The sequence below is a fragment of the Exiguobacterium sp. 9-2 genome, assembly GCF_036287235.1.
Classification (GTDB): Bacteria; Bacillota; Bacilli; order Exiguobacteriales; family Exiguobacteriaceae; genus Exiguobacterium_A.
In genome coordinates, this window is record NZ_CP142850.1 from 2,788,193 (window position 1) to 2,832,500 (window position 44,308).

The 44,308-nt window shown below is 47.8% G+C and carries 46 protein-coding genes, 3 tRNA genes and 2 rRNA genes (2 of these 51 cut by a window edge); 19 read left to right on the plus strand and 32 right to left on the minus strand.

What is annotated here, in order from left to right; genetic code table 11:
• Positions 1-554 carry the 5' end (the start) of a magnesium transporter gene (gene mgtE / locus VJ374_RS14525; protein WP_329469379.1) on the minus strand. It extends 799 nt beyond the left edge of the window, so the window shows 554 of its 1,353 coding nt (coding positions 1-554); it begins with the start codon at positions 552-554; its stop codon lies beyond the left edge, outside the window.
• Positions 555-785: 231 nt separating this feature from the next.
• On the opposite strand from mgtE, the gene VJ374_RS14530 reads away from it, so the two are divergent.
• From VJ374_RS14530 to VJ374_RS14545, 4 genes are all read left to right on the plus strand, one after another.
• On the plus strand, positions 786-1,523 hold the full coding sequence (locus tag VJ374_RS14530; protein WP_290753078.1) for a metal ABC transporter ATP-binding protein: 738 nt from the start codon (positions 786-788) through the stop codon (positions 1,521-1,523).
• Positions 1,520-2,365: a metal ABC transporter permease gene (locus VJ374_RS14535; protein ID WP_290788732.1), complete on the plus strand. Its 846-nt coding sequence runs from the start codon at positions 1,520-1,522 to the stop codon at positions 2,363-2,365. The genes VJ374_RS14530 and VJ374_RS14535 overlap by 4 nt, the downstream gene beginning before the upstream one ends.
• Positions 2,362-3,279: a metal ABC transporter substrate-binding protein gene (locus VJ374_RS14540; RefSeq protein WP_329469383.1), complete on the plus strand. Its 918-nt coding sequence runs from the start codon at positions 2,362-2,364 to the stop codon at positions 3,277-3,279. Before VJ374_RS14535 ends, VJ374_RS14540 begins: the two co-directional genes overlap by 4 nt.
• Positions 3,280-3,355: 76 nt before the next feature.
• Positions 3,356-3,868: a PCYCGC motif-containing (lipo)protein gene (locus VJ374_RS14545; RefSeq protein WP_329469384.1), complete on the plus strand. Its 513-nt coding sequence runs from the start codon at positions 3,356-3,358 to the stop codon at positions 3,866-3,868.
• A 71-nt stretch (positions 3,869-3,939) separates the two neighbouring features.
• Here VJ374_RS14545 and VJ374_RS14550 read toward each other — a convergent pair whose 3' ends face one another.
• Positions 3,940-4,365 carry a hypothetical protein gene (locus VJ374_RS14550; protein WP_035410778.1) on the minus strand — a complete coding sequence of 142 codons (426 nt, stop codon included), beginning with the start codon at positions 4,363-4,365 and terminating at the stop codon, positions 3,940-3,942.
• A 189-nt stretch (positions 4,366-4,554) separates the two neighbouring features.
• Between VJ374_RS14550 and VJ374_RS14555 the strand changes: the two genes are divergently transcribed.
• Together VJ374_RS14555 and VJ374_RS14560 are read left to right on the plus strand one after the other, a co-directional pair.
• A complete protein-coding gene (locus VJ374_RS14555; protein WP_329471066.1) occupies positions 4,555-5,568 on the plus strand; it encodes a zinc-binding alcohol dehydrogenase family protein in 1,014 nt (337 codons plus the stop codon).
• Positions 5,569-5,782: 214 nt separating this feature from the next.
• Positions 5,783-8,215, plus strand: a complete 2,433-nt coding sequence (locus VJ374_RS14560) for a HAMP domain-containing sensor histidine kinase (protein WP_329469387.1) — start codon at positions 5,783-5,785, stop codon at positions 8,213-8,215.
• A 61-nt stretch (positions 8,216-8,276) separates the two neighbouring features.
• Here VJ374_RS14560 and wrbA read toward each other — a convergent pair whose 3' ends face one another.
• Together wrbA and VJ374_RS14570 are read right to left on the minus strand one after the other, a co-directional pair.
• Positions 8,277-8,879 carry an NAD(P)H:quinone oxidoreductase gene (gene wrbA / locus VJ374_RS14565; protein WP_035410786.1) on the minus strand — a complete coding sequence of 201 codons (603 nt, stop codon included), beginning with the start codon at positions 8,877-8,879 and terminating at the stop codon, positions 8,277-8,279.
• Between the two features lie 210 nt (positions 8,880-9,089).
• The gene (locus VJ374_RS14570; RefSeq protein ID WP_329469389.1) at positions 9,090-11,237 is read right to left on the minus strand and encodes a hypothetical protein; all 2,148 of its coding nucleotides are present in this window, start codon (positions 11,235-11,237) and stop codon (positions 9,090-9,092) included.
• A gap of 155 nt (positions 11,238-11,392) precedes the next feature.
• Between VJ374_RS14570 and VJ374_RS14575 the strand changes: the two genes are divergently transcribed.
• Positions 11,393-13,183, plus strand: coding sequence for an LTA synthase family protein (locus tag VJ374_RS14575; protein WP_329469391.1), 1,791 nt, complete (start codon positions 11,393-11,395; stop codon positions 13,181-13,183).
• Between the two features lie 88 nt (positions 13,184-13,271).
• Here VJ374_RS14575 and VJ374_RS14580 read toward each other — a convergent pair whose 3' ends face one another.
• From VJ374_RS14580 to groES, 4 genes are all read right to left on the minus strand, one after another.
• Entirely contained in the window at positions 13,272-14,210 is a 939-nt protein-coding gene (locus tag VJ374_RS14580) for a HEAT repeat domain-containing protein (RefSeq protein WP_329469393.1), read from the minus strand.
• Positions 14,211-14,246: 36 nt separating this feature from the next.
• Positions 14,247-14,867, minus strand: coding sequence for a LysE/ArgO family amino acid transporter (locus VJ374_RS14585; RefSeq protein ID WP_308102080.1), 621 nt, complete (start codon positions 14,865-14,867; stop codon positions 14,247-14,249).
• Between the two features lie 221 nt (positions 14,868-15,088).
• Positions 15,089-16,729, minus strand: a complete 1,641-nt coding sequence (gene groL / locus VJ374_RS14590) for a chaperonin GroEL (protein WP_029342811.1) — start codon at positions 16,727-16,729, stop codon at positions 15,089-15,091.
• A 34-nt stretch (positions 16,730-16,763) separates the two neighbouring features.
• A complete protein-coding gene (gene groES / locus VJ374_RS14595) occupies positions 16,764-17,048 on the minus strand; it encodes a co-chaperone GroES (protein WP_023469587.1) in 285 nt (94 codons plus the stop codon).
• A gap of 219 nt (positions 17,049-17,267) precedes the next feature.
• On the opposite strand from groES, the gene VJ374_RS14600 reads away from it, so the two are divergent.
• Together VJ374_RS14600 and VJ374_RS14605 are read left to right on the plus strand one after the other, a co-directional pair.
• Positions 17,268-17,960, plus strand: coding sequence for a CPBP family intramembrane glutamic endopeptidase (locus tag VJ374_RS14600; protein WP_329469396.1), 693 nt, complete (start codon positions 17,268-17,270; stop codon positions 17,958-17,960).
• Positions 17,961-18,002: 42 nt separating this feature from the next.
• Complete coding sequence (locus tag VJ374_RS14605) at positions 18,003-18,215, plus strand: DUF4305 domain-containing protein (protein WP_230088481.1); 213 nt, start codon at positions 18,003-18,005, stop codon at positions 18,213-18,215.
• Positions 18,216-18,256: 41 nt separating this feature from the next.
• Here the strand turns inward: VJ374_RS14605 and VJ374_RS14610 are convergent, their stop codons facing one another.
• From VJ374_RS14610 to VJ374_RS14625, 4 genes are all read right to left on the minus strand, one after another.
• Positions 18,257-18,553, minus strand: a complete 297-nt coding sequence (locus VJ374_RS14610) for a DUF2089 family protein (RefSeq protein ID WP_035410791.1) — start codon at positions 18,551-18,553, stop codon at positions 18,257-18,259.
• 20 nt (positions 18,554-18,573) lie between these two features.
• Positions 18,574-18,861, minus strand: coding sequence for a hypothetical protein (locus tag VJ374_RS14615; protein WP_290788754.1), 288 nt, complete (start codon positions 18,859-18,861; stop codon positions 18,574-18,576).
• Positions 18,862-19,043: 182 nt separating this feature from the next.
• The gene (locus VJ374_RS14620) at positions 19,044-20,339 is read right to left on the minus strand and encodes a cation:dicarboxylate symporter family transporter (RefSeq protein WP_035410792.1); all 1,296 of its coding nucleotides are present in this window, start codon (positions 20,337-20,339) and stop codon (positions 19,044-19,046) included.
• A gap of 179 nt (positions 20,340-20,518) precedes the next feature.
• On the minus strand, positions 20,519-21,577 hold the full coding sequence (locus tag VJ374_RS14625) for an NAD(P)/FAD-dependent oxidoreductase (protein ID WP_056064111.1): 1,059 nt from the start codon (positions 21,575-21,577) through the stop codon (positions 20,519-20,521).
• A gap of 185 nt (positions 21,578-21,762) precedes the next feature.
• On the opposite strand from VJ374_RS14625, the gene VJ374_RS14630 reads away from it, so the two are divergent.
• The 4 genes from VJ374_RS14630 to VJ374_RS14645 all read left to right on the plus strand — a co-directional run bounded on the left by VJ374_RS14630 (position 21,763) and on the right by VJ374_RS14645 (position 25,552).
• Complete coding sequence (locus VJ374_RS14630) at positions 21,763-22,554, plus strand: ABC transporter ATP-binding protein (RefSeq protein ID WP_214852023.1); 792 nt, start codon at positions 21,763-21,765, stop codon at positions 22,552-22,554.
• A 3-nt stretch (positions 22,555-22,557) separates the two neighbouring features.
• Positions 22,558-23,469 carry an iron-hydroxamate ABC transporter substrate-binding protein gene (locus VJ374_RS14635; protein WP_035410799.1) on the plus strand — a complete coding sequence of 304 codons (912 nt, stop codon included), beginning with the start codon at positions 22,558-22,560 and terminating at the stop codon, positions 23,467-23,469.
• A gap of 77 nt (positions 23,470-23,546) precedes the next feature.
• Positions 23,547-24,548 carry a FecCD family ABC transporter permease gene (locus VJ374_RS14640; RefSeq protein WP_035410802.1) on the plus strand — a complete coding sequence of 334 codons (1,002 nt, stop codon included), beginning with the start codon at positions 23,547-23,549 and terminating at the stop codon, positions 24,546-24,548.
• Entirely contained in the window at positions 24,548-25,552 is a 1,005-nt protein-coding gene (locus VJ374_RS14645) for a FecCD family ABC transporter permease (protein WP_197026239.1), read from the plus strand. Before VJ374_RS14640 ends, VJ374_RS14645 begins: the two co-directional genes overlap by 1 nt.
• A gap of 53 nt (positions 25,553-25,605) precedes the next feature.
• On the opposite strand, the gene VJ374_RS14650 is transcribed toward VJ374_RS14645, so the two are convergent.
• The 9 genes from VJ374_RS14650 to VJ374_RS14690 all read right to left on the minus strand — a co-directional run bounded on the left by VJ374_RS14650 (position 25,606) and on the right by VJ374_RS14690 (position 33,214).
• Complete coding sequence (locus VJ374_RS14650; protein ID WP_035410806.1) at positions 25,606-26,073, minus strand: hypothetical protein; 468 nt, start codon at positions 26,071-26,073, stop codon at positions 25,606-25,608.
• Positions 26,040-26,549 carry a hypothetical protein gene (locus VJ374_RS14655; protein ID WP_052019116.1) on the minus strand — a complete coding sequence of 170 codons (510 nt, stop codon included), beginning with the start codon at positions 26,547-26,549 and terminating at the stop codon, positions 26,040-26,042. Before VJ374_RS14655 ends, VJ374_RS14650 begins: the two co-directional genes overlap by 34 nt.
• A 13-nt stretch (positions 26,550-26,562) precedes the next feature.
• Positions 26,563-27,015, minus strand: a complete 453-nt coding sequence (locus tag VJ374_RS14660; RefSeq protein WP_329469404.1) for a hypothetical protein — start codon at positions 27,013-27,015, stop codon at positions 26,563-26,565.
• Positions 27,016-27,135: 120 nt separating this feature from the next.
• Complete coding sequence (locus VJ374_RS14665) at positions 27,136-27,294, minus strand: hypothetical protein (protein ID WP_034801002.1); 159 nt, start codon at positions 27,292-27,294, stop codon at positions 27,136-27,138.
• Between the two features lie 127 nt (positions 27,295-27,421).
• Positions 27,422-31,168 (minus strand): S8 family serine peptidase, encoded by a 3,747-nt coding sequence (locus VJ374_RS14670; protein WP_329469407.1) that lies wholly within the window; start codon positions 31,166-31,168, stop codon positions 27,422-27,424.
• A gap of 222 nt (positions 31,169-31,390) precedes the next feature.
• A tRNA-Ala gene (locus VJ374_RS14675) sits at positions 31,391-31,466 on the minus strand.
• Between the two features lie 104 nt (positions 31,467-31,570).
• A complete protein-coding gene (tatC, locus tag VJ374_RS14680) occupies positions 31,571-32,350 on the minus strand; it encodes a twin-arginine translocase subunit TatC (RefSeq protein ID WP_329469409.1) in 780 nt (259 codons plus the stop codon).
• 7 nt (positions 32,351-32,357) lie between these two features.
• Positions 32,358-32,555 carry a twin-arginine translocase TatA/TatE family subunit gene (locus VJ374_RS14685; protein ID WP_029342825.1) on the minus strand — a complete coding sequence of 66 codons (198 nt, stop codon included), beginning with the start codon at positions 32,553-32,555 and terminating at the stop codon, positions 32,358-32,360.
• Positions 32,555-33,214, minus strand: coding sequence for a redox-sensing transcriptional repressor Rex (locus VJ374_RS14690; RefSeq protein ID WP_023469604.1), 660 nt, complete (start codon positions 33,212-33,214; stop codon positions 32,555-32,557). Before VJ374_RS14690 ends, VJ374_RS14685 begins: the two co-directional genes overlap by 1 nt.
• A gap of 167 nt (positions 33,215-33,381) precedes the next feature.
• Between VJ374_RS14690 and VJ374_RS14695 the strand changes: the two genes are divergently transcribed.
• Both VJ374_RS14695 and VJ374_RS14700 read left to right on the plus strand, forming a co-directional pair.
• Complete coding sequence (locus tag VJ374_RS14695) at positions 33,382-35,283, plus strand: ATP-binding cassette domain-containing protein (RefSeq protein WP_035410903.1); 1,902 nt, start codon at positions 33,382-33,384, stop codon at positions 35,281-35,283.
• Positions 35,265-35,705, plus strand: coding sequence for a hypothetical protein (locus VJ374_RS14700; protein WP_308102086.1), 441 nt, complete (start codon positions 35,265-35,267; stop codon positions 35,703-35,705). The genes VJ374_RS14695 and VJ374_RS14700 overlap by 19 nt, the downstream gene beginning before the upstream one ends.
• A 130-nt stretch (positions 35,706-35,835) precedes the next feature.
• Here VJ374_RS14700 and VJ374_RS14705 read toward each other — a convergent pair whose 3' ends face one another.
• Both VJ374_RS14705 and VJ374_RS14710 read right to left on the minus strand, forming a co-directional pair.
• Entirely contained in the window at positions 35,836-36,429 is a 594-nt protein-coding gene (locus VJ374_RS14705) for a flavin reductase family protein (protein WP_329469415.1), read from the minus strand.
• Positions 36,430-36,448: 19 nt separating this feature from the next.
• Positions 36,449-36,847 (minus strand): DoxX family protein, encoded by a 399-nt coding sequence (locus tag VJ374_RS14710; protein ID WP_035410825.1) that lies wholly within the window; start codon positions 36,845-36,847, stop codon positions 36,449-36,451.
• Between the two features lie 183 nt (positions 36,848-37,030).
• On the opposite strand from VJ374_RS14710, the gene VJ374_RS14715 reads away from it, so the two are divergent.
• The 3 genes from VJ374_RS14715 (at position 37,031) to VJ374_RS14725 (ending at position 38,642) form a co-directional block, all read left to right on the plus strand.
• On the plus strand, positions 37,031-37,351 hold the full coding sequence (locus tag VJ374_RS14715) for a winged helix-turn-helix transcriptional regulator (protein WP_023469609.1): 321 nt from the start codon (positions 37,031-37,033) through the stop codon (positions 37,349-37,351).
• Positions 37,352-37,457: 106 nt separating this feature from the next.
• The gene (locus VJ374_RS14720) at positions 37,458-37,913 is read left to right on the plus strand and encodes a flavodoxin (protein ID WP_035410828.1); all 456 of its coding nucleotides are present in this window, start codon (positions 37,458-37,460) and stop codon (positions 37,911-37,913) included.
• 57 nt (positions 37,914-37,970) lie between these two features.
• Entirely contained in the window at positions 37,971-38,642 is a 672-nt protein-coding gene (locus VJ374_RS14725; protein WP_155960190.1) for a haloacid dehalogenase type II, read from the plus strand.
• Positions 38,643-38,688: 46 nt separating this feature from the next.
• On the opposite strand, the gene VJ374_RS14730 is transcribed toward VJ374_RS14725, so the two are convergent.
• From VJ374_RS14730 to VJ374_RS14760, 7 genes are all read right to left on the minus strand, one after another.
• Entirely contained in the window at positions 38,689-39,258 is a 570-nt protein-coding gene (locus tag VJ374_RS14730; RefSeq protein WP_035410835.1) for a hypothetical protein, read from the minus strand.
• Between the two features lie 28 nt (positions 39,259-39,286).
• Complete coding sequence (tsaD, locus tag VJ374_RS14735) at positions 39,287-40,294, minus strand: tRNA (adenosine(37)-N6)-threonylcarbamoyltransferase complex transferase subunit TsaD (RefSeq protein ID WP_035410838.1); 1,008 nt, start codon at positions 40,292-40,294, stop codon at positions 39,287-39,289.
• Complete coding sequence (rimI, locus tag VJ374_RS14740) at positions 40,291-40,725, minus strand: ribosomal protein S18-alanine N-acetyltransferase (RefSeq protein WP_035410841.1); 435 nt, start codon at positions 40,723-40,725, stop codon at positions 40,291-40,293. Before rimI ends, tsaD begins: the two co-directional genes overlap by 4 nt.
• Before the next feature lie 13 nt (positions 40,726-40,738).
• Positions 40,739-41,392, minus strand: a complete 654-nt coding sequence (tsaB, locus tag VJ374_RS14745; RefSeq protein ID WP_290753153.1) for a tRNA (adenosine(37)-N6)-threonylcarbamoyltransferase complex dimerization subunit type 1 TsaB — start codon at positions 41,390-41,392, stop codon at positions 40,739-40,741.
• Complete coding sequence (tsaE, locus tag VJ374_RS14750) at positions 41,389-41,838, minus strand: tRNA (adenosine(37)-N6)-threonylcarbamoyltransferase complex ATPase subunit type 1 TsaE (RefSeq protein ID WP_035410846.1); 450 nt, start codon at positions 41,836-41,838, stop codon at positions 41,389-41,391. Before tsaE ends, tsaB begins: the two co-directional genes overlap by 4 nt.
• 119 nt (positions 41,839-41,957) lie before the next feature.
• Positions 41,958-42,034 (minus strand) — tRNA-Met (locus tag VJ374_RS14755).
• Between the two features lie 34 nt (positions 42,035-42,068).
• A tRNA-Met gene (locus VJ374_RS14760) sits at positions 42,069-42,145 on the minus strand.
• A 129-nt stretch (positions 42,146-42,274) separates the two neighbouring features.
• Between VJ374_RS14760 and VJ374_RS14765 the strand changes: the two genes are divergently transcribed.
• The gene (locus VJ374_RS14765; RefSeq protein WP_214852004.1) at positions 42,275-42,745 is read left to right on the plus strand and encodes an NUDIX hydrolase; all 471 of its coding nucleotides are present in this window, start codon (positions 42,275-42,277) and stop codon (positions 42,743-42,745) included.
• 118 nt (positions 42,746-42,863) lie between these two features.
• On the opposite strand, the gene rrf is transcribed toward VJ374_RS14765, so the two are convergent.
• Both rrf and VJ374_RS14775 read right to left on the minus strand, forming a co-directional pair.
• Positions 42,864-42,979, minus strand: a 5S ribosomal RNA gene (gene rrf / locus VJ374_RS14770).
• Positions 42,980-43,025: 46 nt separating this feature from the next.
• A 23S ribosomal RNA gene (locus VJ374_RS14775) occupies positions 43,026-44,308 on the minus strand; it runs 1,633 nt beyond the window's last position.

The following is a 44,308-nucleotide window of genomic DNA, read 5'->3' on the forward strand; positions in this document are numbered from 1 at the left end:
ATGACACCGACGAGTTCACTGAGTTGATTGACGACGTACACGTAATTGATCGTCTCCGAGTATTCGATGTAGTCACGCATCTTCTCGACCGTCTCACCGACCGTGAAATCCTCTCCCACCCAGATGAACCGGTTCGTCATCAAACGCCCTGCCGTCTCCGGTGGATACGTCAAGAGATTGCGGACGATCAGTGCCTCGTCTGTCCGCATGCTACCAAGCAAACGGTCAGTTTCTTCTGGTCCCAGTTCCTCCAGTAAATCCGCGACATCATCGTTTTCCATTAAATCGAGGACATGCCCGGCGCGCTCGACGTCTAAACGACGCAAGACGGCAAGACGTTGCTCTCCTTCGAGCTCCTCAAGCACATCTGCCAATCGTTCGTGATCGAGATAATCGAGGAGTCGTGTTTGATCGTTTTCTCCTAATTCTTCATACACTTGCGCGATGTCATACGGATAGACTTCTTCGATGACTTGCTGTGCTTGCTCTCGCTTTTCCTTCGCAAGCGCATCGAGCAATAGCCACTTCCATTGTTGTTCTGCTGTCTGACGCAATCTCCTCACCCCCATACGATTCTGCCTTTTCATCTTAGCACGAGTTGATTCGCGATCGATATCGAAAAACAGTTGACAACTGTTTCTCACGGCTTTAAAGTTTGCCTTAAGGAAACATTATTAGTAGACCGAATCTTTCTCTAGTAATGAATCATCAAAAATTTTTAATCTACTTTTTGCCCTAAGGAAACTTTCCTTCTCTATACCATAAAACTAAAGGAGTGAGCATTCATGTACGCCCTTGATGTTAACCGACTCACGGTCTCCTATTTTGATACACATGCACTCGCCGATGTATCCGTCCGTCTTCCGGTCGCTTCGCTGATTGGTATCATCGGACCGAATGGTGCCGGTAAATCCACTTTCTTAAAAGCCATCCTCGGTCTGATTCCCGCTCGGATCGAGCAGTTACGCGTACTCGATCAACCACTCGAAGCTGTCCGGTCACGTGTCGCATACGTCCCGCAACGAAGTGCAATTGATTGGGACTTCCCGGTTCGTGTGCAGGATGTCGTGTTGATGGGCTGTTATCCGAAGCTCGGCTTATTCAAACGACCATCGAAAGCACAAAAAGCGTTCGCCATGGAATGTCTCGAACGCGTCGGTATGTCCGATCATGCCGAACGGCAAATCGGTGAACTGTCAGGCGGACAACAACAACGGGTCTTTCTGGCGCGTGCCCTTGCCCAAGAAGCAGAACTACTGTTGCTGGACGAACCGTTCGTCGGTATCGATGTCGCCAGTGAGCAGATGATCATCGAACTCTTACGGACACTCCGAGCCGAAGGGCGGACGATTGTCGTCGTCCACCATGATCTGCATAAAGCAGAGGACTACTTCGACACGTTGATGCTATTGAACAAACGACTAATCGCTGTCGGTCCTCCATCTGATATCTTGACGCCGGAGTGGCTCGAACCAGCGTATGGCTTACCCCTATTCGAACGACGCAAGGAGGGACAAGGATGACGTTCATCGAGGCATTACTTCAATATGAGTTCTTACAAAAAGCGATGATCACCGCCGTCATGGTCGGCATCATCTGCGGCGTGATCGGCTGTTTCATCATCTTACGCGGGATGTCGTTAATGGGTGATGCGATCTCGCACGCCGTTTTACCTGGTGTTGCGATTTCTTATCTACTCGGGATCAACTTCTTGATCGGTGCCATCGTCACAGGTCTCGTGACGGCACTTGGAATCGGCTTCGTCAGCCAAAACAGTCGCATCAAGAACGACACAGCGATCGGCATCCTCTTCACGTCCGCCTTCGCCCTCGGGATCATCTTGATTTCGTTCTTGCGCAGCAGTAGCGATCTCTATCACATTTTGTTCGGCAACGTCCTCGCGGTCCGTCCGAGCGATATGTGGATGACCGTCATCATCGGATTGATCGTCCTCGGGGGAATCTTCTTGTTCTACAAAGAGTTGCTGATCAGTTCCTTTGACCCGACAATGGCGCAAGCCTATGGACTATCGACACGCTGGATTCACTATGGATTGATGACATTGCTGACACTCGTCACCGTCGCTTCCCTTCAGACGGTCGGCATCATCCTCGTCGTTGCGATGCTGATCACACCAGCTGCGACAGCGTATTTACTGACGAACCGTCTCTCGCGGATGCTGTTCCTAGCAGCAGGCTTCGGTACGCTGTCCGCCATCGTCGGACTGTATTTCAGCTTCACCTACAATTTATCCTCTGGTGCATCGATCGTCCTCGTCGCGACGACGCTGTTCGCACTCGTCTTCATCTTTTCACCACGTCACGGTCTGATGCGTCACCGGAAACGAAAGGAGTCTACTGTATGAAATTAAAATTTTTCCTGTTCGTCCTCCTCAGCACAGTCTTGCTTGCTACTTGTTCGACACCAGCAGAAGATAACGGAAAGCTGAAGGTCGTTGCGACGTATTCAATCCTCGCTGATCTCGCCCGCGAAGTTGGTCGTGAACACGTTGATGTTCACAGCATGGTTAAGATCGGGGCAAATCCGCATGAGTATGATCCACTTCCGGCAGACGTACAAGCGATGGCGGATGCGGATGTCGTTTTCTATAACGGTCTAAATCTTGAAGCCGGCGGTGCTTGGTTCGACAAACTTCGGGCAACGACCAGTAAAGATGCGTCTGACGCGCCAGTCTATCGTTTAAGTCAAGGTGTCGAACCAAAGTACCTGACGACAAAAGGCAAGGAATCAGAAACCGATCCGCACGCGTGGCTCGATGTGAGTAACGGCATTCAATACGTCGAAAACGTCAAGCAGGCATTGATCAAGGAAGATCCGAAGCACAAAGCGGACTACGAGAAAAATGCCGAGGCTTACATCAAACAACTGCAGACGCTTGATCAGGAAGCGAAAAAGCAGTTTGCCGACATTCCGAAAGCAGAACGTCACCTCGTCACGAGTGAAGGTGCCTTTAAATACTTCGGAACTGCCTATGACGTCAAAGCGGATTATATTTGGGAGATCAACTCGGATAATCAAGGAACGCCGGCACAAGTCCGCCGGATCGTCGATACGATCAAGGAGCAAGACATCCCTGTCCTATTCGTCGAAACAAGCGTCGACCGGCGGAGTATGGAGACTGTCTCTCGTGAGACCGGCGTTCCGATCGCTGGCACACTTTTCACCGACTCGCTCGGAGCACCCGGTAAAGACGGCGACACGTACTACAGTATGATGCAAGCGAACATCAAGACGATCACACAAGCACTCACGAAATAAGCGTCAATAAATCGTCATGCTTTCATCGTTTTACTTTCCTTATAATGAAGGTAAGACAATGAAAGAGAGGCCGACTATGCAAAGACGACTGTATCGTTTTGGACTTCCACTTAGTCTCAGCCTGTTGCTCGCTGCATGCGGGACGGCTGAACAGACGGATACTCCAAAAACAGAACACACGAATCACGAAGATCACGCTGATCATGCCAGTCACGGTGCCGATGATCAACTCGAGAAGACCGCGGGACCGGACACGTTACCTGCTTTTCTCGATGAGCAGGATCAATCGATTCAAACAATCTATCGCTCCGTCGCTAAACATCCCGATTTATTGAAGAAGATGCCATGTTATTGCGGTTGTGGTGAATCTGCGGGTCATACGAGCAACTATGACTGCTTCATCGAAGAACAGAATGCTACGTCAACGACCTGGACGACGCACGGCATTACGTGTGGTACGTGTCTCGATATCGCGGCACAGTCGATCGTCGCTTATCAAAAAGATAGCTCCGTCAAGGAAATTCGGACTGCAATCGATCAAACTTATGCGAAGACCGGTGTCACACCGACGCCAACGCCAGCACTTTAATAAACAGTCCGCCCTCCTCGCGATGAACGTAAGGAAAGGCGGACTGTTTTTTTATCTCATGTGGAGCGTTCTTAACTTCTAGCTCGCAAGACGAGCGGTCGACCCGACAACAGCTCATCCAGTTGATAGTACGTATGTGCCCGAATCGGTCGATCCGTTCGTGGTAAGTGACGAAGTTCATATGCTACTTCGAGTAAGTAAAATTTGTATTCCTCCCCTTCATCAAAACCAAAGCTTGCGCGACGTTCTTCGATATACGCAAGGACACGCTCCTGTTGCGAGAACGAGAGCCGCTGGACTTGTGGGGCGAGTGCCTCGTGCGGAGAGAGCACGATTTCCCGCTCCGTGCGATACAGTCGATGCATGACGCCACCACTTTGACGTAAGGCAATCAAACGCGCGGGTCGATACGGACGGGGGTGCGGATGAGCATGGACGAGGTAACGTTCAATCGTGACTTGAGTCGTTCCTGCCGGTAGAGAGATGACGTCATACATACAAAATCGCTCCTTCTCGAAAATGGATAGCTACTCTCATATGCTACCATATCTATCCAGCATTCTTCCGTTGATGACAGAAGGGGAATCCGTTTTCAAAGTTTCGCAACTGGTTTTAAGACCGAGCGGGCGTGGAACAGATGGAGAGAAACGATTCCTATCTGGAAAGGATGATTGTTGATGTCGAATATGTCCGCTGTCGGTTTCCACCGACACTTACCTTTAACGGAACAAGATAGTCTGATTGATCTGGAACTACTACGACCAGAAGCAACAGGACACGATCTCTTAGTTGAGATCAAAGCTGTCTCCGTCAACCCGGTCGATACGAAAGTCCGTGCCCACGGGAAAGACGAAGACGCCCCGAAGGTCATCGGTTATGATGCAGCGGGAGTCGTCGTTGAAGTCGGCGATGATGCCTCCCTCTTCCAAGTCGGTGATGAAGTGTATTACGCTGGTGCAATTCAGCGCCCTGGATCAAACAGCGACTTCCAACTCGTCGATGAACGAATTGTCGCTAAAAAACCGGAACGGTTGACGTTCAGTGAAGCGGCTGCTCTCCCGTTGACGACGCTGACAGCCTATGAAGCATTGACCGATCGTCTCGGATTGACGTTTGATGCTAAGTCGAATCTTAAGAAGACAATCCTCATCATCGGAGCCGCTGGCGGTGTCGGTTCGATTGCGACACAACTTGCGAATCACGCTGGATTGACGGTCATCGGTACCGCGTCACGCGACGAGACGATTGATTGGGCGAAGGAACACGGTGCGCATCATACGATCAATCACCACGACGCATTCCGTCCTCAGCTCGAAGCCCTCGGTTACAAATACGTTGACTATATCTTCTGTCTCAATGCGACGGACCAACATTTCGAGACGATGGTCGATGTGATCGCACCGCAAGGGAAAATCTGTAGCATCGTCGAGACGAATCAAAAACTCGATTTAAGTGCGCTCCAACAAAAGAGTGCGACGTTCGTCTGGGAATTCATGTTCACGCGCCCGCTGTTTGCGACAGATGATATGATTCGCCAACATGAGATTCTGACGCAAGTCGCAGCATGGATCGAAGAGCATACGCTCGAGACGACGGTGACACAGACATTGATCGGCATGAACGCCGACAATCTAAAAGAAGCACACCGTCTCGTCGAAAGTGGAAAAACGATTGGAAAGATTGTCGTTGAACATCATTAATAGGTATCGAAGTAGGATGAGACTAGGCTCTCGTCCTGCTTTTTTGTCGTTCTTTATTTTCTTGTGAACGTGAATCTCTTATTTTGAAGATATTTTATACATTATGACTATATTTATCCGTCTAAAAAATGTACGATTACGGTAACAAATATTCCAATGTAATACATCTAATCGACCCTCGACTCACATATACAAAGGAGCATCCATAATCCATATGCGAAAATGGTTCAATCAAAAGATCAGTCGACAGATCATGTCGTCATTTTATCTCATTCTTATTACCTTATCCGTCTCCTCTTTGGCTGCTTATTTTTATACGAACCACCAAGTCATGGATGCCAAACAAGAGCTCGATGCGATCAGCATGCGCGAAGATCGGGCGACGAAACTCTGGGACGATTGGCAGTCCCTTCAATACGAGATGCGGGGCTATATCGTCTTCGGAGATGACGCCGTGCTCGACGTGATTGATGAAAAGAAGGCATCACTCGAACAACAGACGGCTTGGTTTGAAAAGAATCGCTTATATAAAGCGGATCAAATCTATGCGTCTGATATCCGGTCGCTCTATAATTCTTATACAAATTTCGTCATGCCCAGCTTGATTAAATACGTCCAAGCAAAGCAATCGGGCACGATTGACGAGCGTTTCCTGCAGATGCCGAGTCTAAAAGCGATGATGCCACAAGTACCTCGGGACCCGAATCGGAAGTTCAAGATGAATGCCTCGAACAGTGAAACGATGCGTAAAAGTGTCAACACGATGGAGAGTACGTTCACGAACTACCGGAGTAGTCTCCGCGCGAAAGAACTCGGTGCAAAAGAACAGCTTGTCACGCAGACGAAGTACGCTGAGTGGATTTGGCTCGTCAACCTGATCGTGTTGTTCCTCGTCATCTTGCTGATCGTCCGCCCGTTCATCGAACGGACGACGCGACAAATCCACCTTCTCAGCAAGGAGAGCAAGCTCCTTGCAAGTGGTGAGCATACGTTACCGTTGATTCCGCTGAACCGTGCTGACGAGATCGGTGAATTGAGTAAATCGTTCCATCAGATGGCGACAGCCTTGATTGAAAACAAACACCAATTGATGTCGACGAACGTTAATCTCGAAGATGCGTTGAAACTGACGCAACGGAACGAGTCCCATTTACGGCTACGTAATCAATTGACGGAGACACTTGCGTCGCGTGATAGCATCAGTGCCTATCCTGCCGTCATTCAAAAGATGGTTGAAATCACGAATGCGACGCAAGGTGCCTTGATTTTCAAAGATGGTACGAAAGTGATCGATATCGTCTTTTATCCGCAGACACCGCTCACAGTCGAAGATTGGATGCCAACGATTGAGCCGTTATTACGTGAGTCGCGACAAGACAAACGACCGCATACGCAGTTCGAAGATGAAGTCGCGCGCGCTGTCACACCGGTTCTTGATCCGAGTCAAAATGAGATCATCGCCTATATCTTCTTGTCCCGTAATCAGGATCGGTTTGATCGTTACGAGCAGGAAGAACTCGCTGCCTTCGCGCGTCAGCTAGCGTTGTCACTCCTACGGATGCGGACGTTCGACGAGATTGAACGCGAACGGGAAAAAACAGCGCGACTGTTGAACTCGATCCGTGAATCGATCGTCTATATCGAACCAGAAGGTGACATCCAGTTGATCAACCGACCATTGCTCGATCTGTTTGACCATCCGGTTGATGACAGTCTCGATGAGAATGGGCTGATGAACATCACTCCGTCTGTCGTTCAACTCAAGCATCGCGTCGACCAACTACCGGAATTCGAACGTTACTTGAAAAAGACGTTCGTGAAACGAGAAATCGGTGAAGGAACCACCTTCTCGATCGATCAAGAGCGACGCTTCATCAAGACGTACTCCGAGAGCATTCATTATGGTGGACAGTTCCGCGGGATTCTACTCGTCTTACGTGACGTGACGAATGAAGTCGAGATTGACCGGATCAAAAACGAACTCGTCTCGACGATCTCACACGAACTGCGGACACCACTCTCGTCGATCTATGGCTTTACTGAGCTGATGATTCAGCGTGACCTACCACCGAAACGACAGAAGAAGTATCTCGAAGCGGTCCATTCGGAAACAGAACGTCTCTCGCTGTTGATCAATGACTTCCTCGACTTGCAACGGATGGAAGCAAACCGTCAGGAATATGAGATGGCACCGTTCGATATCGTCGCGATGATTCGGGATTTGAAACAGTTGCATAGTCTGTCGTCTTCTTCCCACGCGATTGAAATATTCCGAAACGTCGAACCATTGATCGTCGAAGGGGATGCGAAGAAGATTCGCCAATTATTCAGTAACCTGATCAACAATGCGATCAAATACTCACCAGCTGGTGGAACGATCGATATTCAACTGACGCGACACGCGTCACGTGTCACGGTCGCGATTCAAGATGAGGGTATCGGGATCCCAGCTTCTGCGATGAGTAACCTGTTCCAAAAATTCTATCGTGTTGACAATTCGGACACCCGTCAAATCGGCGGTACTGGTCTTGGGCTCTCGATCTGTCGCGAAATTGCGCGTGGACATGATGGAGAAATCCATGTCGAGTCGATCGAAGGACAAGGCTCGACGTTCACAGTCGAACTTCCGTTGACACAAAACACATGATGCATACGAAAAAGCGCCAGAATGCGAATCAGCATTCCGGCGCTTTTTGAATTAGGTAATGTTATGAGTTAAGACGGCTTGCCACTTCAACCGTCCGTTTCGCTTGATGGCGCACGGCTGGTTCGACTGATTCAACCATGTTACCGTCTTGGTCGACAGTGACCGATGTACCATATGGATTTCCGCCCGCTGCGAACAAGACAGGATCCGAATAACCTGGTGCCGCAACGATTGCACCCCAGTGGAACATCGTCGTATAAACTGCGAGAACAGTCGCTTCCTGACCGCCATGCGGATTCTGTGCCGACGACATCGCACTGACGACTTTATTGACGAGTTTGCCTTGTGCCCACAGTCCGCCTGTCGTGTCGAGGAACTGTTGGAATTGTCCTGGGACATGACCGTAACGTGTCGGGACGCTAAAGATAATCGCATCTGCCCAGTCGAGTAGATCCGGTGTCGCTTCTTCGATATCACGTGTGGCTTCCGCATGCTTTTGCCACAATGGGTTCGAAGCGATCGCTTCTGCTGGGGCTGTCTCCTTGATTTTCGCAAGACGGACTTCCGCCCCTGCTGCTTCTCCCGCTTCTTTTGCCCATGAGGCAAGTTGATGGTTCGTTCCGGTTGCGCTGTAATAGATGACCGCTAGTTTCACGTTTGACATGACTTCGCTCCTTTGTTTAAAAGACAGTGACGGACGATGGACGTACACGCTTTCTATTCCCGCTTTCTGCGCAAATTAACGTCAATTGTTTGAATTCAAGAGGAAATTCTGTCCAATTCTTCAACCAAACGTTTGAACCAAAGACCATTTTAAAACAAAACAGGAATCCCGTAAGACATTTTCTGCCTTGAAGGATTCCTGTCCGCTCACTTATTTAACGGTTAAACTAAAGGTCTTACTCTTACGCAGCTTGATCGACTCCGCGTGTACCGTGACCCGAGTGCCTCGTTTTTGCTTCGGGAACGTCATCGTTTGTGTCTTACCGGTTGCGAGTTTCGTGTACCGCTTCTTATTGATTGTGACGACGATCGTCTTTCCTTTCGTCGCTTTGACTTTCCATGATGTACTCGTCGGACTGAGTGACGTCGTATACGACTTGAGTGTTGGATTGGCTGCTGCCACGACTTTCTGCCCGGAGACTTGAAGTTGTGTTCCTTTACGGGCAACGAACGTCACGACTTGTCCAACCTTCAATGGTTTTGTCTTAATCGCAAAACTCTGCGTTTTCTTACGATCGATATATGCCGTATATTTCCCATCAATATACAGCTTTCCGTAATCGGCATCTCCATCAAGAATTCCTTCGATCGTCGTGTGTTCATCCGTTAGGGGTGCGGATAGATTACTGTAAATCATCACGCTATCTTTCAAAGAGAGTGATTTCGTAGGATACTCACCACTTCGTGTAATACGATATGACGCTAAGTCATTCGTATATGGAATTGTGATCTCTGTCTTTTTCGTTGCTGGAACAGATTGAATTTGTCGTTTCCCTGCATAGATTTTATAGATACCGCCTTCTTTGGCACTTTCTAAGCGGTATGTAATGAATTTAAAATTATCGTTTTTCGACTGGGTAATGCGTGGCACTTCATAACCTGCGACGGTCCGGTTCACGGATGCTTCTTGATTGAAGTCTCGTGTATTTCCGAACGTCCAACGCGTCACCTGACCGACAAGATTTTTCGTCGACACGTTGATTTGGACACGTCCTGTCTCATCGGAGGCAGCTCTTCCGATGAGGACGCCATCTTTTCCATAGACCGTCACCGGAACATCGCTTTGATTGATGTTAAAGCTATAGGATGTTGTACCTTCCTTAATGGTTGGAATCGCTGAACCCTGAGCTGTTAAATAACGCTGGTATTGATAACGTGTCAGGTCCTCCAAGACCTTACCGGTTTCAGTCGTGTATATCGTCCGATACTCACTATACGGTAAACGTTTCGGAATCGTCGTGATCGTGAACAGCTCGTTTTTCAGTTCGACATTCCCAGTGAACGATAATTTACTGGGCTCAACGATACCTGTCGTTCCATCTATACGCGTCAGCTCAACGCTAGGAGCTAGAACCGTTCCTTCGAGCAACGTCGTATCATCCTTCGTCAAGTCATTGATTGCGATCGGTTGGCGCAAATAAGACGCAAACGATAACATCGTCGCTTGATCCTTGCTCCGGTAGATGGCTTTTCCATCCGCTAACAGTTCATTCGCTAATTGCTTTGAATGGTCAACGAGTGTCGTCAGTTGCCCACTCGCCGTATCTAAGTAGAATAACGATGACTCGTTTGACGAACTAACATCGACCAGTTGAACGTATAATCCGTCTTTCGTTTCGTACGCTCCCTCAACGTAATATCCTCGTGAGACTTTCGGTAAGGTGATTTGTTGATTGGTCACGACTTGACGCAATGTGTCCTGTTCATCATCTAAGATCCAGTCATTGGTTAAAGGCGAGAACCGCTTCACGTCAACGGAACGGACTTTCGAGAATGTACCGTCCAGATTTACATCATACAAATCGGCACTGTCTTCTCGTTGGATCGAGAAGCGATTCGGTCCAATCCACTGCAACTGATTTTGAGAAGTCACCTCTAACGTATCCCGCGTAACGAATTGATTCCCTTCACGGATAAAGATTGATATATCATCAAACGAGGTATACCCTAGCACCATATCGTGATTCAAGACACGCAGGTACCTCTTGTCTTCTGGAAGCGTCAGCAGTTCCGAAGCTCCCGTCTTCGCATCAACCAAATAATAAGGCTTTTCAGTCTCATCTCCATAATAATCTTGGTACAAGAATAACGTTTTATCGGCTGATGTCGCTCGTAGTTCCATGTACGGTGAGACGTCTTTTGGATAAGGCGTCGTCTCTTTTGTCTCTAAATCATAAAATCCAACGATTGCTTGATCTTTCGTTTTGACGTCGTACGGTGCAGCATCCGCGGTGACAGAGAGCGTCATCCATGTACCGTAGATCAGCACGGCACTTCCCATCCAATGTTTCCAGTTCATCTATGTAGAACATCCTTTCAAAAATAAGTGATTAATTCTATTTTATTCCATATCCAGTCATTCTTCTAATGTTTTTTGAAGAAAACACTCAAGCGTTCGACACGTTTCGATTCAGGGTAAAGACTGTGTGACGACACACGTAAGGAGTACTGACCATGGCGATTCGATACACCCTTTATTTATTACTCGGCATGCTGAAGTTCATGCTGTTTAGTTACTTTACAAAGACCGATCTTTCGCTCCATTTAACACTCATGAACCTGGCCGGGATGCTGATCCTGTCGAGCTGGACGTTACTGATTCCGTGGAATAAACGCCGCTGGGTCTGGCTCGGTCTACTGCTCGCGCACAGTTTTCTGCTGGCTTCCGACATGTGGTACTACCGTTACTTCGAGGACTTCCTCTCCGTCTCGCTCCTCTCACAGATGACGCAGATGAGTGACGTCAGTAGCGGCTTCACTGCCTTGATCGTACCGCAAGACTTCCTCTTGTTCGCTGATAGTTTGATTTTCATGGTACTGCTCTTTGTCTTCCGCAAACGACCGGAAGTAACGACAGCGCAAACACGCCGTCGGACAGCTGGACTCCTTGCAGTCAGTGGCATTATTTTGTCTGCTTCACTGCTGACGTACCGGACGCTAACGGAAGATCGTCAACCGACAGCAGCGATCTCCGATATGCGTGACTACTATCTGTTTGGCTTTTGGGGTTATCACTGGTGGGACGCTTTCAAAGGTGTGACCGGACAACCGAGCGACGGACTAACGGCTCAGGAGCAACAGCGCATCAACCAAAAGGAGCAGACGAATCCGACCGGTCCGAAGCAGACGCCGAACATCATTTTAGTGCAACTCGAGTCGTTCCAGGCTTCTGTCATCGACCAGACCATTAATGGCGAAGAAGTAACGCCGAACCTGAATCAGTTGAAGAAGGAATCGCTCTACTTCTCGTCGTTTTACCACCAGACACATGAAGGACGAACTTCGGACGCCGAGTTCATCACGAACACGTCACTTTATCCATTAAAATCAGGCTCTGTCTATACGCAATATCCGACGAATGAATTCGAGCCGCTACCTGCGTTACTTGAGAAGAACGGATACGATACGGCAGCAATGCACGCTTACGAAAAAGGTTTCTGGAATCGTGACGATGTTTACAAGAACATCGGTTTTAAACACTTCTTCAGCCAAAAGGATTATTCAAAAGAGAAGAAAATCGGCATGGCGCTGAACGATCAGCAGTTCTTCCTCGAATCGATTGATCACATGGAGACGCTACAAGAACCGTTCTTCTCGTTTTTAGTCGCGTTGACGAGTCATACACCGTATGAGATCGACAAGGAAGATCAGAAGCTTGATTTGTCTGGATATAAGGATCCAATGTTGAAACGGTATTACCAGACTGTCCATTACGTCGATACTGGTGTTGGAAAGATGATCGATGAGTTGAAACAACGCAATCTTTGGGACCAGTCCCTCGTCATCTTTTATGGCGATCACGATAGCGGACTCGTCAATGAAGGCAGCGAGATGCGCAAAAAAGCGGATGTTTCGTCTCCGGTTGCAGCTTTCGAACTCGAGCGCCGCATCCCACTCTTCATCAAAAAACCCGACCAACAAACCGGTCGGGTCATGAAAGAAAACGGCGGACAGATCGATATTGCACCAACGATCATTGATCTATTAAACCTCAAAACGTCCTATATGATGGGGCAATCCCTCATCGACAACAAACCGAATCTGACGGGCTTCCGTGATGGTTCGTTCCGCTACAAGGACTATTACTATGAAGCGGATTTGACGAAAGCGTCAGGCGAAGGCACCTGTTATGACGTATCGACAGAAAAGAAAGTCGAGATGAAGTTCTGTCGCAATCAAGTGAAGGATGTGAGTAAGCAATTAAAGCTGTCGGATAAGATTATTGAGGAGAATGAGCTGAACTAATCACATCGTGTCTCACTTTCATAATGAATAAGTCTGACTGTTCACTTCTAATGAATGGTCAGGCTTTTTTTGTTTATCGTTAGCCACATCAAGAATAAGTAAAATGATCTTCGAGCCATTGCCATTCTTCGTCAAACAAGACCCCTCTTTTTGTTTGAATGATCCAATGAAATAATTTAGGAATCGCCTGATGAGAATGCTGGTATCGATGTAAAAATCGAAGAGCGATTAGGACTTCATCTGTTTGTATTTGTCGCGTTCGCTTCAATAATATTTGTACACGTTTGATCACCGGTTCAATCGCTACTTCATCACCATGTCGCTCGATTGCGACTAACGCATACTCTCTCACATTGCTAGATCGATCTTTTAGTCCATGCAAAAATATTGAAAGATCTAATCCATTTCCAAGTTCACTCAGTGCAGCTAAAGCCGAATGCCTAACGTCTCCTCGCGAATGGTCCAACAAAGGAATCAAATAAGAAATTGCTCGCTCTGTTCCAATCGTGGCTAAAACAAAATTAGCACTCATGATATCAAAAGAGTTATTTGATGTCGTAATCAAACGAATTAATGCATCCTCTGCTATCTCATCTCGACAGACTCGCAATGCTTGAATCGCAGCCTCTCGAACAGACGACCGAGAATCGTCTATGTATTTTACAATTCGTTCTGTATTATCAATGCATCGTTGTTTTGCTATTTCTTCCAAGATACTTTCGAGAAGACTCGGCTTTGTTTTTTGCTCCAGTTTCTCAAGCAATAGCATCCCTGCACGAACATCTCCCGAATTCTCACCAATCGTTCCAATCATAAAATAAAGATGTTGTTTTTGTTCTGCTTGTTTCACTTTGTCGAGTAACGTGTTCAATCTCGGAAGCATATTCGCGTCCCTAAAATGACGAACTTTTTCATAAGCCGTGTCTGATGATGAGCTTTCGTTCGTATAGCACTTCGATTCTTCCTGATAGAAGTACTTTTCCTCAGACATCTGCTCAACTAAATATAAAATCTCATCGTCCTTCATATTTTGCAGTTGCTCCTTAGTCCTTTAAATATCTTTTTAACTTTTTTCTAAAGCAAACTGAATCAATTGATACGATAGCCAGAACATTAAGCATCCTATTCCAAAATCTAATACTTTCCACGCTTTTGGTTGTTTAAATACAGGAATGAGCCATCTCGATCCATACCCTAAGCCAAAAAACCAGACAAACGAGGCAACTAAGGCTCCAATTAAGAAATTGACTTTTTGATCAAATGTCAAAGTTCCAGCTATACCACCGATGACAACGACCGTATCTAGGTATACATGTGGATTTAAAAGTGTAATTGCTAATGTAACTAAAATTGTTTTATGAATGGGAATGATTTTAACATCGGTTGAAATATCGATTGCACTTGACGATGAAAACGCACTTCGAAAAGATTTGAATCCGTATAATAGCAGAAATAGTCCTCCGACAATCGCAAGACCAACATTCGCAAACGTATTATTTTTAATAACAGTACCGACCCCTAATACACCCGTGCACATCAGTATCACATCACATAAAAAACATACCAAGGCTACCCAGAAAATATTATTTTTTAATAAACCCTGTTTTAAAACGAATGCATTTTGTGCTCCAATTGCGATAATGAGCGTCCCAGACGTTATTATACCTTTTAAAATTTCATTCATTTGATGACCCCTATCTCTCTTTAATCTCTAACATAAGTCGACGATTAAATGTTAAATCTCCCCTCATTCACTTCTAGTTAATTCTATATATGTATATCGCTTAAACATTAAGTATAATATTACAAATAAAAGAATAATTATTCAACTCATTCTGAAAGTATGAAGTATAAAAAAGTACCAAACCCTATTTACTAGGATTCGGTACTTAGAGATGAAATGCCTTACATCATTCCGCCCATTCCACCCATGCCGCCCATATCAGGCATTGCAGGAGCAGATCCAGCTGGTTCTGGTTTATCGGCGATGACAGCTTCCGTCGTCAAGAACATCGCTGAAACGGACGCCGCGTTTTGAAGTGCTGAACGCGTTACCTTCGCTGGGTCGACGATTCCTGTTTCGATCATGTCGACATACTCGTCTGTCGCCGCATTGTAGCCCATTCCTGGTGCTTCATGCTTGAGACGCTCGACGATGACTGAGCCTTCTTGACCTGCGTTTTCCGCAATTTGACGAAGTGGTGCTTCAAGTGCACGAAGAACGATGTTGACACCTGTTGCTTCGTCGCCTGTTGAGACCGACAGAATCGATTCGACAGCTTTCGTGACGTGAATGAGAGCTGTTCCCCCACCTGCTACGATGCCTTCTTCGACTGCTGCGCGTGTCGCGTTGAGTGCATCTTCGATCCGGAGCTTACGTTCTTTGAGCTCAGTCTCGGTTGCTGCTCCGACTTTGACGACCGCTACGCCACCTGCGAGTTTCGCAAGACGCTCTTGTAATTTCTCGCGATCGAAGTCGCTTGTCGTCTCTTCGATTTGCGCACGGATCGTACCGACGCGTGCTTCGATCGAATCTCCGTGTCCATGTCCTTCGACGATCGTCGTGTTGTCTTTTGAGACGACGACCTTCGACGCACGACCGAGTTGCGTGATTTGTGTTTCTTTCAGATCAAGACCGAGGTCTTCTGTGATCAACTCTGCGCCTGTGACGATCGAGATGTCCTCAAGCATCGCTTTCCGGCGATCACCAAAGCCTGGTGCTTTGACTGCTACCGCGTTGAACGTACCACGGAGTTTATTGACGACGAGGGTCGCAAGTGCTTCGCCTTCGACGTCTTCTGCGATGATGAGGAGTGGTTTGTTTTGCTGAACGACTTGCTCGAGGACTGGAAGAATCTCTTGGATGTTCGAGATTTTTTTGTCCGTGACAAGGATGTACGGGTTTTCAAGGACCGCTTCCATCTTGTCTGAATCCGTGATCATGTATGGTGACGCGTAACCACGGTCGAACTGCATTCCTTCAACGACGTCGAGTTCTGTCGTGAAGCCACGTGATTCTTCGATCGTGATGACACCATCTTGACCGACACGTTCCATTGCTTCTGCGATCAATTGACCAACTTCTTCGTCCGCTGCTGAGATCGCTGCGACTTGGGCGATCGCTTCTTTACCTTCAATTGGTTTTGCAATCGTGTGCAACTCTTCGACAGCACGACGGACTGCTTTTTCGATTCCTTTACGGATGACCATCGGGTTTGCGCCCGCTGTGACGTTTTTGAGACCTTCCCGAATCATCGCTTGTGCGAGGACTGTCGCTGTTGTCGTACCATCCCCTGCGATTTCATTCGTTTTTGAGGCAACTTCTGCGACGAGTTTTGCACCCATGTTCTCGAAGTGATCTTCGAGTTCGATTTCTTTCGCGATTGTCACGCCATCATTCGTGATGAGTGGTGAACCGAACTTTCGCTCGAGGACGACGTTGCGTCCTTTTGGTCCGATTGTGACTTTAACTGCATCCGCTAATGCGTCGACCCCGCGGAGCATTGCCCGACGTGCTTCTTCACTGAATAAAATCTCTTTTGCCATGACTGAAATCCCCCTTATAGATTGATTGACTGAATTACTCGGCTACTGCCAAAATATCACTTTCGCGTAAAATTAAGTATTCATTGCCGTCGACTTTGACTTCCGAACCGGCATATTGTGCATAGATGACGTGATCTCCGACACTCACTTCAAGTGGTACACGTACGCCTTGCTCTGTCACACGGCCAGTACCGACAGCGACGACTTTACCCTCTTGTGGTTTTTCTTTCGCTGACCCAGGAAGAACGATTCCTCCGAGTGTTGTTTCTTCTTTTTTAACGACTTCGATCACGATGCGATCACCAAGTGGTTTTAACATGCGAAACATCCTCCTTGAAAATGATTGTTTTTAGCACTCACTTTCGTTGAGTGCTAACATATTTTTATCTTATACGCTTTCTCTCCTGAATTCAAGCCTGAACCTTTATCCGTTTTCCCGAAATCGACACCTTTGAATCATCGTCAATCGTGCGCCAAGACCGTTTGTTTGTTACAATCGGGACAGTACCTTCATTACAAAGGAGTTGTGCCCTGTACGATGAAAAATCCAATCAGTCTGCCTTTTCTGATGGCGGAGAAGTGGCAAAAGCGTCACGTCATCCCGATCATCATCTATTTGATCGTCCAATTGCTTCCGGGTTCGTTCCAGTATTTCCTTCCGAAGAACGTCATTGCTGACGTCGCCGGTTGGTGGCTCGCGATCGGCTTCACGGTCGCCGTCATCGTCTCCTACTACTGTCTGCGTCCTGATTGGCAGAAATGGAAGGCAGAAGGACGTCAAACCGATCCGATGGATACACTAAAATGGATCGGGATCGGGATTGCGCTTTTGTATGCACTCTTGATCAGCGTCAATTTGATCGATGCCTGGATGGCAGGCGGGATCGAAAATGTCGCGAAATCGCAAAATACGGATCAAATCATTCAAGCGATTCAAGTCATCCCACTCCTGCAAGTCATGGTCGTCTTGCTTGGACCGATCATGGAAGAGTTCTTGTTCCGGCACATCATGTTCGGCAATCTCTCATCGAAGCTCGGTTTCTTCTTTAGCTTCATCCTGACGGGTGGCTTATTCGCCCTGATCCACCAAGACAACAAATTTTTAATCTATGTCGCGATGAGTTTCGTCTTCTCACTCGTCTTCGTCAAGACGCGCCGGATCCTTGCTCCGATCGCCATCCATGTTTTTAACAACGGAATCGTCGTACTCGCCATCTACGCGATGTCTTAATTTACGAAAGGTCGTGTTTTCATGCGTCAAAGCTCGAACTTCATGGCAGTGTTCTATGCCATATTCGGTATTCTCTTCATGTTCCTTGCCTACAATAACTCAGTCGAGGCGGGAACGGTCTTCAACTTCTGGACGATTCTGCTGACGTTGTTCGCCGCAATCGACTTCTACCGTCTCTACTTGATCTTCCGCTTCCGTGCAGCAGCAAAGAAGATGATCAAGAAGGAACAGGATAAAAAGAACGATAAACAATAAAAAAACGAGATTTCCGTCAAGCGGGAATCTCGTTTTTTGGTTTATTCTTTCGCTTGACCCTTGCGGTAGGAATCGATGATCGTCTTCGCCACATCGAGACTCAACCGTTCATCTAAGACCAAGTTCTTGATCATGTTGATGAATTCGACATCTTCCTGCTGCACCGAATCAATCCGCTCGATCAACTGGTTCAACTTCGCCCGGACGGTCGGATAGGATACTTGATAGGCCGTTGCCATGTCCTTCAATGAACCGGAGCTCAAGACGAACTTTCGGATGAACTCGAGATGCTCCTGTTCGAGTGCCAGTACCCAAGCGGGTACGTCTTGTCGTTCCATCGTATTCCCTCACTTTTCTCTTACAAATCTTGAATCTCCATCCGCTCTTTTTCACGCTGCAATTGCTTACGGCGCGAGTCGACACCCATCTCAGCCATTGAGATCATCATAGACAATCCAACACATGTACCGATTCGGATCAATGACTCACGATCCGACGTGTGTGGTCCTGTTCCGAAATACCAGTAAATTCCGAGACCAATAATGATCGCTGGAATGATGAAACTAAAGACTCTTCTGCGCCGCGCTAAGTAAAATTGTACGATACAGACTGTGACAATACCAATGACGATTCCTACCGTTTCCATCCTATCGCCTCTCCCCTGTGATTATATAAATAATATTAACTATAAAATAAATAATATTCAATATAATTTTAACTATAATCAAAAATAAGAGGTTTTCTTTAAAAACAATCGACTTTAATCTATTTTCAGAGACAAAAAAAAGAAAGGACTGACGATTCAGTCCTTCCCCATACTTACGACAATCACGCACTGCGGATGTCGTCTTTTTTATTTTCTGTCGACATGAATGTATCGAGTTGGTCTTCATCAAGAACACCTTCCCACTTCGCAATGACGAGTGAAGCGAGCGTGTTTCCTGTAACGTTGACGACGGAACGCATCATATCCATGATTCGGTCAATCCCCGCGATGAAGGCAAGTCCTTCCGCCGGGATACCGACCGTACCGAGTGTTGCGAGCAATACGACGAACGAAACGCCTGGAACGGCAGCCATTCCTTTTGATGTCAGCATCAAGACGAAGACGAGTGTAATCTGCGTCCCGATCGAGAGGTCGATCCCGTACATCTGTGCGATGAACAAGGCAGCAAGTGCTTGATAGAGTGCTGATCCATCGAGGTTAAACGAATAACCCGTCGGTACGACGAAGCTGACGATTGATTTCGGCACGCCCATCTTCTCGAGTTTTTCCATGATCCGTGGAAGAACCGTTTCTGAAGAGGCTGTCGAATACGTCAAGAGCAATTCATCCTTGAAGACGCGGACGAAGTCCGAGACCCGAACACCAACCCACTTCATGATGCCGCCGAAGACGATGATCATGAAGAGAAGCGCTGTGACATACAATGTCGCGATGAGCTTGAATAACGAACCAAGCGAGTCAATCCCGAACGTCGAGACCGTCACACCAATCAAGGCGAAGACACCGATTGGTGCGAACTTCATGACGATGTTGACGAGATTGAACATTGCTGCTGCGACACCTTCGAAGAAACGAATGACCGGTTGACCCTTCTCTCCTGCAAAACCGACACCGAGTCCGAATAAGACTGAGAAGAAAATAATAGCGAGCATATCACCGCGAACCATCGCATCGAGAATGTTCGTCGGTACGATATTGACGATTTTTTCGACGAGTCCTTCGTCTTTTGTCGTCTCTTCCGTTGCGACATATGATGAGATATCCGTTTTATCCAGTGTCGACATATTAATGCCAGCACCTGGTTCAATCAGATTGGCTGCAAATAGCCCCGTGAAGATGGCGATCATCGTCACGATCGTGAAGTAACCCAGTGTTTTGACGCCGAGACGTCCGAGACTCTTCGGACTACCGACCGATGAGACACCGAGGACGATCGTCGTAAAGACGATTGGGACGACGATCATTTTCATCATCCGGATAAAGATATCACCGATTGGCTTGAGCCACTCCGCGACATGGGGATTCCCATAAAATACACCACCGACTGTGATCCCGAGAATCAAGCCGATTAAAATCTGCCAGGCAAGGCCAATGGGCTTACGTTTCGTAGTTGTCATACGCTTCCTCCTTATACATCCGTCTTACTTGTATCCTACATGTAGTGGAACATAAATAGAATTTTGTCCTAAATACAGCACATTGTCAAATCCATCTGTTATAGTACAAAACCGAATTCTGTACGAAAAAACGTCCAAAATCCGCTTGTTTTCAAGCATTTTGGACGTTTTCATAATTTTTAAGATTGTTGATTAACGCGTTCCTCAATCAACGCACGATTGCGTTTTTTGAAGACCTCATTGTGTGACGACACCATCGCCACTTTTGGCGCTTCCGGCTCAATGAAGCGTTTCGCCCGGTTGACGGCGTTTGCCGCATCTTGGAACGCACCCGAGATCAAATGGACCTTCCCGTCGTGCGAAAGAATATCTCCTGCTGCATATAGTCCCGGTACACTCGATTCACTCGCGGCATTCCCGGCGATGTAGAAGTCATCGACCCGTGCAATATCGAGGTCACACGCGTCAAGTAGCGCCGCATCTTGTTCATACCCATGATTAATGATGACTTCATCAATTGGAATCTCGACGACCTCATCTGTTTGACAGTCGATCAATTCAACCGACGCGATCCGTTGGTGATCGGGACTGGCGATTAATTTGTGAATCGTCGTATTGAGGAGGCAGACCGCCGAACTTTTGACAAGTTGATCAACTTGCGCCTCGTGCCCTGAAAAACAATCTCGCCGATACGTGACGTAGACCTTTTTCGCGACCGGTTCGAGTTCGTTTGCCCAATCGATCGCTGAGTTCCCACCACCTGAGACGATGACGGTCTTTCCTTTAAAGCGTTCAATCGATTTAACCGTATAGTTCAAGTTTGACACTTCGAAACGTTCCGCGCCTTCGACTTTTAATTTTTGTGGATTGAGGATGCCACCGCCGACCGCGACGATGACCGTCTTCGAATAATGAATCTGCCCCGATTCCGCTTCTAAGACGAAGTTACCGAAGACGTCTTTTGCGATCGAGATGATCTTTTCATTCAATTGAACAGTCGGTTGAAATGTCAGTCCTTGTTCGACGAGTTGAGCCATGAGTTTTTCACCAGTGATCGGCGGCTGTCCACCGACGTCCCAGATCATCTTTTCCGGATAGACGTGCAGTTTTCCTCCGAGTTCTGCTTGATACTCGATCAATTTCGTCTTCATACCTCGAAGACCACTATAGAACGTCGAATATAACCCTGCTGGTCCTCCACCGATGATCGTTACGTCGAACAACTCCTGTTCCCTCATCTCACTCACTCCTCATCCTTGATTGTTATTGATTATCATTCTCACTCTCTCATGATAACGTGAACATCTCTTGAACACAAGAAAAAATGTTGACAGCGTTTTTATGAGACTGGTATGGTTAATGAGACGATAGTGATAATCATTATCATTGAAAAATGGAGAGAACAACGAAGGAGTCGTCGCGTATGGTACGTCTAGCAACAGAAGAAATCAATATCGGCTACGGTGATCGTCCCATCGTCAAAGACTTGTCCGTCCAAATTCCCGATCGTCAAATCACAACGATCATTGGCGCGAACGGATGCGGCAAATCAACTTTGCTGAAAGCGATGACACGGATCATTCCCCATCAATCGGGACGTGCGTTGCTCGATGGTCTTGATATCGCGAAGGAAAGCACGAAGCTGCTTGCTCGGAAGATGGCTATCCTGCCACAAACTCCGGAAAGTGCAAGCGGTCTAACGGTCGCAGAGCTCGTCTCATACGGTCGTTTTCCTTATCAAAAAGGATTCGGACGCTTGACGAAACACGATTATGAAATCATCGATTGGGCGCTCGAAGCAACGGACACGATGGCGTTCAAACATCGTCCAGTCGATGCGCTGTCCGGTGGTCAACGTCAACGGGTCTGGATTGCGATGGCACTCGCTCAAGAGACAGATATCATCTTTCTCGATGAACCGACGACTTATCTTGATCTCGCCCACCAACTCGAGGTGCTCGAACTGCTCGAATATCTTAACCGGACCGAAGGACGGACGATCGTCATGGTCCTGCATGACTTGAATCAAGCGGCGCGCTTCGCCGACTATATTATCGCCATGAAAAACGGCGAAGTCGTCAAAGCCGGAACGTGTGAGGAAGTCATCGCAAAAGATGTCTTACAAGAAGTATTCCATATCGATGCTGAAATCGGACGCGATCCGCGGACGAACAAGCCGATGTGTATCACCTACAACTTAATCAAGGGAGATTAAATCATGAAGAAACTACTTGTACCGGTTCTACTCATTCTCACGCTCGTCATCGCAGCGTGTGGCAATACAGAGAAAAAAGACGACGCAGCATCTGGTTCGAAAAACGAAACGATCACATATAAATCAGAAAATGGAAACATTAAAGTTCCAGCTCATCCAAAACGAGTCGTGGTCCTCGCTGGTTTTGCCGGCAACGTCATGGCACTCGGCGTTCCTGTCGTTGGTGTTGATTCGTGGTCAAAAGCGAATCCGAAGTTCGATAAACTAAAAGATGTCACGGAAGTTTCGGAAGAGAACGTTGAAAAAATCATCGAACTCGATCCTGACTTGATCATCGGCTACTCGACAACGAAAAACCTCGACAAAATCAAAAAAATCGCTCCGACGGTCACGTACACATACGGAAAAGTCGACTACTTGACGCAACATATCGAAATCGGTAAATTGCTCAACAAAGAACAGGAAGCACGCGATTGGGTCAAAGACTTCAAAACACGTGCCGCTGCTGCCGGTAAAGACATCAAAGCAAAAATCGGTGAAGATGCTACTGTTTCTGTCATCGAAAGTTTCGATAAACAACTCTACGTCTTCGGCAACAACTGGGGTCGTGGAACAGAGATTCTCTATCAAGAAATGAAATTAAAAATGCCGGATAAAGTCACGAAGATGGCATTAAAAGATGGTTACTATGCGTTGTCACCAGAAGTCCTCCCTGAATATGCAGGCGACTACCTCGTCTTCAGCAAGAGCGCAGAAGCGGACAACTCATTCACGAAAACGGATACGTTTAAAAACATTCCAGCCGTCAAAAACGATCATGTCTTCGAAGTCGATTCGAAGGAGTTCTACTTCAATGATCCTCTCACACTCGAACGTCAACTCGAGTTCTTCAAGAAAAGTTTCCTTGGTGCATAATAAATAAGGGAGGGAACCTGCGGGATCCCTTCCTTTTTTGCGGCTCACTCCCTGAATCAGAAATGGAGGCGACATTCATGTCAGCTGGTCGAATTCCGTTCGGCATAAAAATCACACTCGGTCTTGTCCTCTTTTTCGGGATGTTCTGGATCGCGATGACGTTCGGCGCTGCCGATACGACGATCCGCGAAGTCTGGAACGCCTTGACGTTCGGACCGTTGAATGAAAAAGCAAAAATTGTCCAGGAAATCCGCCTGCCACGGGAATTAGCAGCAATCCTCGTCGGAGCGGCACTCGGTGTCTCTGGTGCCATCATGCAGGCGATGACACGCAATCCCCTCGCCGATCCTGGTCTGCTCGGTCTGACGGCGGGTGCGAACGCAGCACTTGCACTCGTCATCGTCCTGTTCCCGAAAATTGAGTACTTCGGTATCATGATTGCTTGTTTCTTCGGAGCAGCACTTGGGGCAGCACTTGTCTTTGGAATCGGTGCTTCGAAAAAAGGTGGTTTTTCGCCACTCCGGATCGTCCTTGCCGGTTCTGCAATCTCAGCCTTTCTGTATGCGATTGCGGAAGGCATCGGCATCTACTTCAAGATCGCTCAAGATGTCTCACAATGGACGTCCGGTGGACTCGTCGGGTCGACATGGGGACAACTGCAAGTCATCACTCCGGTCATCGCGATCGGGATTGTGATTGCCTTCATCTTCTCCCGACAATTGACGATTCTCAGTCTATCGGAAGAAGTCGCGCTCGGACTCGGGCAGAACATCCAGCGGATCAAAGCAGTACTTTATGTTGTCGTCATTCTGCTTGCAGGTGCTGCTGTTGCACTCGTCGGTAACATGGCGTTCATCGGGCTGATGATTCCACATATCGTCCGCGCGATCGTCGGGACGGACTATCGGTTCATCCTGCCAATGACCGCGATCTTTGGTGCGACGTTCATGTTACTTGCCGATACGATCGGTCGGACATTGTATGCTCCCTACGAGACTCCGGTCATCGCGATCGTCTCAATGCTCGGACTACCATTCTTCCTCTTGATCGTTCGGAAAGGAGGGCGTGCTTTCTCATGATGGAATCTCGTTTACGTCGTCGCCAGCAACTGACGTTTTGGACGTTACTGGCACTATTGATCGCAACACTCGTCGTCAGCATCGGTCTCGGACCTGCTTCCCTATCCTATGATCGTTTGTTGCCGACGTTACTTGGAAACGGCTCGTTCAAAGAGGAGTTCGTCCTCTATTCGCTCCGCTTACCACGACTGCTCATCACCGTCATGGCAGGAATGGCACTCGCTTTATCCGGTTCGATCCTCCAAGGGATCACGCGCAATGAACTCGCTGATCCTGGTATCATCGGCATCAATACCGGAGCTGGTGTCGCCGTCGCCTTGTTTTTCCTGTACTTCCCGGTCGATGTCGGATCATTCATTTATCTGTTACCGATCGCTGCCTTTCTCGGTGCACTCGTGACCGCGATGGCGATTTATCTATTCTCATATGATCGTGTGCAAGGACTGCAACCGATTCGCTTGATTTTGACTGGTGTTGGCTTCTCGATGGCGCTTTCCGGAATCATGGTCATTCTGATTTCGTCGACGCGTCGTGAAAAGGTCGACTTCATCGCTAAGTGGCTCGCTGGTAACATCTGGGGGACGGACTGGATCTTCGTCTACTCACTGTTACCGTGGTTACTCGTCTTGATTCCGCTGACGTTCTATAAGGCGAATAAACTCAATCTCCTTGCCTTGAATGAACCGGTCGCAATCGGTGTCGGCGTCGCGCTTGAAAAAGAACGGATCCAACTCTTGTTGACAGCCGTCGCACTTGCCGCTGCTGCCGTCTCCGTCACGGGTGGGATTTCCTTCATCGGTCTGATGGCGCCACATATCGCCCGCGCGCTCGTTGGACCACGGCATCAGTTCTTCTTGCCGATTGCCCTCTTGCTCGGCGGATGGTTGCTTGCGTTCGCTGATACGATCGGACGCAACATTGCGGGACCGGACGGCGTGCCAGCTGGAATCGTCGTCGCCTTGATCGGAGCACCTTATTTTATCTATCTCTTGTTGAAGAAATAATCAAAAATCCGCATCAAACAGCGTCTTTCGCTGATTGATGCGGATTTTTTGCTTTACCGTTTCCACCACGCACGTTCGATTTCCCCCATCGAGACGTAGGCTGGATCGATTTGTTTGGCTAACCGATTCATTCGAGTGACACCAAGACTAAACCCACCAATCCAAAAGAGGAAGACGACAAATAAATAACCAGGAGCACTTGGAATCGACAGCATGACGACGGCGATCAGCCATGCAACGACATACCCGATGATTGTCAGACGAGCGACCTTTTGAACGGTTTGTTGATACATAGTTGGTGTTAAATATGACTTCATGAGCCGTAGACGGACAATTTCTCGAGAGACTGCTGTCGCGCAAAGACAAAAGAGCATGATCTGAAGAAAGACGGATGTAATTGTCGGCATAAACCAAGCAGGTAACGCAAAAATCAATCCAGGGACCAAAAAGAAATAGGCGACGGAACGCACAGGACGTACTAATAGGTTCAGACGTGCTTGTCGCTCGAATAGGTGTTCCATTGCGATGTTCCTTTCTGTCTGACGAAGCGGGCAACTTCAACGTCACTGATATAATCTGGATCACGCTTTCCGTCACGTCGGATGATCCATTCGCTGATGAAGTAGAGCGGTGTTAAGATCGCAAATATCGCAACAAACATCTGCCAGAATGGTCTATCGATCGTCTGAATGATGACGACCGTCAAGACGGCGTACAACAGAACATGACTACCGATACGGAGTAGAAATTGCCGGCGAACTTGTGCGTTTGAGAGATAGTCTTCTAAAATTTCTCGTTTTTTTAGTTGATAACGAAAATCGGAGGCGAGAAAAATGGCTGGAATCGCCAAAATCAGCATCGGGAGATCCTTCCATTCAATCAAGATACCGACTGTTATGAACAGAAACATGTTCCAATACCAGCGTGTGCCGAGCCATTCAACGTCCCGGTACGCGAGGGCAAGTTTTTGTAGACGTTCTTCTCGATCCGTTTGCATGACATCGTCTCCTTTAGCAAGCTTGATGAATTTCTTTTTCCGTCACATACGTTGGATCAATCTTTCGTGAGATGTTCTCTAGCGTTTTTCGGCAGATCCAGTAAAACGGAATGACGACGATGATCAGACCGATTAAGAAAGACATGTTCGGGCGATCAGCTGCCCAGACAATCAGGGCGGCAAGCGCTCCGTATTGTAAGATGCCGATCAAGACATGCACCTGATAGAGACGTCTTGCTGATGCCTCTGATGAATATTTCGCGACAAGCGCGAACCGCTTGCGTTGTACGAGCATGTCATAGCCAAAATACAATAATGGGACGATCATCGCATAAACCGGCTTCTCAAGTGTGTTACTGAGTGCTAAAAATGCTGCAAGCATGACCCATATGCCGGTCTTTGTCTTTTGGTGCATCTCTTCGTATAACGTCGCTAATGCTTCCGTTTGTGTATGTACGTGTTCCATGATCTCCCACCTCTCTATACTGTCATATACTTACATTTTACTGTATCGGTTTCACCTGTAGTGCGATTTTTCAAAAAAAAGATGTCCTGTCGCTTCGGACAAGACATCTTTCATTAGAGACTATGCACTGACCTGAATGATGAGGTAGATGACACTATAGGCAACGATCGCGAGCGGTATTAACGCGACACCGATCAGCCAGCCATTTTTGTCACGGATACCGAGATATAAGACGAGACACCCTACGATGAAGGCGATTAATGTCGTAAACGGATTCATGGTTGTTCCCCCTCTAATTGTTTCTGCTCTTAAATTTCCCGCTCCACTCGTCTCATAAACCCTTCAAGGCGCTTCGACACACAACGAAAAGCCAGACGGATTTCCGCCTGGCTTGTTCATTGTTAACTTATTTTTTCGTGATGACGACTGTTTTTGTAACGACGTGTCCACCAAGATCCTTCAGTTTCAAGTTGTACGTGTTTTTTCCTTTTTTGAGCGTCACTTTTTTCGTGATCGTCTTTTTGAAGGCTTTCATGACGTACGGTTCTTTGAACGTCCGGCGGTATTCCGCGCTACCATTGAAGTCGAAGCGTAATTCGCTGTAGTTATCGCGAAGTACGATCTTCATCTCAGCTGTTTTTGTTTTACTTGAGACGGTTTTTGGTGCTGTGACGCGAATCGTTGGTAATTCTGTGTCGATGATGACTTGACGGTTGAACGCCACACGATTTCCTTTTCCATCGTATGCTTCGACCTTGAATGACTTGACGCCATCTGTCGTGTACGTCACGTCATGGCTGAACGCATAGTTTTGTTGGGCTGCATCGAAACGCAGTTTAACAGTTTTTCCGTTGATCTTGAACGATTTGATACCTGACTCATCAGAGACATGACCCGCGATATTGATGACTTTTGATGTTGCAAGACCAAGAGCGACCGGTGTATCGATTTGAACATTTGGTACGGCTTTATCAACGCCTGTCGTGTTGACGTCTTTTTTCACACTGTTTCCAGCATAGTCTTTGACGACGAAGGCAATCTTCGCGCGCTCCGGCAGATCCGTCAACGTGTACGCTTTTTCTGTTGCGGCAAGTGGTTGCTTTAAGACACTCTTGCCATTGACGAGGATATCGTATGACGCAACTCCTGTTCCTTGGTCGCCTGCTGTCCATGAAAGTGTTGATTTCGCAGCATCCCATTTCACAGTAGCTGCTGGTTTTTTCGTATCGACATAGACTGGGAAGAGATTCGTCTGCCATTTTGCGTTCGGATAATCGATCACCGATTTGACTTTGTAGTAGTAAAGACCATCTTTGACCGGTTTCCCGTTGATCGTTCCGTCCCAAGCAGCGCTTGTGACTGGTGTGTAGCCGTCCTCTGAACCGCTGTCGTAGTAGTTCTTGACGACGTCCGTTTGCATATCAAGCTTCTGAAGTGTTGTTTTATTCCGGTCAAGAATCGAATACTCGACTTTTTTCGCATTGCGAAGGAATGAGATGATCGGGAAAGCTTCATCTGCGCTACCGTCGTTGTTCGGTGAGAACGAGACTTTGTTCGCGACAACTTTTCCAGCGGCATTCGTACCAAGGAATTCGAAATCATCCTTCACTTCAGTCGCTAGACCTGTCAATCCATAGAACGTGTTGTTTTTATCGTACAATGGTGCATCTAAAATCGGAGCTTGATCCCATTTTCCTTTGAACCCAACATAAGGAACTGTCAGTTCTGGATTTTTGCTCTTCGTATCGATCAGACGGACGAATCCTTCGACGAAGTAGCCGTTTTTAAAGACTTGTTCAAGCGGAAGCTCGTTCGCCCAGTCAGTTGTGTTCTTCAAATCGACTGACACGCTGACTTTCGTTGAGCTCTTCGGATTAATCGAGACTGAACTCGCTTTCTTCGAGCCGACTGCAAATGAGATCGGGTATGTGCCTGTGTTGGCATCTACCGTACCGATCGTTCCTTTTTTGAAGATTCCATTTGCTTCAAGGAAGTTCGATCCTTTTGCACCGAGATCTGATTGAACCGTTCCCGCTAGCTTATACGTCACTTTTTCATTGCTGTAGTTTTTTAAATCAAGCGTGAATGTGAACTTCTCGCCGACTTCCTTCAAGGATGCCTTGCCTTCACCTGACTTTGTCTCTGTGATGACGACTGGTGTCTTCATCGCAGCACGAAGATCCATCAGTCCAGCTCCCTCACGACGTGGGGAGTAGAAGTTGCCTGTTTTCAATTGTGCGTTGTATTTTCCTTGATCGAGTTGCGGACGCGATGTATTCATCAAGATGTTTTTGGCGAGTTTAACGCGTGTTGCACCAGTGACTTTGAAGTCCTTCGCAATCCGTTGCATGACGAGTGCTGTTCCTCCAGCGACGTGTGGTGCTGCCATCGATGTACCGCTCATGACGCCATACTCGTTATCATTAAGCGTCGAATAGATTTTCCCACCTGGTGCCGTGATTTCCGGCTTGAAGTCAAGGCTTGGCGTGACACCCCATGACGTGAAGTCAGACATTTGTCCTGCGACCGGGTTATCGGTTGAGACCGCTTTTCCGTCAAATGTCACTGCGATTGCCTTGCCTTCTTTTGCTTTTGCTTCGAGATCATTCCCGTCCGCGATGCTAAGCGTCACGAGTGGAATCGTCGGATTGTTGAGCGCCATGCTGACGTAATCCCCATGATCGATTTTACCACGGACGATGACACCTGCTGCGCCTTGCTTCTCAGCTTCTGCTTGAATCATGCTGTAGTTAAAATCACCTGTTCGCACGACGAAGACGAGTTTCCCTTTGACGTCTTTACCTTCATAGTTCGAAGCTTGACCGTCACCGACATACACGACATCCTTCTTCTCTTTATCGAAGACGGCAATCGGATTCGGCGAATCTTGTTTTTGGTATGCCAAATAACCGGCATCCTGACCGTCGATCGTCAGCGCCATGCCTTCAAGCGTCAATTTCGTATTTTCGAGTGACGCGACTTGGAGCGCCTGGCTCGTCAATCCTGGTGCACCAACGACACCGATATCCGGGTTTGCTGTATATGGATTACCCGCACCATGACCTGCAAACGCCGAGTTACCAGCAGAGATCGCACACAAGATACCGTTGTTCATCGCGTTGACGATCGCGCGTTGCTCCGGATCATCTGCGTTGACGAACGATGCCGTCGAACCCAGGCTCATGTTGATGACGTCCGCTCCAAGTGCGATGGCATCATCGATTGCTTTGATGTAGATATCACTAAATGTCGATGGCATCCCTGGATCGTTACCGAAGACCTTCATCGCAAGGAGCTGTGTTTCTGGAGCGACCCCTTTAATGCCGCCGTTCGCTTCATCCCCGTTTGCTCCGACCGTACCTGCGACGTGCATCCCGTGCATCGATGCCCCCGCACCTAAGTCACGGATTTCGCTGTCGTGATCGGCATAGTTATAGCCGTACGGTACTTTTTCCGTGAAGTACTTTCCTTTTAAGCCTTTTGTTTCTTTCGCACTCTCGACCTTCGAAGAGGTTAAATCCACCTTTGTCTCTGGACTCAAGACCATGTCCTTGTGCGATGGATCAATCCCCGTATCGATGACCGCGACGACGGTTCCTTCCCCTTTGAAGCCATAGTCCTGCCACGTTTCCTTCGCATTGACCATGTCCTTGCTGTACAGCATGTCTGGCTTGGCACCTTTATCGACGGTTGGGCGCGCATATTCGTGCGCGATATGTACACTTTTGACTCCTTCGAGTTGTTTGATATCTTCGATGTCACCGAACTTCACTTCACCACTGAATCCGTTGATGACGGTTGTGAAGCTTTCTTTATATGTAACAGGAATCGCCTTTTTAGCGATAGCTGACTTGACTGATTTTTGGACGCTGACGAGTCGATCCTTGATCGATTCCTTTTCGGCATTACTCAATGTGCTATACCGCTTGTTTTGAGCTTGGGCGATTTGAATCGCCGGTTTTTGTTCCATCTCGATGACGACTCGGACTTTATCCGATTGTTTGTAGTTCTTTTCTTGCCCCGATTTCTTCAGTGAGAGCGCCTGCGGTTTTTGACCCGTCGCTTTGTCTTGCGAGGACAGTGCACCTTGCGCACTGACTAGATTGGAAGACGTCATTAAGACGGCTGCCATAAGTGCAATCTTCTTCTTCATGCGTTCGTTTCCCCTTTTCTGTAAAACCATAGTAGTAATACTAATAAAGCAGTTTAAAGAAAATTCTGTATTTTTAGTTTAATGAAGTTAATGGAAATAAACAATTTATATTTGTCTATTTTTTTAATTTATTTCTTTTTGGTGACATTTTATATTTGGAAGGAATTTAACTGGGAACATAAAAAAACTCCTCGAGCACTCGAGGAGTTGAACGTATGCACTTGGTGGAGACTATCGGGATCGAACCGACGACCTTTTGGCTGCCAGCCAAACGCTCTCCCAGCTGAGCTAAGCCCCCATGAATTATCTTTAGTATACGCATCGCTAACTGCTTTATCAATATAAACATAACGCTTTCATAAAAAAGAATTCCTCCCGAAATTGCTGGAAGGAATTCACGATTCATTTATTCAATTCACGCATCAAATCCGCCTGTCGTTCAAGCTCTGCCTGTTGCTCGAGGATCAAGACCTTTTTATACGTCCGCGCAGAAATCAAGATACTGATTTCATAGAGAACGAACAACGGCACTGAGATCATCAAGTGTGACGTCACGTCCGGCGGTGCGATCAATGCCGCAATGACGAACAGCGCGAAATACGCATATTTCCGATTCTTTCGCATGAAATATGGCGTCACAAGACCAAGACGTGTCAGGAACATCGTCACGACCGGCAATTGGAAGAGAAGACCAAACGGCATCGTCAACCGGATCAAGAAACTGAAGTAGTTTTCGACCCCGATGACTTGCTCGATCCCCAATTCTTTCCCGAGATTCGTTGAGACTTCGAGCAAGAAAGGAAGCAACCAGAAATACGAGAAGGCTACACCAGCCAAAAATAGAAAGAAGATGACTGGAATATATGTCAGTGTTGCTTTTTGTTCCTTTTCATAAAGCCCTGGTCGGACGAATGCCCACAGTTGATACATCCAGAACGGTGACGCTAAAATCAGCGCGATGATGAACGCAAGATTCAAATACAACATTAAAGGATCGGCGACGTTGAAGGCATTTAATCCGATACCGAGCTCTTTTAAGTCCGCTTGCAGAAAACGGACGAGCGGTCGGACGAGCGGAAATGCGACAGCGAACAGGACGACGACGATGAGGAGCGACCAGACAATCCGCTTACGCAGTTCGTCTAGGTGCGACGTCATGCTTTGTTCTTGATCAACCGTCATGATTCAATCACTTCTCTTTCGGTTCGTCCTTTTTATCGTCGTCCATGATGCCGTTCGTGGCATTCTTGAACTCTTTCAATGTTTGACCGGCAGCACGACCGAATTCCGGTAACTTCTTCGGTCCGAAGATGATCAACGCGACGACAGCAATTAATCCGATACTCGCAGGTCCGATACCTAACGTGAGCGGGATAAGGTTTTCCATTATGATTTCACTCCTTCAGCTGATTGCGAATAATGCTTCATGAAATAAACTAACGACTGCAACTCGATCGATAAATCGATGTGATGAACCCGAACGCTCGCTGGCACGTTCAACCGTGCAGGCGTGAAGTTCAGAATGCCTGTCACACCATACTCGACTAACTCATCCGCTACTGACTGTGCGAACTGGGATGGAACCGTCAAGATGGCGACATCGACCTGATTCGCTTCGATTTGTTCTTTCATGTCCGAAACATGATAGATTGGAACGTCATGCGTCGTTGTTCCGACCTTCTCTTCGTCCGCATCAAACGCAACGACTATCCGAGTACTATTATTCTTTAAAAAGTTATAATTTGCAAACGCTGTTCCGAGATGACCGACCCCGATCAAGGCAACATTCGTCACCTCATCTTGATTCAAGGTTTTCCGGAAAAACGTTAAGAGATGTTGAACGTTATATCCATACCCCTTCTTCCCTAGTGCCCCAAAGTAGGAAAAGTCGCGACGAATCGTTGCTGAATCAACCTTCACCGCCTCGCTTAACTCAGCAGAAGAGACGCGGAGCTTACCTGAATTGTATAAACTTTGGATGAAACGATAATATAGCGGCAACCGTTTTGCTGTCGCTTGTGGAATTTTTGTGTCTGGTCCATTCATCCTGCAGTTCCCCCTTCGGCCACATCCATCGTGGCACCCAAATCTTTGCAAAAAGCTTTCTACTCTCCTTGATTGTAAACCACTTCACATAGAGTCACAAATAATATATTCCGCAGGACCTCGCGCTTTTGTTCGTGATAGACTAAAGGGTGGAAGGATGGATGGAAATGATACTCTTACAAGTCAACCAACTCTCGAAATCATTCGGCGTCGAGCCGATTTTAGAAAATATCAAACTAGAAGTACAGGAGCGCGATCGGATTGCGCTCGTCGGACGAAACGGTGCCGGTAAATCGACCTTGCTCAAAATCATTGCTGGCGAACTCAGTCATGACTCGGGTGACATCATGAAAGGTAAAGATGTCAAAATCGGTTATCTCGCGCAGGACAGTGGTCTCGAATCGAACGAGACGATCTGGAACGAGATGCTGACCGTCTTTGAACATCTGCAAGAACAAGAACGAACACTGCGCCGGATGGAAATCGAAATGGGCATGGAGCATATCTTGAACGACCCGGTCGCGTACGATCGTCTCTTGAAGACGTATGATCAAGCGCAACACGACTTCTCAGAAGCCGGTGGTTATCAGTTCGAAGCGAATATCCGCTCCGTCCTGCACGGCATGCGCTTTTATCCGGATGATTACTCGCGCCGGATTCAGACATTGTCCGGGGGTCAACGGACACGGCTCGCCTTAGCGAAGATGCTCTTACAAGCACCAGAACTTCTCATTCTCGATGAGCCGACCAACCACCTTGACATCGATACGCTCGCTTGGCTTGAAAGCTACCTCGGTGGTTATCGTGGTGCCGTCCTGATCGTCTCGCACGACCGGTACTTCCTCGACCAAGTCGTCAATGTCGTCTATGAATTGTCGCGCAATGTCTGTCGTAAGTTCACGGGGAACTATACGAAGTACTTGGAACAAAAAGCAGCCTTATACGACCAGGAAATGAAGCAGTTCGAACAGCAGCAAGAAGAAATCGCAAAGATGCAGGACTTCATTCAACGAAACATCGCTCGGGCGACGACGACAAAGCGTGCTCAAAGCGTTCGAAAACGGCTCGAGAAGGTCGACCGGCTCGATCGACCAGATGGAGATGAACGCAGTACGGTCCTCTCCTTCCCAATCGAAAAACAGAGCGGGAATGACGTTCTTCAAGTCAATCAATTGGCAATCGGTTACGAAGAAGCTGTCTCAAAAGACATCACGTTCCGCTTGCAACGCGGCGAATCACTGGCACTCGTCGGACCGAACGGAATCGGGAAGTCGACGCTCTTAAAAGTCCTCGTCGGTCGTTTACGTCCTCTCTTCGGTGATTTCCGTTTCGGAACTGGCGTCTCGATCGGGTATTACGATCAAGAGCAAGCGGAACTCAATGACCGGAACCGTGTCATCGATGAGATTTGGAACGAATGGCCACTGATGCGCGAACAAGAAGTCCGTTCTGTGCTCGGACAATTCCTGTTCAGCGGCGACGATGTCTTCAAAATCGTTCATGAATTGTCTGGTGGCGAACGCGGACGTCTCGCGCTCGCAAAACTGAAACTCCGGAAGACTAACGTCCTCATCCTTGACGAGCCAACGAACCACTTGGATCTTGATTCGAAGATGGTCCTTGAGAACGCTCTCGTCGACTATGAAGGTACGCTACTCTTCGTCTCCCATGACCGCTACTTCATCGATCGGATCGCGACACGCGTCATCGAGATGAGTGAAGCTGGTGTGACAGAATACCTCGGCGATTATTCGTACTACACAGAGAAGAAGGCCGAACAAGAAGAAATCGCTCGCCTTGAAGCCGAAGAGGCAAAAGCGGCAAAAGTCACGGCATCGAAGACGATCGACAAAGAAGCACAGAAAGAAGAAAAAAAACGCCGTCAGCAAATCGAACAACTCGAACAAGATATTGAACGGCTCGAACAGCGTTCAGCGGAAATCGAACAGTTGCTTTGCGAACCGGAAGTCTTTAATGATATTCCAAAAGCGACAGCGTTATCTGCGGAACGGGACCAGATCGATGTCGATCTACTCGAATTGATGGAACGATGGGAGAACCAACACTGATGCGGACGAAAAGCTTTTTCATTAACTTGATTCAAGGACTGCTATCCGGCATCCTTTATTTCGTACCGATGTATGCGGACTACGTGTCGACCTTCATCCGGCCGGATGCTTTTAATGCCGCGCTTCCTTTGTTTCTCCTGATTTCTTGTATGATTGGTCTCGTCATCCAGACATGGAGCGGTCTTTTCGTCAGTTTACTCTCGGGATTATGCTGTACGCTCCTGACGACACAGCTATTCGTCGAACTCACTGACCCGTTGATCCTATCGTATTACGGTAGTGTCTCACCGCTCACCGCTTTCTTGATCAGCTGTGTCGGCATTTGGGCACTCGCAATCGTCTTTTATTTGCTCGATGGCTATCAGTACAGTAAACGTCATGGTCTTGAAGCCTCTTCAAACGAAATCGATTCGCAACCTTGAAGTCCGATCGATGAATCAGATGAACGACATGAGAAAAAGGAGTGGAGATTCCGGTAGCTAGACCGGTATCTCCACTCCTTTTGTTTGAATCAAAACGAATCGTACGATGAATCGAGCATTCACACTACTATCATTTTGTCGGTCGGGCAATCGTAAACGTCTTCCCGATCGTCGCATAATCATTCCCTGCTAAACGAGCGACAGCCTTCAATCCTGCTGCGTCAATCCGGAACGACTCGACGAGTTCATCCGCGAGGTGATAGCGCAGTACTTCCCCGATCAACAGATCGGCACCTTCTAGCTCGACGTGTTGCGTTAAGCGCATCTCGAACCGGATTTTCGCTTCCGCGATTCCGGGCACGTCGATTGCATCGCTATCGACGAGCGTTAAATCCGTCCGTTCGAGTTCACTTTCACCGTAAGCGAGTGGCGCAGCCGTCTCATTGACTGCGTCGACGATTTCTTCGCTGACGATATGGATGACATAGCTTTGTTTTGCTAGGATATTACGTGCCGTATCCTTTTGTCCCTGATCCGTCCGTTGTACGGCAATCACCAGTTGTGGCGGACTACTTGATGCGACCGTAAAGAAGGAAAAGGGGGCGGCGTTGACCGTCCCGTCTTCCCCTAGCGTCGTCACGAAGGCAATCGGACGCGGAATGATGCTTCCGATCAGTAATTTATAATTGTCTTTTGCGCTAAGCGTTGATGCCTCGAACTTCATGAATGACCCACCTTTTTCCTCACCCGATGAGTGCAGCGAGTGAATAGTCTCCAGCACCGATCATCGCCACTCCAAGGGCGATGACGATCAATGCCATGTTGTATTCGTACCCGTTCTGCGTCACCCAGTAACCATTCGCACCGTGTACTTTAACGATCGCGACAAGCATCGAACCGATGATGAGGATTGCAGCGATCCAGAGGAATACACCGCCTGCAAACAATAATCCACCGATTAATTCAGCAAGACCCGCTGTAATTGCGAGTGCTTTCCCTGGCTTCATGCCGATTGATTCGAACCAACCGCCTGTTCCAGCGATGCCGTGTCCACCAAACCAACCAAATAATTTTTGTGTACCGTGTGCAGCAAATGTTAAACCGATGATTAAACGAATGATTAAAAGTCCTGTATCCATCATTTCTCTCTTCTCCTTTTACCTAATGTTTTTAAGTTACTTTAAGTAACTCGATAAACAGACTATATCTTATCACTTACTAAAAGTAAATAGATTTGTTTTAGTTCTTTTTGTTACATTAAGTAAAATGATTCGATTTTTTTAGCAGAAGCGGGTATACTACAACTATAGAAAGGATGAGTGCTGATGGAAGAAGTCGCAATCCAACCGGCTCTTTGTCCCAAAGTCGAACATGCCTTTGAAATCTTAGGTAAGAAATGGACAGGTCTGATTTTACGTCACTTGTTGACGAAGACATGTCGTTTCAATGAGATTCAAGATGCCATCCCCGAATTATCAGGTCGTATGCTCACGGAACGTATGAAGGAGCTCGAAGCGGAAGGCATCGTCATCCGGACTGTCATTCCCGATCGTCCGATTAAGATTCAATACAGTTTGACCGACAAAGGGCGTCAACTCGAACCGGTCATTCGTTCCATTGAGGAATGGGCCGAACTACAAGACTAATGTATGAAAAAGCATCTTCTTCGGAAGGTGTTTTTTTATATGATCTTTTGACATTGATAATCATTATCAATTAAAGTAAGGAAGTACAGCGAAAGGAGGAACATGCATGCAGATTGCAATTGGATTCGTCAGCATGTCCGGTAATACGGAAGATATCGTCTCGATCATTCAACGTGAGCTCGAGCAACACGATGTCAACGTGACGATTACAGAACTGGATCAATTCGTCGGGGAGGATCTATCACGTTTTGATGGTCTATTACTCGGCTCATATACATGGGGAGACGGTGATTTACCGTATGAAGCAGAAGATTTCGTCGAGGAGCTACGGGAACAATTTTTAGACGGGATGCCGGCTGCTGCTTTTGGCTCGGGTGATCTTGATTATCCGAAGTACTGCGCAGCCGTTGATTTGATTGAAGACGCATTAAAAGAAGCTGGGGCGACCATCGTCACGGATGGCTTGAAGATTGAGTTTGATCCGAACACACCGGAGAAACAAGCCGCTTGTCGCGCGTTCGCACAGACGTTTCATCGCTTTTTGCAGCAGGTGCATTCATAAGTATCGTTTGAATCCGTCATGTAAGGGAATTCTTAAAACAGACTCTATGAAAGTGAGATGAATGTTTTTATGACGATTCAAGCACTCGTCTTTGACGTCTACGGTACATTATTCGATGTCCATTCCGTCAAAGAGCAAGCAGAGGAGCTGTATCCGGGACACGGAGAAGCGATCAGTAAACGCTGGCGAGAGAAACAACTGGAGTACTCCTTCTTGCGACAATTGAACGGACAATATGTGCCGTTCAGCCAAGTGACACAAGATGCCCTCCGTTATACGTTACTCGAACTGAAGCTCCATGTGACCGAGGAACAAATCACGACTTTAATGGAGACGTACCTGACACTTGATGTGTACCCAGAAGTTAGCTCTGTTCTCGAGACGATGGCGCATAAGCGTTTGGTCGTCTTCTCGAATGGTTCCCATGATATGCTCGATCCGTTGATCGAACAGTCAGGTTTAGCCGATCGGTTCGAACACCTCGTCAGTGTTGATGACATCAAACACTATAAACCAGCACCTGCTTCTTATATGCATGCGTTGAACACACTCGGTTTAAAACGCGAGGAGATCCTCTTCATGTCCTCAAACGGTTGGGACATCACCGGGGCAAAGAGTTTCGGCTTCAAAACGGCATGGATCAATCGAAACGGACTTCCGGTCGAAGAATTAAATCTTGATCCGGATCGCATCTATGATGACTTGACCGGTATCACTGAATGGCAATGAACGAACAACAGCGGACTCCTTTTTAGGAATCCGCTGTTTTAATGGATTAGTAATTGGAAAGACGTGAGTAGCCCTTCTTGAATAGATCGAGTTTCAGCCCGCCCTCTTTTTCGATGAAGAAGAGGTATTCGTTTTGATCCGTATCTTTATAAAAGACCTTAAATAACGTCACAGTCCGTTTTTTATTGTTTTCAACAGCTGTCACCTCGTGCTTCGAGATCACTTCTGCTTGGACTTGTTCCGCATCCATCTTTTGAATCATCGGTTCGAATGACTTCTTCTCTTGGTTCGTCACTGGTGTTCCGGGAGCAATCATGAAATAATCATCACTCGCCTTGTTCGTTAAACCGTACTTCCGATCGACGATGACGACGTTACTGAGTTTCCCATTGATTGTCTGATCAAAAGCGTACAACTTTTGAATCCGGGTTTTTTCCCCTTCTGCTCGTCCGATTTCGTAAAGTGGACGTTGTTTCGTGTTCGTCTCGACCGCTTTCTTATCAGGTACGAGTTCTTCCTTATAGGCGACTTGGTATGCGTTGACGATTTCTCGGACCTGAAGTCCGATCGCGACGATGACCAGTACCGCTAACAATGCGATGATGACTTTTTTCATTCCATTTCCCCCAAGTTGTTCGGATTCCTTACTTTAAATCTAGCCCAGGTTCTGCATTCATGGCAAGTGTCGAATAGCGTAACGCGCGATATGGATGAATCGCAGCCGCTCCGATCATCGCCGCATTGTCTCCACACAAGTGCATCGGCGGAATGACGAGATCGATTCCTTCCTTCGCACACGCTGCTTCGAGACCGTTACGTAATCCTTTGTTGGCGGCGACACCACCAGCAAGCAGCAGTTGGCGTCCCCCTTTATCCTTCACGGCACGGATCGCCTTCGTCACGAGGACTTCGACGACGCTCGCTTGGAAACTCGCAGCTAAATCTTCCGGGATGATCACTTCTCCCCGTTGCTCAGCGTTATGCACGGCATTGATGACCGCTGACTTTAAACCGCTGAAGCTAAAGTCATACGAGTCCTTCTCGAGCCAGACGCGTGGAAAATGGAACGTATCCTGACCGGTTTGTGCCAACTGATCGATTCGTGGACCACCTGGATACGGTAACTTCAATGTTCGAGCGACTTTATCATAGGCTTCCCCTGCTGCATCATCTCGTGTTTCACCGATGACTTCATATACACCGTCTTCTGGCATGTAAATCAGTTCCGTATGCCCACCTGATGCAATCAAACAGACGAGCGGGAATTCAAGCTCTTGTACGAGACGATTCGCGTAGATATGACCTGCGATATGATGAACACCGATCAAAGGCTTATTATGCGCAAAAGCAAGTGTCTTTGCCGCACTGACACCAACGAGTAATGCCCCGACCAGTCCGGGACCTTCCGTGACAGCGATCGCATCGATATCGTCGATCGTTACGTTTGCTTCCGTCAACGCATCATCGATGACGTATGTGATTCGTTCGACATGATGTCGTGATGCCACTTCAGGCACGACTCCACCGAATCGTTTATGACTTTCAATTTGAGACGAGACGACATTCGATAAGACGTTGGTTCCTCCACGAACGACGGCAGCCGCCGTTTCGTCGCAGCTCGATTCGATTGCTAGAATCAATGGTTGTGTCATAAGTCTTCTCCCTCCAGCTCCAGCCAATAGATGGCAGCATCTTCATTGTTGTCCTGATAATATCGTTTTCGGATACCAACATAGTGAAATCCGAGTTTTTCATATAAGGTTCGCGCCGGTGTGTTCGAGACACGTACTTCAAGTGTCATCGCTCGTAAATCGAGTGCACGACCGACCGCGATCAATGCCGTTAGCAAGTCTTCCCCAAGTCCTTGTCCGCGGTGCGACTGCTTGACGGCAATATTCGTAATATGTCCTTCATCCGCAATATGCCACAGACCAGCAAACCCGACGATACCATCTTGATCGGCAACGACATAATAGGCATTCGGATTTTGTGTCATTTCTGCTTCGAAGGCATCCAGTGTCCACGGTGTCGCAAACGATTCGAGTTCGACGGCGTGAACACCTGCAGCATCGTTTACGGTCATGCGACGAATCCCCTTACTCATGACGCTGTGCCTCGATCCATTTCGCTTCTGCTTCAGCCAGACGCAGGTAACGTGGCTCAAACGTATGCGCTTCGACTGTCTCGCGTGTTGCACCGAGTAAGGCGAGCACTCCGGCACGCGGCGTCCGAAACGCAGGAGCCGCCTTTTCAAATGGTTGAAGAAGTTCTTCAAATGTATCGACGTCTCCTGTGACGAGCGTATCTGGCGCTAACGTCTTCACAAAAGAGGCGATTTCGACATGTTGTTCTTCACCGATTCGTTGCCCAGCGTCGTATACTCCGACAAAACCTGATCCGCGTCGTGCATCTTGAATCGCTGCAACACGTCCCGTATGACCTGTCGAAGCCGCCATCAACTCAAGTGTCGAGACCGCAACCAGTTCGATACCGAGTGTATAGGCAAGTGTCTTCGCTGTTGTCGCACCAATCCGTAATCCCGTATAAGAACCAGGACCGTCAGCAACGACGACGCGTGTCAGTTGGGATGGTGTCCATTTTGCTTCCACCATCAAGCGCTCAAGCAACGGCATGAGTTTTGTCGCATGATTCAAAGACGTGACGTAAGAAGCTTCTGCTATGATCTGTTTTCCGTCTGAAAGAGCGACCGATAATTGTTTCGTCGATGTATCAATAGCTACGATTTTCATGATCTCAATCCCTCACATAATGTAATGTATCGTTCTCCGATCGGTGTCAGCTCAAAACGGCGGCTATCGTCACCCGTTCGTGTAATCGTGATTGCCAACCGTTCCGGTGGAAGGCTGTCCGCAATCAATTCAGACCACTCGACGACGGCGACGCCTTCACCATTCAAATATTCTTCAAGTCCGATATCATCACCGGAACCTTCCAGGCGATAAACATCCATATGATAGAGAGGGAGACGTCCCGTATAGACTTTCATGATCGTAAAGGTAGGGCTATTGACATGACGCGTCACACCTAATCCTTTCGCAAAGCTTTGAGTAAAGGTCGTTTTCCCAGCACCTAAATCTCCGTCAAGCGTAATGACCATTCCTGCTTCAGCACGTCGTCCGAGTTCAAGAGCTAAGGCAGTCGTTTCTTCCAAGCTGTTCATTTCCAGTTCTATCATACGATGTCTCCTCCTTTAATACGTACTGTTCGTCCTTCTCTATTGTACCGGACGAAAAAGGCAAAAAAAAATACGAAACGCTGAACGTTTCGTAGTAAAGTTGAAGTTAAGTTTAAAATTGGTTGCGGGGGCCGGATTTGAACCGACGACCTTTGGGTTATGAGCCCAACGAGCTACCAGACTGCTCCACCCCGCGACGATAAACGTTTCGGATTTGATTATTTAAAAATTGGTTGCGGGGGCCGGATTTGAACCGACGACCTTTGGGTTATGAGCCCAACGAGCTACCAGACTGCTCCACCCCGCGATGATATAACGTTTCGACAGATATTAATATAACATGTGTCTTTTAAATTGGCAAGTCTTTTTGCCTCATTTCTTTTTACTAACTGTCCTAATGAATATTCTTCTATACTGATACGAAAGGAGTGAACAGATGGGATATTTATTAGATTTACGAAAAATCGTAGGAAATCGACCGTTGATCAGCGTAGGCGCGACCGTACTCGTCATGAATTCACAATTTGAACTGCTATTTCAATATCGTTCGGATACGCACAGTTGGGGGCTCCCCGGTGGTTCAATGGAACCGGGTGAGACACTTGAAGAAGTCGCGATGCGTGAGTTGCAGGAAGAAACCGGACTTCAAGCACAAAGCGTTCAACTGCTAGACGTCTTTTCTGGTCCTGATTACTTCTTCCGTTATCCAAATGGTGACCAAACCTACAGTGTGATTCATCTCTTTCAAGCAAAAGACGTATCCGGTACATTACAAATGACAGATGGAGAGAGTCTCGACTTACAATATTTCTCCTTAAATCAATTACCAGCACCTCTTGAAGCGCGGGCTGCAGCGCTATTACGTCAAATCAAGTCTCGCCTTCTTGACACAACACCTTCTTTTTAATCTAGATGCTTGTCTTAAAACTGACTTGATGACGGATTGACGTTCACTTGTCAGTTTTTCTATTTCTTTCGGGACTACACACAAAAAGACCGACCTGCAATCTGCAGATCGGTCAAGTGCCTGGCAACGTCCTATCCTCACAGGGGGAAGCCCCCAACTACTTTCGGCGTTCAAGTGCTTAACTTCCGTGTTCGGCATGGGAACGGGTGTGACCACTTGGCTATCGTCACCAGACGACGGGCTCGCGCCCTCAAAACTGAAGTCATCAACAAGCATCTGCTAGAACAAGGCCTCGACCGATTAGTATCACTCAGCTCCACATGTCGCCATGCTTCCACCCGTGACCTATCTACCTCATCGTCTCTGAGGGGTCTTTCTTGATTACTCAAAGGGAAATCTCATCTTGGAGGGGGCTTCATGCTTAGATGCTTTCAGCATTTATCCCGTCCGCACGTAGCTACCCAGCGATGCTCCTGGCGGAACAACTGGTACACCAGCGGTGCGTCCATCCCGGTCCTCTCGTACTAAGGACAGCTCTCCTCAAATTTCCTGCGCCCACGACGGATAGGGACCGAACTGTCTCACGACGTTCTGAACCCAGCTCGCGTACCGCTTTAATGGGCGAACAGCCCAACCCTTGGGACCTACTCCAGCCCCAGGATGCGATGAGCCGACATCGAGGTGCCAAACCTCCCCGTCGATGTGGACTCTTGGGGGAGATCAGCCTGTTATCCCCAGGGTAGCTTTTATCCGTTGAGCGATGGCCCTTCCATGCGGAACCACCGGATCACTAAGCCCGACTTTCGTCCCTGCTCGACTTGTAGGTCTCGCAGTCAAGCTCCCTTCTGCCTTTGCGCTCTACGAATGATTTCCAACCATTCTGAGGGAACCTTTGGGCGCCTCCGTTACTGTTTAGGAGGCGACCGCCCCCAGTCAAACTACCCGCCTGACACGGTCCTCCAGCCGGATCACGGCTGCGAGTTAGAGACTCTATGCATGAAGGGCGGTATCCCAAGGGTGACTCCTCCGAAGCTGGCGCTCCGGGCTCGACGTCTCCCGCCTATCCTGTACATCATGCACAAAGCCTCAATATCAGGCTGTAGTAAAGCTCCATGGGGTCTTTCCGTCCTGTCGCGGGTAACCTGCATCTTCACAGGTACTATGATTTCACCGGGTCTCTCGTTGAGACAGTGCCCAAATCGTTACGCCTTTCGTGCGGGTCGGAACTTACCCGACAAGGAATTTCGCTACCTTAGGACCGTTATAGTTACGGCCGCCGTTTACTGGGGCTTCGGTTCAAAGCTTCGCTTGCGCTAACCCATCCCCTTAACCTTCCAGCACCGGGCAGGCGTCAGCCCCTATACGTCATCTTGCGATTTAGCAGAGACCTGTGTTTTTGCTAAACAGTCGTTTGGGCCTATTCACTGCGGCTCTACTCATGTAGAGCGTCCCTTCTCCCGAAGTTACGGGACCATTTTGCCGAGTTCCTTAACGAGAGTTATCCCGCGCGTCTTAGAATTCTCATCTCGCCTACCTGTGTCGGTTTACGGTACTGGCGCCTTC

What these genes read in the sequence shown, in the direction of transcription:
- tsaD (WP_035410838.1), bottom strand. Translation starts at nt 40,294, where the DNA reads ATGACACAACCATTGATTCTAGCAATCGAATCGAGCTGCGACGAAACG.
- wrbA (WP_035410786.1), bottom strand. Translation starts at nt 8,879, where the DNA reads ATGTCAAACGTGAAACTAGCGGTCATCTATTACAGCGCAACCGGAACG.
- tsaE (WP_035410846.1), bottom strand. Translation starts at nt 41,838, where the DNA reads ATGATAGAACTGGAAATGAACAGCTTGGAAGAAACGACTGCCTTAGCT.
- VJ374_RS14580 (WP_329469393.1), bottom strand. Translation starts at nt 14,210, where the DNA reads ATGAAGGACGATGAGATTTTATATTTAGTTGAGCAGATGTCTGAGGAA.
- VJ374_RS14725 (WP_155960190.1), top strand. Translation starts at nt 37,971, where the DNA reads ATGAATGTTTTTATGACGATTCAAGCACTCGTCTTTGACGTCTACGGT.
- VJ374_RS14765 (WP_214852004.1), top strand. Translation starts at nt 42,275, where the DNA reads ATGGGATATTTATTAGATTTACGAAAAATCGTAGGAAATCGACCGTTG.
- VJ374_RS14730 (WP_035410835.1), bottom strand. Translation starts at nt 39,258, where the DNA reads ATGAAAAAAGTCATCATCGCATTGTTAGCGGTACTGGTCATCGTCGCG.
- VJ374_RS14700 (WP_308102086.1), top strand. Translation starts at nt 35,265, where the DNA reads ATGGGAGAACCAACACTGATGCGGACGAAAAGCTTTTTCATTAACTTG.
- VJ374_RS14685 (WP_029342825.1), bottom strand. Translation starts at nt 32,555, where the DNA reads ATGGAAAACCTTATCCCGCTCACGTTAGGTATCGGACCTGCGAGTATC.
- VJ374_RS14555 (WP_329471066.1), top strand. Translation starts at nt 4,555, where the DNA reads ATGTCCGCTGTCGGTTTCCACCGACACTTACCTTTAACGGAACAAGAT.
- VJ374_RS14630 (WP_214852023.1), top strand. Translation starts at nt 21,763, where the DNA reads ATGGTACGTCTAGCAACAGAAGAAATCAATATCGGCTACGGTGATCGT.
- VJ374_RS14690 (WP_023469604.1), bottom strand. Translation starts at nt 33,214, where the DNA reads ATGAATGGACCAGACACAAAAATTCCACAAGCGACAGCAAAACGGTTG.
- VJ374_RS14560 (WP_329469387.1), top strand. Translation starts at nt 5,783, where the DNA reads ATGCGAAAATGGTTCAATCAAAAGATCAGTCGACAGATCATGTCGTCA.
- VJ374_RS14695 (WP_035410903.1), top strand. Translation starts at nt 33,382, where the DNA reads ATGATACTCTTACAAGTCAACCAACTCTCGAAATCATTCGGCGTCGAG.
- VJ374_RS14570 (WP_329469389.1), bottom strand. Translation starts at nt 11,237, where the DNA reads ATGAACTGGAAACATTGGATGGGAAGTGCCGTGCTGATCTACGGTACA.
- groL (WP_029342811.1), bottom strand. Translation starts at nt 16,729, where the DNA reads ATGGCAAAAGAGATTTTATTCAGTGAAGAAGCACGTCGGGCAATGCTC.
- VJ374_RS14600 (WP_329469396.1), top strand. Translation starts at nt 17,268, where the DNA reads ATGAAAAATCCAATCAGTCTGCCTTTTCTGATGGCGGAGAAGTGGCAA.
- VJ374_RS14665 (WP_034801002.1), bottom strand. Translation starts at nt 27,294, where the DNA reads ATGAATCCGTTTACGACATTAATCGCCTTCATCGTAGGGTGTCTCGTC.
- VJ374_RS14650 (WP_035410806.1), bottom strand. Translation starts at nt 26,073, where the DNA reads ATGGAACACCTATTCGAGCGACAAGCACGTCTGAACCTATTAGTACGT.
- VJ374_RS14640 (WP_035410802.1), top strand. Translation starts at nt 23,547, where the DNA reads ATGTCAGCTGGTCGAATTCCGTTCGGCATAAAAATCACACTCGGTCTT.
- VJ374_RS14655 (WP_052019116.1), bottom strand. Translation starts at nt 26,549, where the DNA reads ATGCAAACGGATCGAGAAGAACGTCTACAAAAACTTGCCCTCGCGTAC.
- VJ374_RS14535 (WP_290788732.1), top strand. Translation starts at nt 1,520, where the DNA reads ATGACGTTCATCGAGGCATTACTTCAATATGAGTTCTTACAAAAAGCG.
- groES (WP_023469587.1), bottom strand. Translation starts at nt 17,048, where the DNA reads ATGTTAAAACCACTTGGTGATCGCATCGTGATCGAAGTCGTTAAAAAA.
- VJ374_RS14615 (WP_290788754.1), bottom strand. Translation starts at nt 18,861, where the DNA reads ATGGAAACGGTAGGAATCGTCATTGGTATTGTCACAGTCTGTATCGTA.
- VJ374_RS14610 (WP_035410791.1), bottom strand. Translation starts at nt 18,553, where the DNA reads ATGGAACGACAAGACGTACCCGCTTGGGTACTGGCACTCGAACAGGAG.
- VJ374_RS14530 (WP_290753078.1), top strand. Translation starts at nt 786, where the DNA reads ATGTACGCCCTTGATGTTAACCGACTCACGGTCTCCTATTTTGATACA.
- VJ374_RS14625 (WP_056064111.1), bottom strand. Translation starts at nt 21,577, where the DNA reads ATGAGGGAACAGGAGTTGTTCGACGTAACGATCATCGGTGGAGGACCA.
- VJ374_RS14605 (WP_230088481.1), top strand. Translation starts at nt 18,003, where the DNA reads ATGGCAGTGTTCTATGCCATATTCGGTATTCTCTTCATGTTCCTTGCC.
- VJ374_RS14710 (WP_035410825.1), bottom strand. Translation starts at nt 36,847, where the DNA reads ATGATGGATACAGGACTTTTAATCATTCGTTTAATCATCGGTTTAACA.
- VJ374_RS14645 (WP_197026239.1), top strand. Translation starts at nt 24,548, where the DNA reads ATGGAATCTCGTTTACGTCGTCGCCAGCAACTGACGTTTTGGACGTTA.
- tsaB (WP_290753153.1), bottom strand. Translation starts at nt 41,392, where the DNA reads ATGAAAATCGTAGCTATTGATACATCGACGAAACAATTATCGGTCGCT.
- VJ374_RS14660 (WP_329469404.1), bottom strand. Translation starts at nt 27,015, where the DNA reads ATGGAACACGTACATACACAAACGGAAGCATTAGCGACGTTATACGAA.
- VJ374_RS14545 (WP_329469384.1), top strand. Translation starts at nt 3,356, where the DNA reads ATGCAAAGACGACTGTATCGTTTTGGACTTCCACTTAGTCTCAGCCTG.
- rimI (WP_035410841.1), bottom strand. Translation starts at nt 40,725, where the DNA reads ATGACCGTAAACGATGCTGCAGGTGTTCACGCCGTCGAACTCGAATCG.
- VJ374_RS14720 (WP_035410828.1), top strand. Translation starts at nt 37,458, where the DNA reads ATGCAGATTGCAATTGGATTCGTCAGCATGTCCGGTAATACGGAAGAT.
- tatC (WP_329469409.1), bottom strand. Translation starts at nt 32,350, where the DNA reads ATGACGGTTGATCAAGAACAAAGCATGACGTCGCACCTAGACGAACTG.
- VJ374_RS14635 (WP_035410799.1), top strand. Translation starts at nt 22,558, where the DNA reads ATGAAGAAACTACTTGTACCGGTTCTACTCATTCTCACGCTCGTCATC.
- VJ374_RS14575 (WP_329469391.1), top strand. Translation starts at nt 11,393, where the DNA reads ATGGCGATTCGATACACCCTTTATTTATTACTCGGCATGCTGAAGTTC.
- VJ374_RS14620 (WP_035410792.1), bottom strand. Translation starts at nt 20,339, where the DNA reads ATGACAACTACGAAACGTAAGCCCATTGGCCTTGCCTGGCAGATTTTA.
- VJ374_RS14540 (WP_329469383.1), top strand. Translation starts at nt 2,362, where the DNA reads ATGAAATTAAAATTTTTCCTGTTCGTCCTCCTCAGCACAGTCTTGCTT.
- VJ374_RS14550 (WP_035410778.1), bottom strand. Translation starts at nt 4,365, where the DNA reads ATGTATGACGTCATCTCTCTACCGGCAGGAACGACTCAAGTCACGATT.
- VJ374_RS14585 (WP_308102080.1), bottom strand. Translation starts at nt 14,867, where the DNA reads ATGAATGAAATTTTAAAAGGTATAATAACGTCTGGGACGCTCATTATC.
- VJ374_RS14705 (WP_329469415.1), bottom strand. Translation starts at nt 36,429, where the DNA reads ATGAAGTTCGAGGCATCAACGCTTAGCGCAAAAGACAATTATAAATTA.
- VJ374_RS14670 (WP_329469407.1), bottom strand. Translation starts at nt 31,168, where the DNA reads ATGAAGAAGAAGATTGCACTTATGGCAGCCGTCTTAATGACGTCTTCC.
- VJ374_RS14715 (WP_023469609.1), top strand. Translation starts at nt 37,031, where the DNA reads ATGGAAGAAGTCGCAATCCAACCGGCTCTTTGTCCCAAAGTCGAACAT.